This window comes from Coprococcus sp. OM04-5BH (assembly GCF_003482105.1).
Lineage (GTDB): Bacteria > Bacillota > Clostridia > Lachnospirales > Lachnospiraceae > Coprococcus.
Map to the genome: position 1 here is coordinate 1 of NZ_QULM01000004.1, position 57,671 is coordinate 57,671.

Annotated in this window: 38 protein-coding genes and 7 tRNA genes (1 of these 45 running past the window's edge); 40 read left to right on the forward strand and 5 right to left on the reverse strand. The window is 40.2% G+C overall.

What is annotated here, in order from left to right; translation table 11 throughout:
* Window positions 1-136 precede the first annotated feature (136 nt).
* The 13 genes from DXB54_RS08400 (at window position 137) to tyrS (ending at window position 12,471) form a co-directional block, all read left to right on the forward strand.
* Window positions 137-208: transfer RNA gene (locus DXB54_RS08400), tRNA-Asn, on the forward strand.
* 12 nt (window positions 209-220) lie between these two features.
* Window positions 221-292, forward strand: a tRNA-Glu gene (locus DXB54_RS08405).
* Between the two features lie 34 nt (window positions 293-326).
* Window positions 327-399 (forward strand) — tRNA-Thr (locus DXB54_RS08410).
* A gap of 28 nt (window positions 400-427) precedes the next feature.
* A tRNA-Tyr gene (locus DXB54_RS08415) sits at window positions 428-509 on the forward strand.
* Between the two features lie 65 nt (window positions 510-574).
* Window positions 575-648, forward strand: a tRNA-Met gene (locus tag DXB54_RS08420).
* Window positions 649-690: 42 nt separating this feature from the next.
* Window positions 691-763: transfer RNA gene (locus DXB54_RS08425), tRNA-Phe, on the forward strand.
* Window positions 764-789: 26 nt separating this feature from the next.
* Window positions 790-862, forward strand: a tRNA-Thr gene (locus DXB54_RS08430).
* A gap of 413 nt (window positions 863-1,275) precedes the next feature.
* Window positions 1,276-3,147, forward strand: coding sequence for a glycosyltransferase (locus DXB54_RS08435; protein ID WP_118694895.1), 1,872 nt, complete (start codon window positions 1,276-1,278; stop codon window positions 3,145-3,147).
* Between the two features lie 326 nt (window positions 3,148-3,473).
* Entirely contained in the window at window positions 3,474-3,887 is a 414-nt protein-coding gene (locus tag DXB54_RS08440) for a hypothetical protein (RefSeq protein WP_118694896.1), read from the forward strand.
* 30 nt (window positions 3,888-3,917) lie between these two features.
* A complete protein-coding gene (locus DXB54_RS08445) occupies window positions 3,918-9,464 on the forward strand; it encodes a DUF4132 domain-containing protein (RefSeq protein WP_118694897.1) in 5,547 nt (1,848 codons plus the stop codon).
* 107 nt (window positions 9,465-9,571) lie between these two features.
* Entirely contained in the window at window positions 9,572-10,636 is a 1,065-nt protein-coding gene (locus tag DXB54_RS08450; protein ID WP_118694898.1) for a hypothetical protein, read from the forward strand.
* Between the two features lie 144 nt (window positions 10,637-10,780).
* The gene (locus DXB54_RS08455) at window positions 10,781-11,005 is read left to right on the forward strand and encodes a hypothetical protein (RefSeq protein ID WP_118694899.1); all 225 of its coding nucleotides are present in this window, start codon (window positions 10,781-10,783) and stop codon (window positions 11,003-11,005) included.
* A 245-nt stretch (window positions 11,006-11,250) separates the two neighbouring features.
* Window positions 11,251-12,471 (forward strand): tyrosine--tRNA ligase, encoded by a 1,221-nt coding sequence (tyrS, locus tag DXB54_RS08460; RefSeq protein ID WP_021938317.1) that lies wholly within the window; start codon window positions 11,251-11,253, stop codon window positions 12,469-12,471.
* A 107-nt stretch (window positions 12,472-12,578) separates the two neighbouring features.
* On the opposite strand, the gene DXB54_RS08465 is transcribed toward tyrS, so the two are convergent.
* On the reverse strand, window positions 12,579-14,606 hold the full coding sequence (locus DXB54_RS08465; RefSeq protein WP_118694900.1) for a hypothetical protein: 2,028 nt from the start codon (window positions 14,604-14,606) through the stop codon (window positions 12,579-12,581).
* 427 nt (window positions 14,607-15,033) lie between these two features.
* On the opposite strand from DXB54_RS08465, the gene DXB54_RS08470 reads away from it, so the two are divergent.
* From DXB54_RS08470 to DXB54_RS08580, 22 genes are all read left to right on the forward strand, one after another.
* The gene (locus DXB54_RS08470) at window positions 15,034-15,729 is read left to right on the forward strand and encodes a LytR/AlgR family response regulator transcription factor (RefSeq protein ID WP_158578214.1); all 696 of its coding nucleotides are present in this window, start codon (window positions 15,034-15,036) and stop codon (window positions 15,727-15,729) included.
* Window positions 15,730-15,931: 202 nt separating this feature from the next.
* Window positions 15,932-16,558 carry a hypothetical protein gene (locus DXB54_RS08475; RefSeq protein WP_118694902.1) on the forward strand — a complete coding sequence of 209 codons (627 nt, stop codon included), beginning with the start codon at window positions 15,932-15,934 and terminating at the stop codon, window positions 16,556-16,558.
* The gene (locus DXB54_RS08480) at window positions 16,555-17,712 is read left to right on the forward strand and encodes a hypothetical protein (RefSeq protein WP_118694903.1); all 1,158 of its coding nucleotides are present in this window, start codon (window positions 16,555-16,557) and stop codon (window positions 17,710-17,712) included. The genes DXB54_RS08475 and DXB54_RS08480 overlap by 4 nt, the downstream gene beginning before the upstream one ends.
* 14 nt (window positions 17,713-17,726) lie before the next feature.
* Window positions 17,727-18,395 (forward strand): MAPEG family protein, encoded by a 669-nt coding sequence (locus DXB54_RS11775; RefSeq protein ID WP_147361023.1) that lies wholly within the window; start codon window positions 17,727-17,729, stop codon window positions 18,393-18,395.
* 18 nt (window positions 18,396-18,413) lie between these two features.
* Window positions 18,414-19,742: a type IV secretory system conjugative DNA transfer family protein gene (locus DXB54_RS08495; RefSeq protein WP_118694906.1), complete on the forward strand. Its 1,329-nt coding sequence runs from the start codon at window positions 18,414-18,416 to the stop codon at window positions 19,740-19,742.
* Between the two features lie 16 nt (window positions 19,743-19,758).
* Window positions 19,759-21,036: a hypothetical protein gene (locus DXB54_RS08500; RefSeq protein WP_118694907.1), complete on the forward strand. Its 1,278-nt coding sequence runs from the start codon at window positions 19,759-19,761 to the stop codon at window positions 21,034-21,036.
* A 45-nt stretch (window positions 21,037-21,081) separates the two neighbouring features.
* Complete coding sequence (locus DXB54_RS08505) at window positions 21,082-21,615, forward strand: hypothetical protein (RefSeq protein WP_118694908.1); 534 nt, start codon at window positions 21,082-21,084, stop codon at window positions 21,613-21,615.
* A gap of 106 nt (window positions 21,616-21,721) precedes the next feature.
* A complete protein-coding gene (locus DXB54_RS08510; RefSeq protein ID WP_199708747.1) occupies window positions 21,722-22,060 on the forward strand; it encodes a Mov34/MPN/PAD-1 family protein in 339 nt (112 codons plus the stop codon).
* Window positions 22,061-22,168: 108 nt separating this feature from the next.
* Window positions 22,169-22,312, forward strand: a complete 144-nt coding sequence (locus DXB54_RS11880; protein ID WP_158578215.1) for a hypothetical protein — start codon at window positions 22,169-22,171, stop codon at window positions 22,310-22,312.
* A gap of 500 nt (window positions 22,313-22,812) precedes the next feature.
* Window positions 22,813-25,080 (forward strand): VWA domain-containing protein, encoded by a 2,268-nt coding sequence (locus DXB54_RS08520; RefSeq protein WP_118694909.1) that lies wholly within the window; start codon window positions 22,813-22,815, stop codon window positions 25,078-25,080.
* A gap of 48 nt (window positions 25,081-25,128) precedes the next feature.
* Window positions 25,129-26,040: a tubulin-like doman-containing protein gene (locus DXB54_RS08525; protein WP_118694910.1), complete on the forward strand. Its 912-nt coding sequence runs from the start codon at window positions 25,129-25,131 to the stop codon at window positions 26,038-26,040.
* A complete protein-coding gene (locus tag DXB54_RS08530; protein ID WP_118694911.1) occupies window positions 26,037-28,217 on the forward strand; it encodes a hypothetical protein in 2,181 nt (726 codons plus the stop codon). Before DXB54_RS08525 ends, DXB54_RS08530 begins: the two co-directional genes overlap by 4 nt.
* Window positions 28,218-28,303: 86 nt before the next feature.
* Window positions 28,304-31,801, forward strand: a complete 3,498-nt coding sequence (locus tag DXB54_RS08535; RefSeq protein ID WP_118694912.1) for a tubulin-like doman-containing protein — start codon at window positions 28,304-28,306, stop codon at window positions 31,799-31,801.
* 82 nt (window positions 31,802-31,883) lie between these two features.
* Window positions 31,884-33,752 (forward strand): hypothetical protein, encoded by a 1,869-nt coding sequence (locus DXB54_RS08540; protein ID WP_118694913.1) that lies wholly within the window; start codon window positions 31,884-31,886, stop codon window positions 33,750-33,752.
* Between the two features lie 16 nt (window positions 33,753-33,768).
* Window positions 33,769-34,452 carry a hypothetical protein gene (locus DXB54_RS08545; protein WP_118694914.1) on the forward strand — a complete coding sequence of 228 codons (684 nt, stop codon included), beginning with the start codon at window positions 33,769-33,771 and terminating at the stop codon, window positions 34,450-34,452.
* A 20-nt stretch (window positions 34,453-34,472) separates the two neighbouring features.
* Window positions 34,473-36,119: a TRAFAC clade GTPase domain-containing protein gene (locus DXB54_RS08550; protein ID WP_118694915.1), complete on the forward strand. Its 1,647-nt coding sequence runs from the start codon at window positions 34,473-34,475 to the stop codon at window positions 36,117-36,119.
* Window positions 36,120-39,038 carry a hypothetical protein gene (locus tag DXB54_RS08555; protein WP_118694916.1) on the forward strand — a complete coding sequence of 973 codons (2,919 nt, stop codon included), beginning with the start codon at window positions 36,120-36,122 and terminating at the stop codon, window positions 39,036-39,038.
* The gene (locus DXB54_RS08560; RefSeq protein ID WP_158578216.1) at window positions 39,010-40,200 is read left to right on the forward strand and encodes a hypothetical protein; all 1,191 of its coding nucleotides are present in this window, start codon (window positions 39,010-39,012) and stop codon (window positions 40,198-40,200) included. Before DXB54_RS08555 ends, DXB54_RS08560 begins: the two co-directional genes overlap by 29 nt.
* A gap of 14 nt (window positions 40,201-40,214) precedes the next feature.
* Entirely contained in the window at window positions 40,215-41,267 is a 1,053-nt protein-coding gene (locus DXB54_RS08565; protein ID WP_118694918.1) for a hypothetical protein, read from the forward strand.
* Between the two features lie 13 nt (window positions 41,268-41,280).
* Window positions 41,281-43,080 carry a hypothetical protein gene (locus DXB54_RS08570; protein ID WP_118694919.1) on the forward strand — a complete coding sequence of 600 codons (1,800 nt, stop codon included), beginning with the start codon at window positions 41,281-41,283 and terminating at the stop codon, window positions 43,078-43,080.
* Window positions 43,080-43,637, forward strand: a complete 558-nt coding sequence (locus DXB54_RS08575; protein WP_118694920.1) for a leucine-rich repeat domain-containing protein — start codon at window positions 43,080-43,082, stop codon at window positions 43,635-43,637. Before DXB54_RS08570 ends, DXB54_RS08575 begins: the two co-directional genes overlap by 1 nt.
* A 15-nt stretch (window positions 43,638-43,652) precedes the next feature.
* A complete protein-coding gene (locus tag DXB54_RS08580) occupies window positions 43,653-44,078 on the forward strand; it encodes a DUF1810 domain-containing protein (RefSeq protein WP_118694921.1) in 426 nt (141 codons plus the stop codon).
* Window positions 44,079-44,422: 344 nt separating this feature from the next.
* Here DXB54_RS08580 and DXB54_RS08585 read toward each other — a convergent pair whose 3' ends face one another.
* From DXB54_RS08585 to DXB54_RS08600, 4 genes are all read right to left on the reverse strand, one after another.
* Complete coding sequence (locus tag DXB54_RS08585; protein ID WP_199708749.1) at window positions 44,423-45,640, reverse strand: IS256 family transposase; 1,218 nt, start codon at window positions 45,638-45,640, stop codon at window positions 44,423-44,425.
* 301 nt (window positions 45,641-45,941) lie between these two features.
* On the reverse strand, window positions 45,942-46,868 hold the full coding sequence (locus DXB54_RS08590) for a hypothetical protein (protein ID WP_147361024.1): 927 nt from the start codon (window positions 46,866-46,868) through the stop codon (window positions 45,942-45,944).
* A gap of 570 nt (window positions 46,869-47,438) precedes the next feature.
* On the reverse strand, window positions 47,439-48,710 hold the full coding sequence (locus DXB54_RS08595; RefSeq protein ID WP_158578217.1) for a sensor histidine kinase: 1,272 nt from the start codon (window positions 48,708-48,710) through the stop codon (window positions 47,439-47,441).
* Window positions 48,711-48,934: 224 nt separating this feature from the next.
* On the reverse strand, window positions 48,935-49,627 hold the full coding sequence (locus DXB54_RS08600; protein WP_158578218.1) for a response regulator transcription factor: 693 nt from the start codon (window positions 49,625-49,627) through the stop codon (window positions 48,935-48,937).
* Between the two features lie 276 nt (window positions 49,628-49,903).
* Here DXB54_RS08600 and DXB54_RS08605 point away from each other — a divergent pair, with 276 nt between their 5' ends.
* The 5 genes from DXB54_RS08605 to clpB form a co-directional block, all read left to right on the forward strand.
* The gene (locus tag DXB54_RS08605) at window positions 49,904-52,216 is read left to right on the forward strand and encodes an extracellular solute-binding protein (RefSeq protein WP_147361025.1); all 2,313 of its coding nucleotides are present in this window, start codon (window positions 49,904-49,906) and stop codon (window positions 52,214-52,216) included.
* A gap of 5 nt (window positions 52,217-52,221) precedes the next feature.
* Window positions 52,222-53,958, forward strand: coding sequence for an ABC transporter permease (locus DXB54_RS12090; protein WP_243104787.1), 1,737 nt, complete (start codon window positions 52,222-52,224; stop codon window positions 53,956-53,958).
* A gap of 97 nt (window positions 53,959-54,055) precedes the next feature.
* Window positions 54,056-55,126 (forward strand): HlyD family efflux transporter periplasmic adaptor subunit, encoded by a 1,071-nt coding sequence (locus DXB54_RS08615; RefSeq protein ID WP_021938029.1) that lies wholly within the window; start codon window positions 54,056-54,058, stop codon window positions 55,124-55,126.
* A 53-nt stretch (window positions 55,127-55,179) separates the two neighbouring features.
* Entirely contained in the window at window positions 55,180-56,043 is an 864-nt protein-coding gene (locus DXB54_RS08620; protein ID WP_021938028.1) for an ABC transporter permease, read from the forward strand.
* Between the two features lie 154 nt (window positions 56,044-56,197).
* Window positions 56,198-57,671: the 5' portion of an ATP-dependent chaperone ClpB gene (gene clpB / locus DXB54_RS08625; protein ID WP_021938027.1), read on the forward strand. Its footprint extends 1,097 nt past the window's final position; the window shows 1,474 of its 2,571 coding nt (coding positions 1-1,474); the start codon lies at window positions 56,198-56,200; its stop codon lies beyond the right edge, outside the window.

Here is a 57,671-nt window from a genome sequence, read left to right on the forward strand (position 1 = left end):
ATGATTGCTTTGAAGTATTGGAAACTTGCATTTCCTGTTTGTATGAAATTCTGAAAGAATATTTGGTTTAAATATTGCTTTTCAGGGTTGGATATGTTATAATCCAACAGTACGCCGTGGTTATCACAGGTGTTAATCCTCGATAGCTCAATGGTAGAGCACTCGGCTGTTAACCGAGGGGTTGTAGGTTCGAGCCCTACTCGGGGAGCTTACTTACTAAGGCCCCATGGTCAAGCGGTTAAGACATCGCCCTTTCACGGCGGTAACACGAGTTCGAATCTCGTTGGGGTCATTGAGTTGAATAATGTCAACGTACAATTTAATATGCCGATGTGGCTCAATTGGCAGAGCAGCTGATTTGTAATCAGCAGGTTATCGGTTCGAGTCCGATCATCGGCTTTTGCTAAGGCGAAAGCTTTAGTATAATGGGTGGATTCCCGAGTGGCCAAAGGGGACAGACTGTAAATCTGCTGCGTAATGCTTCGATGGTTCGAATCCATCTCCGCCCATTTCTTTAACCGATATACAGGTTAAACCTTTCCCCAACATGTAGTTGTTAGGGATTATTTTATGACGCGGGGTGGAGCAGTCTGGAAGCTCGTCGGGCTCATAACCCGAAGGTCATAGGTTCAAATCCTGTCCCCGCTACTAATTGCATTTAATGCAATATATACAAAAGAAGAAACACATGCCCAGATAGCTCAGTTGGTAGAGCAGAGGACTGAAAATCCTCGTGTCGCTGGTTCGATTCCAGCTTTGGGCATCTTTTTTTTTCTAAAAATTAAATACGCCGATGTGGCTCAATTGGCAGAGCAGCTGATTTGTAATCAGCAGGTTATCGGTTCGAGTCCGATCATCGGCTTACAGGGGATCTCTTAGGATTAATTCTTAAGAGGTCTTTTTAATTGTAAGACAGTGCGGGAATCAAGCTATAGGATAAAACGTGTTGAAATAAAGATGTTGAAATAAAGGCGTTGAAATAAATGCATTGATATAAAGCTTTCTATATGCAAGGCATTGATATAAAGGTTTCGGTATGCAATGGCAACTATATTTTTTAAAGAAAAATTCAAAATAACCGATATACCGTATTAAAAGTAAGACAGTGATAATAATTCGTCGAAATCTCCCTGAAATCGGTATAATATTAGGGTTGATTTTTTGACAGGATGATTATAATATCATATGTGTTATAAATGGAAAGAGGAATATATCATTACAAAGAAAGGCACGCCATCACTTTGTGAGGCATGTCAATAAACGTGGGGTGATTTGATGAATAATATTTTGCAGGAAATGACAAGTAAATCTCTTAGTGAGGCTATGGTGGATTTCGCAGAGAAGGTGCCTGTGCAATATAGATCCGAGTACTTTGAAGCTATGGTGGACAAGTGGGGCTATGATGAGGTTATAGGCGGGCTTGCGGAGAAATACTGGTTTAATGTAGATCAGATCGCCAGGGTTATGAAAGATGTAGACAGATATAACAAGCCTCTGGATAGTTACAAAACACCTAAAACAATAGTTACATATTACAGGAACATTACAAATGGTGGTGCCCAGCGAGTTGTAACAATGCTGTGCAATATCTGGTCGTCAATGACAGACGAACAGGGAAATAAAAAGTATAATGTAATACTTGTTACGGACAATGGTCCGGAAGAAGATGAATACGAGTTAAATGCTGACGTGAAGAGAGAATATATCCCTTCATATAAAGTAGAGAAACGAGAATATCTTAAGCGAATGAAGGCAATAAATGATCTTCTCGATAGAAATAATGTGGATGTATTTGTATCCAATATGTTTACTCAGCATTGTACGTGGTGGGATATGCTGACTGTAAAGAGCCATCCTTCAAGACCGGCATTTGTTCTTCATGTTCATAGCTTTACATGTCTGCCCTATGGGCTTCAGGGGTGTGAGGCGGATTCCCTTCAATACATATATAGATTGTGTGATGGCATAGTTACATTATCAGTTACAGACGAGATGTATACACAGATATATAATAAAAAGGCGAAATGTATAGGTAATCCGTTTACATTCAATGTAAATGAGATAAAGATAAGCAATTATGTACCACACAGGATAGTATGGGTAGCTCGTATTGATGGAGTAAAGCGTCCCCTTGATCTGATTCCGGTTATGAAGCTTGTGACCCGGGAGATCAGCGATGCAAAGCTTGTCATAGTTGGCAAGGGTGATGAAAAATTAGAAGCTGAGCTGCGAAAGCTCATTAAAGAGAACCATTTGGAGAAGAACATAGAATGTGCAGGATTTACCATGGATGTGGGCAGATATTACTCAGAAGCTTCATTATTTGTGAGTACTTCCTCCAGTGAAGGGTATGGACTGACTTTCTATGAGGCACAGGCATATGGACTTCCGATAGTGTGCTATGAAATGCCATGGCTTGAGGTGGAGGAGTCCGGAGCAGGAGTTGTCAGCGTTACTCAGGAGAATGTTGTTCTTATGGCACAGGCTATCATAGACATATTAAAGGATAGCGATAAGGTGAAAAAGCTTGGTGCAGCCGGAAGAAAGCACATTGAAGAGGTAAGCAGCATAGACATAGGAGAGGCCTGGGAAGGCTTATTCAATGGGGTATACGGAGATGACAGTTATTTTGAGAGAGATTTAACTGCAGATGAATTGAAGTATAAGATGAAGATACTTATTACCAACCTCACAGGATACCAGCAGCAGGCAAAATATGATATAAAGAACCACAGGAGCAGAGAGCTTGATTTGGCATTTTCAGACAAGAAGGACATATATGATAAGCTCCAGCAGGCGTACGCAGAAAAGTCTGAGATAAATGCAAAACTTAAACAGACCTACGAGGAGAAATCCGAGATAAATGCCAAGCTTCAGCAGACCTATGCAGAGAAATCCGAGTTAAATGAGAAGCTTCAACAGACTTACGCAGAGAAATCCGAGTTGAATGAGAAGCTTCAACAGACCTATGCAGAGAAGTCTGAGATAAATGCCAAGCTTAAGCAGGCGTATGAGGACAAGACTGAGCGAGGTGAGCGTATAAAGGAGCTTGAGGCTGAACTGGCGGCTATCAGGGGCTCTGTTGGATATAAGCTCATGAAGGGTGTCAGACTGGTGCCGGGTAATGCAAAGAAGCACGATGAGTAGGTGAACGATATAAGATAAGAGCACAGGATGATTGCGGTGGTGCCATTAAATCCGGCACACTGCAGCACCTGTGCTTTTTTAAATTTTATGATTGTAAATTTTTAAAAGTTTACCTGACGCTTGACGGTAGTACATTTACATGGGAAAATATCAATGTGGCATCAGCTGTTTGGCGAAAAAGTAACGAAAGATTGACGTTCAAAGATTGCGTTAAGTTTTATATGAAAACTTGTATTTTGACATTTAATGGGTTTTTAATGGTTTTTAATGGGCTTTTTAATAGGATTTTTAATTGGCTGATGTTCAGATAGTGGGGGAGGGATCACATGCTTTTATACATGAATATGAAACAGCTTGGAAAACGAAGAAATACTGTGGATAAAGTGCCATTTGAATATGAGGCGGAACCGGAGACTTTGCGGGAACTTATAACAGAGACTGTTAAGATATGTGTCAGGGAATACATAGAGCGTATGGACAGAGGAGAAGCAGTCCTTACAAGTGATCAGATAGATGACATGGCACAGATCGGTAAGATAGCCTTCGGCATAGTGTACGGAGATAAGAAGCCTGATGTATCAAAAGCAGCGGATACGGCTATAACTGGCTTTGAGGATGGGCTGTTCAGGGTGTTCCTTGGGAGTGAGGAGCTTACGGAATTGGACGAGAAGGTTATATTTGCTGAGGGAGATGAGATCACGTTCATCAGACTCACAATGTTAGCCGGAAGAATGTGGTAGACAGAAGTAAAAAATCGAAAGGGGTTACGCATGGGAGAAGATAAGAAGACAAAGCTTGAGAGGGAAGCAGAGAAAAATCTTGCAGAGAATGTAAGAAAAGCATACAAGGAAAGGGCAGATGAACTTAAGAAGACATACAGCATGGAGGTTCAGAAGATCATTGAAGAAACCGGCAGATATAATGGGGCGGCTCATCTTACTGAAACAGGAAAGAAGCTGGAGAGATTTCTTAAGACAGAGGGCAACCGGCCATCAGATTTCTTCAGATCCGAAATGAAGAATATGCCTGGTTGGATACCGGATGATCTGCTAGAAGACTTCTATTGCACTATAGACAGCATAATAAAGTGGCAGGCGAGCCAGTCTTATTTCAGAAGGACTGTGCGGACGAAGAAGTATACATCATACATGGACAGATATTTCAGAATCATGGCTGCGTATCATGACATGGGAATATATAATGCAGACATAGTTTCCATATATAAGGGGAACGTGCCTGTGGATACGCTGTGCCTGTACAAGGATAAGGGGGCAAATGGCTGGAAGGCAATATCGGAATACTGGATACAGGCAGAGCTTGACAGGGGAAATGTCCAGCTTGAGGAAGCCCTTATGGACATTTTGTTTGGTGAGAGCACCGGGGCGAAGCTCACCACCGAAATGATCCGTGGAATATGTATGAGTGAAAACAACAGGCTACACGATGCTCTTGGTAAGCTGCTGCTGGCAGCAAGGCTTCAGGAGGGACTCCGCCAGGCAATATGCGAGAACATGGACTACGGAACCACAGAGGCCTTCATGACACTGTTTCGTGTGATCAAGGACAATGAGCTGTTGAGGTATGCCTCTGTCACAAGGGCTGTTGGTACATGGACGGGACTTGTGGCAAATGAAGAGAGCAAGATCGACCGTATACAGGAAAAACAGCTTTATATAATAGACACATATCTTCATGATGAGAACGCCAGACATGAGGCACTTATGGGCGAGGACGCCATGAAGATATACCTGGCACTGTGGTGTTACGGCTTCTTTGATATAGATGACGCATGCCGTATAATGCAGGAACTGGCACTTAACGGCACAAAGCACCAACGAATGGTATTTGCAATGTACATAGACGCCATGAGCCTTGGAAAGATGTATGTGCATAAGGTGGCAAAGGAATTTGTGGAGAGATATGGAGATGAACCTGACACCATGGCGGTTGTCATGCCAAGCTTCATGTCGGACTACCAGGTGTATATGAACGAGCTGGTATACGAGGAGGGACGCAGGTATAAGGGCAAGGTGAGAAAGAAAACATATGCGGAGTTTTCCAGATACTTTGACAGCAGGGAGGAGTGCCTCAGGATATATGATATCCTTATGGGGCTTCTTGACAAGATACCGGGCAGGAAGCTTGAGATAAATCCCTGCGTGTTCCCATGGAACGTGGCATATCTCGAGAAATCGGACGTTATCATGAGGCTTGGTGTGTGCGCCAGTGCCTTGAGAGATGAGGACAAGATCACTGCGGTTGCCCGCATGATGAGTGATATCGATCCGTCAAAATACTGCAGGGACACACTTATGATGGCACTTATAAGAGAACCTGCAAATGACGACCAGAGGGCACTTCTTGTGGAGGCTGTAGCCGACAAGGAAACATTTACCAGACAGAAGGCTGCCGAGCTTGTTAAGAACATGGAGCTTTCACCGGATAATTATACACAGCTTGAGAATATGCTCAAGTATAAGAAGGCTGACGTCAGGGATACGGTGCTGGCTATACTCTATAAGATGGATGGGGACAGCATGTATGAGCTTATCGGAAGACTTCTTGCAGATCCTAAGGAAGAGAAGCGGACTGCGGGGCTTGATCTTTTGTTGCAGTTAAAGAAGGATGAGGACAGGAAAGAATTATTTGCCAGGTGTGTCAAGCATATTGATACCATGGAGCACGCCGTTTCAAGAGTAAGCACCAAGGAACAGATCCTTATAAATGAAATAATAAATACCGGGGAGAATAAGCCGGATGCAGAAAGGGGATACGGTCTTTATGATGTAAATGCAACCTACGAACCGGTATTTGACGCGGCATATCTTGAGGATTGCAAGGAAGTATACAAAAGATATTTCCCTGACAGCGGTATTGCCATGGGGAAGATCGGTGGAGATACAGGAAAGCTTGCGGGGGCATTTTCCAGGTTAAAGTCGAAGCTTGGCACAGGCAAGACAGAAGCTGTTTCAGAGACAGACGAGATCATAAAGAAGCTTGACGCACTGATAGAGGAGCACAAGAACGATGAGTACACCAACAGGATCGGGGAGATCCGTATGCTTGGGGAGTCCGGTGGACTTTACAGTGAAGATGGAAATATACAATTTGCAGAGCTGTGGGAAGGCTTTTACAGGGAGAATATACAGACTCCGGAACGGCTTGTGCAGGTATACACTTATCTGCAGGGATGCAACAATGACAGAGAGGATTTCAAGAAATACTGCGAGAGCTTCATTGGGGATATGTTCGGCGGGCAGTATGTGGTGGAACAGTACAATTACGGCTATCTGTCACGGATAAAGACAGTCATTTCATACCTTTACGACAAATATGTGCTGATCCCCGATATGAGAAAGCTGGCAGTGGTGGCAGCGGATTATCTTATCTCCAGAAAGGCAGAGCTGGTGTATGATTTCCGTGTGGTAAGTCCAAGGGCGGATAAAGAGGAGAGAAACAGGGTATACCACAGGGGTGTTATAACGAATGAGCAGATCATGAAATTTACAGGATACCTTACCCTGGCGAAGAAGATCTGTTTTATTGAGGTGGAAGATGGTTCGGATACAGCCACGGCAAATGAGGCAGAGTTCCGTCATTTGTTCCCATATAATTATGCATTGTCTGAGTGCTATGGTTTCCGCGTGCCTGAAGATGTGGCAAATGTTCCGGGGGAGCCTTACTACTGGATACACACTGGAGAAATGATGTGGGTACCAACTCTTCATGATTACATTGCGGCATACAGCCGTGGAATCGTAACCAGGGATTATATGTACAAGATGGCATTTGAGGGAAATCCGCTGGACACTAACCTTAAGTGCGTGTCTGATATCATCAGGTACATTACTGAAAGAGACAGGCAGGTGCAGACCAGACGCAATGAATGGAGCTGGCTTGAGCAGAGAAGAGTCGAGAATATAAGAAGGATACTTCTGCATGATCCTTCAAAGGAGCTTTCTGAGACCGATCAGAGGATATTTGACATTGCTAAGGGGCTGTATGAGGACATGTCCGGGCTGGTTATGGAAGCTGAGCTTACAAGGGGAGATACGGAGACGGAATTCTCCCGGTATATATACGGACTTACAAGAATATATGGAGCAGAATACTTTGTGAGGATATTGTCAGCTCTGGGCAAGGAGACTCTGGAGAGATCATCATATTTTAACAGTGGCTACAGCTATGGCGGAAACAGAATGAAAGTAAGCAAGAAAAACAGTCTTTCGCACCTTCTCCAGTCATGTCTGCCGGGAGTTGGGGACAATGCGGAGACTCTTAAGAGTTATCTTGCAGGTACAGACATAAGTGAAGCCCGTCTGGTGGAGGCTGCCATGTATTCTCCGGAATGGATAGATATAGTTGGAGAGTATCTGGGCTGGGATGGATTCGCAGGGGGCTGTTATTACTTCATGGCACACATGAACGAGACATTTGACAATAAGAGGACAGCCATGATAGCAAGATACACACCGCTGTCTGTGGATGAGCTGAACGACGGAGCCTTTGACAGGGCGTGGTTTGCTGAGGTGTACGAGAAGCTTGGTGACAAACATTTTACCCTTATATATAAGGCAGCGAAGTATATTTCAGACGGAGCAAAGCATACCAGGGCGAGAAAGTACGCGGATGCAGCCCTGGGCAGATACAATGAGGCAGAGCTCATAGCTGAAATCGAGGCAAAGCGTAACAAGGATCTGCTTATGGCAGTGGGAATACTCCCTATTGATAATGAATCACAGATCAGGGACAGATACATGTTCCTCCAGAAGTTCAAGAAGGAGAGCAGGCAGTTCGGTGCCCAGAGGAGAGCCAGCGAGTCGGCAGCAGTACAGATCGCTCTGCAGAATATGGCGATAAATGCGGGCTATCAGGATGTGACCAGACTTATACTCCGTATGGAGAGCCTTGTGGCTCAGGGTATGTCGGATTATTTCAAGCCTCATGACGTGGGAGAGGTGTCCCTGTGGCTTGAAATGGGAGATGGCGGCAGATGTACCCTGATATGCGAGAAGAATGGCAAACAGCTTAAATCTGTGCCTGCCAAGCTTAAGAAGGATGAATATGTTGTGGCTCTCACAGAGGCGAAGAAGCAGATGGCAGAGCAGGCAAGGCGTACAAAGGCAATGCTTGAGGATGCCATGGAGAGCGAGGAAGTGTACACCTGGGCAGAGATAAAGGGAATGCTTGAAAATCCTGTTATCAGTGACATGGTGGCAGCAGTGGTATTTAAGGTGCAGGGAGAGAACGGAGACAGTGCAGCTTCGGATGATGAAACGAGTAAGACTAAGCTTTTTAATGGCGATCAACGTGAAAAGTGCGTGCTGGGATTTGCAACTCTTGAAGGTTTGAACGTGATCGGAGCTTATGCAATAAATGTTGAAGACAAGAATTTAAATGATAAAGGCAAGAGCTTAGATAATGCAGAACCGGAAGAGAACACAATAGATGTAGACAGCAATAGACTTTCGGATAGTATGATAGATGTTGGATGTATGGAATTGCCGGATGATACAAAGCTTGTTGTGGCACATCCGGTTCATATGTATAAGGCAGGTATGTGGCATGATGTGCAGAAGTATGTATTTGCCCGGAAGATAGTCCAGCCATTTAAGCAGGTATTCAGAGAGCTGTATGTTAAGACAGAAGAGGAGCTGGGACTTGAACATTCGCTCCGGTATGCAGGAAATCAGATACAGCCGAGGAAGACTCTTGGCTGCTTAAGATCCAGACACTGGGTTGCTGATGTGGATGAAGGCTTGCAGAAGGTCTACTATAAGGAAAATATTGTTGCAAGGATTTATGCCCTTGCAGACTGGTTCTCACCGTCGGACATCGAGGCTCCTACCCTTGAATGGGTGGTGTTCACAGACAGAAGGAACGGTAAGGATCTTAAGATAAAGGACATTCCGGATATTATTTTCTCAGAGGTTATGAGGGATGTGGATATGGCGGTAAGCGTTGCCCATGCCGGTGGCGTGGATCCGGAGACCTCCCACTCTACAATAGAGATGAGAAAAGCCATAGCAGAATTTACAATGCCTTTATTTAAACTGGCAAATGTATCATTTACCAGGAACCATGCAATTATAAATGGCAAGCGTGCCAACTACACGGTGCATCTGGGAAGTGGTGTGGTACATCAGGAAGCAGGACCTATGATCAATGTTCTTCCGGTTCAATCCCAGAGGCGGGGACGTATATTCCTGCCATTTGTGGATGACGACCCGAAGACCTCGGAGGTGCTCACCAAGATATTGTTCTTCGCTGAGGACAACAAGATCAAGGATCCGTTTATACTGGATCAGATAGAGTAGGGGTTATCGACATTTGGATAGGAAAAGTAAAAATACAGGAAGCAAAAATATTGATGAAACAGGTACTGGAAAAACAAAAATATAGGAAGACAGGTAAGAAGTTATAAATGAAAAAACAGGAGGGCGTGGCATATTTTCATCTGCCCGGATTATTTGAATTTTACGAATTATATAAGGTGTTTCTGCCCTTGTTTCATGAGCACAGGGAATATTTCTATGACTGGTGTGACATAGGCTCTATCTATGGTGCCCCTGCAGATTGTATCTGGGGTGGAGGTCGTGTGGGAGATGGAGACTGCAATGCCAGGGAAGTCCTTTCTCTGGTGAATAAATATGGCATTTCAGCAAGACTTACATTCAGCAATTCCTTGCTAAGGGAAGAACACCTTTCTGACAGAAGGTGCAATGAGCTATGCAGGATGTTCTGCCGGGAGCAGGATAGAGATAAAGAAATGTATAGTACCGGAGACCTTAACAGAAGTGGTAATGACGGTTGTGGGTATGGCAGGGTACGAAATGGTGTTATTGTACACTCGGAATTGCTGCTTGACTATTTGAAAGCAAACTATCCGGAACTTTATCTGGTGTCTTCAACCACTAAGGTTTTGACCGATTTTGATGAACTTGTGAAGGAACTGAATCGCGAGGATTTCAGTTATGTCGTGCCGGATTTCAGGTTGAATAAACGCTTTGACAGATTGGAGAATTTGTCTGAACAGCAGAAAAATAAAGTGGAATTTTTGTGTAACGAATGTTGCTACTTTGGTTGTACTGACCGTCGGGCATGTTATGAGGATGTGAGCCGCAGGATCCTTGGGGAAGCCGAGAAGGATTATGATTATGATAGCACTGGTTCGGAGCGGAGGCAGACGGAAGCAGAGCAAGCTCTAAGTGATGAAGTTGCAGATGAAAAACATGAACATGAATGTACAGCTCCGGATCATGATGGTGGATACCGCTTCTCTAAGGCCATGTTAAATCCGGGATTTATAGGAATCGATGACATCAGAAATATTTATATGCCAATGGGATACATGAACTTTAAGATTGAAGGCAGAGGACTTGGCAGTGCACTTATCCTGGAATTTCTATTGTATTACATGACAAAACCGGAATACCGGATAAATGTCAGGGAAGAAATATATCTGGATAATACCTTGGATCTTTTTTAGCTCAGAGACAGGTAAGAAATAAGTATATATTACCCAAAATAAAAAATTATTTAGCCGACACTATTTGACAGATTTTATGAGTGGCATAGTGTAATATGTATTTATCCCGAAAATGTAACAGGATTTGTAACGGGAAAGGGGGGAATGGGACCGGTACAGGTGAAGAAATGTACAGAACGCTATGAAAGAAATACTGCGAATAGAGCAGAAAAAACAGAAAATGTTGCAAAAAGCAGGGATAATCCGGTGCGTATACTATTGCATACAGGGTTTAAAATCGAATGGGGAAGATTGAGATACCCGGAGAGTGTGGATAGGGCTTGTGTAAGAGTGTCTGATTGGGGAATCGGAGACTTTGAATACAGGTAGATGATATAAGCCGGACTTCAATACATATCACATTTAACTGAAATTTGAAAAAACTTCAAATTAAAACTTAAAACATCGTTGGAAAACAAAATGCGAGAGACTCTGATTTATGCTATAAATAGATCAGAGTCTTATTTTGTTATGGAATGTCTCCTAATTAAATATTGTCAATCAGCCTAAAAGGGTGGTATAATATAATGACTTTTGATCATAAGACAGAAGAACTTATTGTTTGGAGGAAGAAAATGGGAATATATGAAGAGTTAGTAGCCAGAGGACTTATTGCCCAGACTACAAATGAAGAAGAAATAAGAGAATTGGTAAATAACGGCAAGGCCGTTTTCTATATAGGTTTTGACCCAACAGCAGACAGCCTTCATGTAGGTCACTTCATGGCACTGTGCCTTATGAAGAGATTACAGATGGCAGGAAATAAGCCTATCGCCCTTATCGGAGGCGGTACGGCCATGATCGGAGATCCATCAGGCCGTACAGATATGAGACAGATGATGACAAAGGAAACAATCCAGCATAACGTAGATTGCTTCAAGGTTCAGATGAGTAAGTTCATAGACTTCTCAGATGACAAGGCATTACTGGTCAATAACGCAGACTGGCTCCTTGACCTTAACTATGTTGAGGTTCTTCGTGAGGTTGGTGCGTGCTTCTCAGTAAATAACATGCTTCGTGCAGAGTGCTACAAGCAGCGTATGGAGAAGGGCTTAAGCTTCCTTGAGTTCAACTACATGATCATGCAGAGCTATGACTTCTATGCATTATTCCAGAAGTACGGCTGTAACATGCAGTTTGGCGGAGATGATCAGTGGAGCAACATGCTTGGCGGTACAGAGCTTATCAGAAGAAAGCTTGGTAAGGACGCACATGCCATGACCATCACACTTCTTCTTAATTCAGAGGGCAAGAAGATGGGTAAGACCCAGAAGGGTGCCGTATGGCTTGATCCGAATAAGACATCACCATTTGAGTTCTACCAGTACTGGAGAAATGTAGCAGATGCCGACGTTCTTAAGTGTATCCGTATGCTCACATTCCTTCCACTTGAAGAGATCGACAAGATGGATTCCTGGGAAGGCAGCCAGTTAAATCAGGCAAAGGAAATCCTTGCATACGAGCTTACAAAGCTTGTTCATGGCGAGGAAGAGGCAAAGAAGGCTCAGGATAGTGCAAGAGCATTGTTCTCAAAGGGCGTAGCTGCTGACATGCCGGCAGTAACACTTACAGCAGAAGACTTCAAGGATGGCGAGATCGATATCGTATCAGTGCTTGTTAAGTCAGGACTTGTTGCTTCACGTAACGAGGGCAGACGTGCCGTAGAGCAGGGCGGTGTAGCCGTTGATGGTGAGAAGGTGGCAGATATCTCAGTTAAGCTTCCTGAAGAGAAGTTTGATGGCGAAGGTATCGTAGTAAGACGTGGAAAGAAGAACTTCAGAAAGGTCAGCAAGTAAGGAAAAGCTGCCAGTGTAGTTCTGATAAGTGAACATTAGCTTTAAGATATAAATTCATGCAGACATGATGTTTACATGAAGGATTATTGTAGAAAAGGACAGTAGCTTTATGGCTGCTGTCCTTTTTCTGCGTTATGGATTTCTTCAATATCTTTTCTGACTAATGAACGCTTTCCGAACGGATATATCAGAAAAGTGAAGATCAGATATGCTGATATTAGTACCGGAGCAAGAATTAAATTCCTCAGGCAATTCATGTTCCACACCGCTATACTGAAATAAGTTATCAATATACAGATGAATATTGCTGTGATCAAATGCATTTTCTGCAGCATAATATAGGAAAGGTGATATCTGTCATCAACCGGCTGCAGCTTATCGGCAGGAATCCCTTTCTCGTACATACAGAAATTATAGTTATATATGCCTCTGGCAATATCAATATCCGAAATGTTGCCGGAGTAAATGTTATGCCTGAATAATCTGGCGAATTCCTCAGAACTCATATTTGTACTGCCGGCATAATATGAGAATTGAGCCAGCTTCTGATAGTGATTTTCCGAACGCAGTAAAATCAGGATGTTTAATATTCCATTTACCAATATTAAAATCATAATGATGGAGTACATCATGGATTGGTTCGGAATATGAAAATACTTAACATCAGGAAATGCAAGCTGCATAACCTGAGCCACTACGCCCACAGATGAAAGTATCATGATAAATGCTGTCAGCAGCTGCCATGAAAACTGACAGGTATCAGCTACCTGGTTGTAGATGTGCCTTATACAGTCCTCACTGTAATTGCTAAGTCTGTTGATGTCGTTGTGACGGAAATCATGCTCCCTGTAATCGTAGTCCCACCTGCATATTCTGGCAAGCCCATGCCTTGACGTAGGCTGGTGACCGTCTGTCTTAGAATTATTGTAATATCCGTCGTATTTCTTATAGCTGACCATATCGTGCATGAAGTTGTCCAGGAATAATACCACAGCAAATGTAGCTGCTACAAGGGCAACAAGTATAGGAAAGCTGTTAAGCACAAATGATATGGCAACATAGCATACACTTAATGAGCAGAAGATAAGTATTATATTCCGCCTGCTTCGCCGGATGTGTTCAAGTGTATGGGAACAGTTCTGAAATCTGTTCAGGGACACACTGTATAATTCGTTGGTTCTCTCAAATATTGAGTGCTCAAGAATGAGACTCAGTTGTGCGTATTTCTTCTGCATTGCAAATGGAATAAAACGCAGGGCGGTAAGGATAATGGTAACACACAGCAGTATCACGTTAAACATAATGTTTTCCATGCTGGTATCACTCCTGGGATCACTGTATACATATGAGATAATGGCAAGCAACATCTGGACAGCATAGGCTATCACCAGAACATAGCTTATGCAGCGCTGGTATATATCGGTTGATCTTAATTCACCGGTAAGCTTCTGTAAATGTGAGTTGTCGATACTCGCAGTGATACCATTGGACGTGTGCCTTAACTCATCAACTACCTTATTCTCCCGCACATATAATTGGAAGTTCTGCTCGTCAAACAATGCATATAACAGGAAAACAGCAATATATTCATCAGGAGAAGAACATTTCAGTGTACTGCAATGTTCTGCCAATATATTGTCACATGATAATATATTGTGTATGTATGCTTCGATTTTTGTGCTGAATTCTGGCGCAGTGTCACACTTATTCTTTATCAATATATCAATTCTCTTACACAGCTTTCTATAGTCTATAGAATTTAACAGCTCTCTTATGGCAGGCTGCTGACTGTTGCCGGTGTAATTCTTCTTTATCATATTAGAAAATAATACGCTTAACTTGGAGCCTGTAGGAAAGCTTTCATCGGGATTTATGATGAAATAAATAGGATTCTTGGTGGAGAGGGCTTCGCTCTTAAGCCGGTCAAGTTCAGTGTCCTTAAATACAGATAACTGTAATGTCTCGTCAAGATTCATGGATGGATCAATATTTTGTGAGAAAAACAGCTTATTAAAAGTATGTCTGTTGGAGTATGTGGAAGTCTGAGGTACTATAGGTATAGAAATTCCCAGATGTTCTGTAAATAACTCCTCAAGGGAACATATATCCTCGCTTATTCTGGTCCTGTACTTCATGTAAATCCTCCCTCTTGTCTTAAAGTTGATTATCATAATGCTTCACATTCTATTTCTATGGATGCTCCCGGATAAAATATGATCTGCACCCGCCGGGAAATGATATCTGTCAGAAATCCTGTAAGAATAATCTGACAACATATTTAGGATAAGGGATGATTGGCCATATTACAATAATTAATAATGTCGAGATAATATCAGATTTTGACGTGGTTAAAGTATCAAAAATGACTGAATGACAACAAAGTGTTCAAAAAGACATTGAAATGTTCCGATTAGACATTGCGACACGTAGAGCAGACAATGCAAATGTTCCCGGTCATATTACTTCAACTTCCTATAGGCTTGGTAATAATTGTTTTGATAGACAAAATTCGATAAAGTTGTGTTGCTGGAGATATCCGGTTAAAAAATGAGACCTGTGGGGATGGCAGAGATGAAAATATGTGTATGTGATTCTGATATTATTACAAGGGTTAAAACCTATAACACATTGAAGGCGAAATTCGCCGATGTAAAGGATGTTCTTATCGTGTGCAGTACACCATACGATATACTGTTTGATATTGAAGACGAGAAGTTTGACTATGATGTGTTTATCACAGACATAATTTTCATAGATACGAGGTTCACCGGAGTTGAATTAGTTAAAAAGATAAATGGTGTAGCTCCGTTATGCAAATGCATATATTACACCGATCAGGTTCCGGGAAATGTAGATATATACGAGACTAAGCATTTTAATTGTGTGATAAAAGGCATACAGGATTCAAGGCTGGAAAAATGTATAACTGAAATAATAAATGAAGCAGTGGAAGCCCGAAAGAATAATACCATAAAGATCAAGTTTGACAGATCGGTAAATATAATTGAGTGCAGCAAGATACGATTTATAAGAATTGAAAACAGAGTGACAAAGTTCTACACCGACAAAGAGGTCCTGTATGAGTATAAACCGCTCAGTCAGATACAAGAGGAGCTGCCGGATAATTTCATAAGGTGTCATAACGCCATAATAGTCAACAGAAATTACATAAAGAAGTTTAACCGGTCTGTCATAACCCTTGATGATGGAGAAAAGCTAAAGATAGGAAGAAGATATGTCAGTTCATTTGAAGAATAAGGATGTAAAACAGACATGCTTTCTTGCGGTATAAACATGGAAATAATTAACAGAAAAATATTGTGATAAAATTAATACATATTTCTGGCAATGTAGCACACAGTCAAAATTATTATTGGACAGTGAGTATTGTATATAAAGCAAAAAATGCCGGATGTAGACAAAGGGTGTAGTTCAGTTTTCAAAAGGAAAGGGGACACTTATGAAAAAGATTACACGAAAAATTAAATGCGCTTGTTGCGGACATGAGACAGAGATGGAAGTCAATGTGTCACGTAATGTTAATCCAGCGGGACTGGATGGAAGGCCACAGTACGAATGGCAGCTTCGACCTTATCAGGAGTGTCCAAAGTGTCATTATGTGTCTTGGGATATTAGCAGAAAAACCGGAGAAGATGTAGCAACCTTAGTGTCGTCTGATAAATACAGGAAAGTATTAGATAGTAATACGAATCAAAGTCGATATTACGAAGCGATGTTGTTATTGATTGCTAATCAAGAGGATAGCTTGAATGTCATATTGCAATATTTATGGTGGACGGAATTTACTGGTGACAGTCAAGGTACACAAGTTAGAGAAAGAGCAATATCGTTATTGAAAACGATTATTGATACAAAGCCTCTTGCGACGTATGTGTTTACATATATAGATTTATTGAGACGGAATTGTGAGTTTGATAAGGCGTCGGACATTTTGAACGATGTATCGTCATCAATGGAGAAGAACAAGGAAGACAACAAATTATTATATCAGATATATCAATATGAGCGCAGATTGATTGAAGCGAAGGATACGGCTCCTCATCTCGTAAGTGAGGTGGTTGTATGAGTTTGATTGATTTGATATTCCCGAGTTCAGAGCCGCAAGTAACGAATATAGACGAATTCGACTATCAGCAATTTGCTCCGGAGAATTGGTCAAGCCTTACAGATCAAGAAAAATTAGGCTTGCTTCAGGAGTTAGGAAATAGCTATGCGGAGTCTGTAAATATATATAACCCACCTACACTTGTGTCCGAGACAGATCCTGCACTATATGGTGGATACAATTATGGCACGAATGTCGTATCGGTAAACCTTGATCTTTGTGACAATCCTTATGAGGCGATGGATACCGTTATTCATGAGGAGAACCATGCACTTCAGGGACAGGCTGTGGATCTGAACTCTCAATACAGTAATGGAGAGAGGGCGCTTATTAAGGCTCAAATTGGTCCGGCGTACTATAGCAGCGGTGATGGATATAATGTTCAAAATATTGAGATGGACAGCAATAATGTTGCGGCAGAGTTTGTAATCAGCCATAGCGAAGGAATGCAAGATACACCTGAGTATCAAGAGTACATAGATGGAAGATTGGAACACTTCAGTGAAGTAAATGAGACGTTGACAACATCTGAAGGATATTGCAACACCTTGGAACATGAGCAAGTGGACGCAGCAAATAAACTTGGTGTAATTAGTGACAGCGAAAAAGAAGCTGCGGACGCTTATATAGACTCAGATAATAGGAGAGTTAGAGACAATAGCATTGCCGCAGAGGCAGATATCAAGGAGAACGGATATCAAAGCTCGTTGGCATATGCAGATAGGTTGCATAGTGAATATGAACAATTTGAGTTTGGAAATCATGATGAAAGGGCTGCAAAGAGCATTCTAAGCAAGAATGAAGAGTGCGTAGACCGTTTAAGTGATGCTAAGTTAGCAACCGATACAGAACTCGCTGATTTAAAAGCTCAACAGAACGAGTATATATGTGCTCATAATTATGGCATCAGAGATACTTTGAATGACAGCTTTTGCCAGGAACAAAACCAAAAGATCTGTGAACTGGAGGCACAAAAGGGAGAATATGAATATCATATATCTGAGTTGGAGACAGACAACCACATGGTGAATGAATCTATGGGCTGGACAGAAAAAGAAAACGCTCAGACAGATAACTCTCAGTCGGAGAGCAAGAATAATAACTACGAAATGTGATTGGAGGCATTGACTTGAGAAATAGAAGTATCTGGGATACTGATACGAGCGATGATACCGGCTACAGTGGAAACGAGAGCAGGAATAGTATTTGGGGCGATAGTGACTCAAGTTATGATTCCTATAATACTTCAAGTGACTATGGTAGCCATGATTATGACAATTATAATAGCAGCAATTATTCTTACGATGAGTATGGCAAAGATGATTCGTATTCATCATATAGTAATGATACACACTCAGATTCTTATGGCGAAAGCAATCGCAGAACCAGTGGTTGGAAGAAATTTGAAGATTTACCTACGGAGACTCATTCATCAAGAAGAAAATCAAACTTTAGTTTGAAAGATGTGCCGTTAGCTGTATGGATTTTCATGGGTGTAGTTGCTATGGTTGCCGTTATTGTGGCAATCGTTATGAATAATGGTTCGGCAATAAGAGAGCTAAACAACGGAATCGAGAATGTTGCAGCGGCAATTATTGCGTATCTTGTATACGTAGGAATCGTATGGCTTGTATTCTACTTTACATTTGGAAGGAGAATGTACTGGCGAACGAGATCTGTATTCCTAGGTATCATATGCTTGCTTGTATTGCTTTGTAATATTTTTCCCTCGCTGGGATTACTGTTGATTGTTTTGTGTATTTTACTTGTGTTGCTTTATAAGATATTTCGACCGTAGGCAGGAGATGAGTGCTACATGGAAAATTCAAAGGTTATATTTGGAAATGAACTGTTAGATGCATATAAAAATGACATGGATAATGCTGTTGTCAATTACTGGGATAGAACATATCCGAAGCAAGTCCATTTTTCTTTGAATTATAGTATGCTTTCTCGACACTTATTGTTGCTTGGGGGTGCAGGTTCGGGGAAAACTAATGTATTTAAACTGACCATGACACAGCTTAGGGAGAAGGCATCGACAAATGATGTGTTTATTGTATTCGACACAAAAGGAGATTTTTATGAAGGCTTCGGAAAAGATATGGACTTGATACTGGGAAACAGTAAGGAATACAGAGAAAAGAGCCAACGCTGGAATATATATGATGAGGTACTTGCTGACGGAGAGAATCCGGAAGATTACGAGGTAAACGCCCGTGAGATTGCAGCTTCGCTGTTTGAAGACAGAGGTTCGTCCTCACAACCGTTTTTCTCTAACGCAGCACGAGATATTTTTGCGCATGCATTAATATATTTTATAAGAGAGGCGGTTAATAATCCGGCGGATGGACTTAGAAAGCTTAACAACAAAAGCCTAACTGACTTTTTGCTAAATGCGAATGGCAGTGATTATGAAAAAATGTTTAACAAATACTCTGATATGAAAGGCGTTATGTCATATCTGGGCGATGGAACTTCAAATCAGGCATTAGGAGTCCTTGGTGAGTTAAAGAGTATGCTGTATGACTTGTTTATCGGCGTTTTTAATGACAATGACATGCATGGAAGATTTTCCATGAGAGATAGTGTAAGAAAAAAACAAGGGCGAGCAATTTTTATAGAATATGACTTGATGACAGGAGAGACTCTTACACCGATTTACAGATTGCTTGTTGACCTGGCACTCAAAGAAGCGTTGGGAAGAAGCGATAGTGAAGGCGGAAACGTATACATGATATTAGATGAGTTGAAACTTTTGCCAAAGCTGAAGCATATGGACGATGCGCTTAACTTCGGAAGAGGCAAAGGTGTAAAGGTTATAGCCGGCTTGCAAAGTATAAATCAGTTATACGACATTTATGGTGAAGCAAAAGGTAAGGTAATAGCCGGAGGGTTTTCGACACTGTTTGCATTTCATACATCCGACAACGAGTCGAGAGAATATGTGTCAAAACTTTTTGGGACAAACGTAGTTGGGTATCATTACACAGGAATTGATGGAGTTATTGAAAAGCGAGAACGTGAAGGGTATGCGGTTGAAACATGGGATCAGAGTTCGTTGAATATAGGTGAAGCGGTGATAGGACTGGCTGACAACGAAAACCCGTTTTTGTTTCAATTTACGGAGTATAAAGACAGGTAGGAGATGAGCGTACAATATGGGACTGTTTAATAGGAATACAGATGCAGAAAAAAGGAATGCTTTCAATCGCGACATAATAGAAAGCAAGGCTGAAAAAATTTCATATTGGATACCTAGTTTTGATACACCGGAGAATTTTTCAGTTTATGGCGGTGATAAATACATTCGAAATATGATTGTTATGGGAACCATAGCCAGATGCTATGGAAGAATGGGAGTTGTTGTTATTCATAATAACGGAACGCTTGTCGAAGAGATAAAAAAGTTTCGCGGCTATTTCCCTGAAATATTTAACGGATGTGCACGAAATGGTGTTCGCGTGATGAATTGTAATGTTGATAACACGAATCTTTTGTATGAACCGTTGTATGGAATGGGCATAGACAGAGCGGTTGAAGCCATATATCCACAAATGCCGGCAGAGAATCCATCTTATATGCAACAGCATATGTGCACCGAGATACTGAGAAAGTACATGATGATATTGAAAGCAAATGGTGAAGCGGTTGATCTGGATGGACTTCTCTATCTCTGCAATATGGACATACAGACATTGGAGAAGACAGCTATGCAGAAGCTGCCACAGGATGAAGTTAGAAATATTCTTGCTTCATTCCTTCAGAATAATAACTTGTATTTGCAAGTTCGAGCAGATGTGAATGCTTTTGCCGGACATCTTGAAAGTAGAATTTGGAGACGCAAGAAGAACTTGGACGAAGCGTCAGACGTGAGTATGACAGAGGCTGTCAAACACAGAGCGATACTAACTGTTAGGGTTCCATCAAATGTAGGGGTATTAAATTACTTGGCAACAGAGATTCGTTCAATGATAGATGATGGATTGGAATTTTTATTGGTTTTGGATTCTGTCATGATTGCAAACAGTACTATGAACAAAGAGATACTTCGCCAGTATTCATTGCCGATATCAACGGTTATTACTTGTGACAGTATAGCTGGGATATTTGATGATGAGAATGATATGTTGAACTCTTTGGGAAAGATGGAAAACACTATCATTATGAATACGCCTAATCTCAACGTGGCAGAGGTATACTCAAGAGCACTTGGACAATATATGAGACAATTTACAACTACTCATACCGGAAGTCACAGAGAAGCATTCAGAATCATGGGCGGATATGACACGTCACGGGATATGCATGAGGAGCTATTTAATCGGGTGACACCGCAAGAGTTTTCACAGCTTGGAGATGGAGCTGTTTTGATAAGCAAAAGCAATGGAGGTACAACAGTAAAAACAAAATATGTTAATTTGGATTATTTGCGATAAGCAGAAGATAAGCAAGTTAAATAAAATTGATGTGGAGGGAATAAAATGAATGAATTGGATTTGAGTCTTTATGATTATGTTGGTGGGGATAAAAGTGCTGGCTCTGAAGTAATGTTGAAAGAAGCACAAATTTATGGAATGGAAAGAAAATTTGAACATAATCGTCTTATAAAAAAGATTATTGCTCAAATAAGCGACAAATTTATGGGAAAAGTAAATAGAGAGATTGATAGTTGTAGTAGGGATAGAAGAGATTTAAGACAACGAGAAAAAATCTCTACGGGATTACACTTTTATATACATGCAAGAGATATATGTGGAATGGATATTTCAAGGGAACCCTATAAATTCAGAGATTTAACAGAGTTGGAACAAGTAGCTGTTTCAAAATTGATAGGAGATAAAGTTTCTGAACGCATCCGAAAAAAATGCAATAAAGGACCGAGAGGAACTCAAGCGTCAGTTATTGTAAAATATTATTGGGCCGGGCCTAGTGGGAATAAAGGAGTGGAAGTATTAATTGAATGGACAGCACAAAATGGATATGCAGGCAGAATAAAAGGGAAAGAGTGGTATTAGCTTAACAGAATCAAGGCAATGACATTTTAACAAAATGAACATATTAAAAGATATATATGGTCAAATCATATCCACCATCGGCAGTGTGTTGCCGGAAACGGGTGGTGTGTTAGGAATAAAAGACGGAATCATATGCGCATATTATTTTGATAGTTCTGGTAAGTGTGACAGTAATACATATAAACCGGACACAGATAATGTAAATAGAGTCATATCAGAATGGGAAAAGCAAGACATACAATTTGTAGGTGTAGTACACAGCCATGAAGAAAAGCAACCTGCGTTGTCATATGCAGACATAGTATATGCCCAAGCTATTATGAAGGCAAATGATATGGAAAGAATATTATTTCCGTTAGTCGTTATAGGTAACAAGGCAAGGTTCATCATGTATATGGTTGACAGGTGTGGAGATGTCACGGCAGAAGAGATAACCTTGATTTAAACAGATGTTACGTACATCTGGTTTAAATAAATCCAATGATAAGGAGGAACACAAAGATGAAAGAAGTCAAAGCTAACGTAAAGTTGCCGGAAGGAACATGCTGCGCATATGACTGCAAGGCTTGTGGATGGTCCGATCCGGGAGAGAAAGACAGTAGTGGCAAGATTTGGTGCACCAGAAATCATGCATACTACTATCCATGGGAGAGTTCATCTGGGTGTAGCGGCTATTTCACGAGAAAGTAATTATTAGGTTTTATTTACTAGTGTGTTAGGAATTATTTTGTGAAAGAGTGTGGCAAGGCAAGCGGCAGAACCATTTTGATGAGCAATAGAAGTTTTGATAAATGGTTCTGTTGCAAGCAGAAAATGAGATGCAGGTAAAAGGGATTATAAAGCCGGCAGGTGTAGACGCGGCTGATAAAATTTTAGGTTAGATGTGAAGGTGGATTGATTTGGCAACTTCAGGAAAAGAAAGCAGATACGGATTGGAGACGGTATAGAGACAATGGAAGATGTATCGGGTGCGATGTATATGAATATTGTTGGCGCGAGATATACGTTGTCATGGCATGACGATAATGAAGAATACTCTTCGGAATGGTTAAGGCAAGGAGTATACGATGCGACTACGAATGAGGGACAGAATTGTATGATAATTAGAAAATTATTAATGTGAGCGAAACGGGCTGACATTATTGTATATAAACCTAAGCCACAGATGGCAAGGATCTAAAAACGGAGGATAGAGACATGAAGAATACAGGCGCAAAAAAGATCAAACGAATCAGTATATCACTTTGCTTCGCAGCAGCGCTTTGCATATGTTTGTATGCAGTGGGGTTCTCAGTAAAGGCAGACAATCAAGCTACAATTAACAAGTACAACGTGGTAGTTGTTCTTGATTCCAGTGGTTCTATGGAAGATACAGATCCTGATGGTAACAGGTATGAAGCGATTGGACTATTTATCAACCTGCTTACAGAGAGTGGGAATAACATAGGTGGGGTTGTGTTCTCTAACGGCGTACAGCTAAGCGAGGATATCGTATCTGCGGACGATCAAAGCACAAAGGATGCTTTTATGGAAAAACTTAAATCCATTGCGCCGGCTGGCTGGACAGATACGGGAGCCGGACTGGAGACTGCCGTTAATATGATTGAGGAGCAAGGTGATCCAGAACTGCCGTCGGTTATTTTGTATTTAAGTGATGGCAACACGGAGATGGGTACCGACGCAGAAACAGAGGAGTCGCTTCAGAGAAAAGCTGACGCAATCCAAAAAGCACGTGAGAATAATATACAGGTATACAGTGTATGCCTTAATGCAAATCAAGACGCAGATGTTACAGAGATGAGCCAGATTGCAGATGCGACGGGCGGTATATTCAAAGAGATTACATCAGCGGCAGACTTGAAGGATGCGTTTAATCTTTTCTATGAAACAATATACGGAACATCGACGGTACAGATAGGAGATGAGACAGTCCCGGAAAGCGGAGTGATTGAGAAAGAATTTAGTCTTCCGGCGTTTGGCGTAGAAGAGGTTAACATCATAATTTACGGAGATGTTGATAATGTACAAATCACAAATCCGAACAACGCAGTTGTAGATTCTACGACAGTAAAATCAAATACATATACGATTGTTAAGTTTTCGGATGTGCAGGAGGGTAATTGGAAACTCAAGGCAAACGGAATACCAGGTACGAATGTCAAAGTCAATATGGTTTACAACACAGATTTGACTGTGCAAATCGGTTCAAATGCAGATGAGATCGGTCATTCCGTTACATCGGATGATGAATTAGAGATATATGCCAATTTGGTATCAAACGGAGAGACAGCTACGCAGGATAATCAGTATAACGGATATGAGGCGTCCCTTGTTGTGATGGATTCTTACAGAAATGTTATAGAAGATGATATTCAGATGGACGTCACAGGCGGAAAATTCTCTGTCAAGCGGAACTATGAGCCGGGGACATATTACTTCAAAGTGATTCTTACAGGAAATTATCTGTCAAAAGAATCAGAGGAACTTGGGGCAGTCACCGTGACAGAAACAGCTGAGCCGGAACCGGAACCTAACACGGCTCCGACACCGGTGAAAGATAAGATAATAAAAAAGGTATATGTAATACCGTTCAGAGACAACACATTTGAATTTGATGTAGATGGCATTGCAACGGACAAAGAAGACAAAGAACTTCATTATGAGATAGAATCCAGTTCTTTCGAGGAAGGGGAAGACTATACCTTCAGTGACAACAAGATAGAGCTGACACATTATAGTCTTAGCAAGGGAGCATTTACGATCCGCGCGTATGATTCCATGGGAGAGTATTGTGATGTAGAACTCGTGATTACCAGCATTAATGTAGGACTTGTAACCATGATTGTGCTGGCGGTGATTGCTCTTATTATTCTGATCATAGTCGGAATCATAGTATACAAAAACAGCATTATTTCGTTTAAGGGAACGATAGAAGTAAAAACTTGCGTCAATGACGTAGAAAAGAGTGACCGACGCGAGGGAAGACGCGGAAATGTAAAGTTGAGCAAGTTTAAAGTCGATGACTTGGGACTTAGAAAAAACACGCGATTCCAGGCAACGGGTAAGGATTATATATATTTCATAATCAAGCCGGGATTGTATATGGGAAATCGGAAGATTAAAAAGGTGAAGATTAATGGAGATGGCTCGGAACTTAGACTTTACAAAAAGGTAAGTAATGATGGGCAGATGTCGGATTGGATTGCAATCAGTTTTGTACCAAAGGTATATTCTTCACGCAAGCAGGATTTCTTTGGAAATGATTCATCGAATTCATGGGGGAACAATAATGGTGATTATGGTTCCATGCAAGGTGGTGGAGTGTTTAACGGCTTAGATGGTGATTACGGAGATGCGAATATGTATGGTGGTGAGCCAAAACAATCATCAGGCAACTCATCTTGGGGGAATCCTTGGGATGGACAGGGTAATAGCTATGACAATGGTGATACATGGCCGAAATAGGATTTTGTACAGGCTCATATAAAAAGCACAAGACGGAGGATGAAATAAATGGCACTAATTAGAAGCCTTGCGTTATCACAAGGTGGTGGAATAATTTCATATAATCAACAAGCCAAGCAGGAGGAGAATATTGTAAATATATTCATAGGTCTCGGTGGTACTGGTGTTGACTGCTTACGTGAGATAAAGACTCAGGTATATAACCGAATAGAGCCGGATTTGATTACTAATGATGGAAAAGTTGTATACGAGCATATTCGTTTTTTGGGAGTTGATCATGATATAATGTCGTTCCATTCCATTGGTGACGAGGATAGTAGGTGTAATTGCCTTCCTCTGTTCGAGAGTGAGATGTTTGCATTGGCGGGTTCAGGAATAATGCTAAAAGCTGTGAAGCAGGCCGGTGATGTGTTCACACAGTATGCATGGTTATCCGATCATATAGATCAGATAGGATTGGATGATTATGAACCGAGCGGTCTTCGCCAAGAGGGAAGATTTCTAATTATGGCGAAAGCTGACAAGTTTATGGCTAGGGTGCAAAACGTAATCGCAGATTCAAAACGTGGATTATGTAATCCGCGAGTTGTAATTCATATCATTTCAGGATTGTGTGGCGCAACAGGTTCAGGTATATTCTTGGATGTGTGTTACATGTTGCGTGAAATATTGAAGGCTGAGTGCAACACAGAAATGTGTGGATATTTTTTCACACCGGATGTAAATGTTGCTCATGTTCAATCAAACAATGTAAAAAAGCATATTCAACAGAACGGTTATGCAGCGTTACAAGAACTTGATTATTGCATGAATATTGAAAAAAATCATGGGAAATTTAGACAGGAGTATACTGGTGGTAAGTTAATAGATTGGGATCGCGCACCTGTTGACTATTGTCACTTAATATCAGCTCAGGATAACAATGGAATGTTCGTCAGGATGCATACAATTATGCAATGAAGGTGACGAGTGAGTATGCGCTTGAATTCATCAAAAAATCAGTACCAGGGTTTAATGTGTTTTCGTTTTTATATCGCTTATCGCCTATAGTATCTGAAAAAAGAGAACATAAAAGCTTTGGCTATAATATAAAATACCTAACAATTGGTGCCTCAAGTGCGGTTGTTCCTTTAAAGGAGATAAATACATATCTTGCAACCAGGCTTTTCGATAGATTTTCCGAAGTTGGCAAAGATATTCCGGATGAAAGTGATGTATGGAATTTTACAGTAGGCGTTTTCGGCGAAGATAAGAGTGACAAAGATATACAGAGCAGAGTATATGATGCTTTGTATGCAAATCTACAGGGGGATTCAAAAGAAGCATACAAGCAATGGGACGGTACTGCAAAGCAAATGGAAAAAAATGGCGATCAGGAAATAGTATATTTTTATGAGGATCAGACTGCAGAGAAGGAGGGAATATTAGCAAAAAATAAGGATCGATTGTTGGATGCTGAAAATCGTGATTCGTTGATTAGCAGAGTTAAAAAAATCATGTACACAGTTATTACTGATATAAACAGAGGTCCTGTATTTGGATTTAATATTTTGAATGGTGCAAATAATTTTAGCGTTGATATTAGCATTGATAATGTGATTAGTGGACTCATTACTACCAATACGGAAAAACTCAATAGACTGAGAACTTATACAAAGGGTAAGGAAGATGCGTGGAATGATGCAAAGAAAGGATGGGATGATCATAATTTCATTAATCGTGGTGTCAGGTATAACACATATGTGAATAAAACGTATGATTTGGAGCAACAAAAATATCTTGAAAAATCATATATGTATATGGATGAGTTGTTAAATAGTGTTAAGTTGCAGGTTAGGAATATGAGTTCAAATTATTATAGTGTTCTTTCACAAATATTTAAAAACCTAAGAGAAACATTTAAGGATAATTCTTCAGTACTAGCAAATGGTATTATATTTGATGAGGTAAAGGGATTTGAAAAAGCACTTATAAATATAGAGGATCCAAATCTACAGCAGGCATTGATAGGAGAACTTCGCAAGGTAACACCATCTACAGTATTTAAGCAGTTAATTGAAGCTCTGATAAAAGATGAAAAAGCATGGAAATCGGATACACAGATTGCAAGAGTAGTAACGGGATATTTTGTAGGGAATAACGGTATATTCCGCGACTTTGCAGACAAGACAATAGAAAATTTTTTAGAAATTGCATACGACACCGATAATATGGTAGAGATAGCGAAAAGGATAGAAACCGACTGGCTAAGTGATTTGCATAGCTCGGCAGTACCGCTAGTTTATAAGGACAACAAAGTTTATGAGGGGACTATTGCAACATTATGCAGAATGTCGGTTCCGATTGATGCTTTATCATTAGAAAGAGCTGCAGATGAATATATTCAAGTTAACTTTGACACAAAAATTGCTGTAACAGGAGCAAAAGATCGACTATCGTGCTTGACATATGCAGCCGGATTCCCAATCTGTTCACTTATGGGGTTGGACGAGGTAGAGAGAGAATACTTCAACGTTCCACTCATTGGTGCACATAGTTATGAGAGCACGGGACTTGATACAGAATTTAGTGATTGGAGAAAACTACCATTACTTACACCTGTATCGTTGTTTGAAGATAAACTTGACCGTTTGCCGCATATTATGTGTGAAAGCGTTAAGGCAAGTATAAAAACGTGTGATGATGTTCTCAAGTATGGCATTTACTCAGTGACAGATGGTTACCGATTACGCTTGTTATGCGTAAAAACTGAATTAGAAAGTGAATTACACAGGGTATCCGATGAGGCTCTTGCCTGTGTCAATGAATTTGAAACACTTAAAGAACAAAGCGAGTCAGCTGATGCAGATGTCGGTATAGATAAGCATAAAGGGCTTCTTAGTAGAAAAGACATGCTTATACAAAAAATATCAGAGATTCGGGACGGACTTAGTAATAAAGATTACTACGAAGATACGGATTATGAGCTCATAATTACAGGAGAGTTATACAACGATGATGATTTTATGAGAATAGCGAAAGACGAACTGTGTTATTCACCGGTCATGCTTTTAAATGCTCAAAAGAGTATAACCATAATTGAAAAAGCATATCAGACTATCGAGAAGATGGTGACAATGTTGCGATATATAAAATAGAATTGAAAGTTCACTTAAAAAACTTTCATTCAATAAATGAATTTAATTTTTCAAAAGATGTATAAAAACACAAGGAGGATACAAAGATGGCGATTATTAACAACTTAGCACTTTCAATGGGGGGAGGAATTATATCCCTTAAGCAGCAGGCAAAGCAGGCGGAAAATACGGTATCAATTCTGATAGGCTTGGGCGGTACAGGGGTTGATTGTATCAGAGAAATAAAGACACAGGTATATAGTCGAATCGAGCCTGATGGTGGCGAAGATGCAACCGTTGCCAGATATAGACATATACGATTCCTCGGAGTTGACGCTGATAATGCAAATGCTTCCAAGGAAGAGGAATCTGACAATAAGAAATCAATAAAAACCCTTTCACTCAGTGAAGATGAAGCATTTACACTAGCTGGTTCAGGTATAAGAATAGAGGATATAAAAAAAGCAAGTGATGTTTTTACGCAATATAATTGGGTATCCGACGATATAGAACAAACAGAGCTGGATGGAGCTGGAGCTGGTGGTGTGCGTCAGGTGGGAAGATTTATGCTAATGACAAGAGCTGCGGATTTTATGACTAATCTTGAAAATATGATTTCAGATGCAAAAGTAGGACTAGAAAATCCAGAGGTTGCTGTTCATATTTTTTCTGGCATGGGTGGAGGAACAGGATCAGGTACATTCCTTGATGTATGCTATATGGTTCGAGAAATTTTAAAAGGCGAAAAGAAGTCCTATACTTGTGGTTATTTTTTTATGCCGGATGTAAACGTATCACATGTTCGGACAGAAAGGGTTAAAAAGTACATTCGCGTTAATGGCTACGCTGCTATGCAGGAACTTGATTATTGTATGAATCTTGAAAATAATCATGGTAAATTCATGCAAGAATATACTGGTGGGAAACTTATAGAGTGGAATAGAAACCCTGTTGATTTCTGTCATCTTATATCAGCATTAGATAACAATGGAAATGTGCGTGAAGATGCATATAATTATGCTATGAGAGTTACTAGCGAATATGTTTTTGAATTTTTGGTAAAAGGTGCACCTGGGACTTTTACTATGAAGCAACATGTGAATAATCTGCCAATGTTGAAACGAACAGCAGAGCAAGAAAGATATTATGGATATTATGTAGGATATTTATCAATTGGAGCTTCAAGTGCCATTGTTCCTCTAAAAGAAATCAACACTTATCTTGCAACCAGGCTGTTTGAAAGATTCTCTCAGGTGGGTAAAGATATTCCGGATGAAAGTGATGTATGGAATTTTACAGTAGGCGTTTTCGGTGAAGATAAGAGTGACAAAGATATACAGAGCAGAGTATATGATGCTTTGTATGCAACCCTACAGGGGGATTCAAAAGAAGCATACAAGCAATGGGACGGAAGTGCAAGCCAGATGGAAAAGAACGGCGATCAGGAGATGGTGTATTTTTACGAAGGACAAACTTCAGAGAAAAAGGGAATATTAGCAAAAAATAAGGAACGATTGTTGGATGCTAAAAATCGTGATTCGTTGATTAGCAGAGTTAAAAAAATCATGTACACAGTTATTACTGATATAAACAGAGGTCCTGTATTTGGATTTAATATTTTGAATGGCGCTAATGAATTTAGTATTGATAATGTGATTAGTGGACTCATTACTACCAATACGGAAAAACTCAATAGCCTGAGAACTCATACAAAGGGTAAGAAAGATGCGTGGAATGATGCAAAGAAAGGATGGGATGATCATAATTTAATTAATCGTGGTGTCAGGTATAACACATATGTGAATAAAACGTATGATTTGGAGCAACAAAAATATCTTGATGAATCATATATGTATATGGATGAGTTGTTAAATAGTGTTAAGTTGCAGGTTAGGAATATGAGTTCAAATTATTATAGTGTTCTTTCACAAACATTTAAAAACCTAAGAGAAACATTTAAGGATAATTCTTCGGTACTAGCAAATGGTACTATATTTGATGAGGTAAAGGGATTTGAAAAAGCACTTATAAATATAGAGGATCCAAATCTACAGCAGGCATTGATAGGAGAACTTCGCAAGGTAACACCATCTACAGTATTTAAGCAGTTAATTGAAGCTCTGATAAAAGATGAAAAAGCATGGAAATCGGATACACAGATTGCAAGAGTAGTAACGGGATATTTTGTAGGGAATAACGGTATATTCCGCGACTTTGCAGACAAGACAATAGAAAATTTTTTAGAAATTGCATACGACACCGATAATATGGTAGAGATAGCGAAAAGGATAGAAACCGACTGGCTAAGAGATATGTATAGTGCTTCGGCTCCGTTATTCTCTAAAGACAATAATGTATGTCCGGGAGATATAGGAGATATGTGTAGACTATCTGTGCCAGATGGTGCTATATCATTAAAAAACGCTGCAAATACGTTCATTAGTTCTAATCAAAAAATTAAACTTGCAGAGGTTGAAACTAAGGATAGAATATTATTCCTTACGAGTGGAATGGCCTTCCCAATGAGTGCATGCAAGGATATTAGCGAAGTTGAAAGACAGTATTATAGTTCTACACGAATAGGAACTCATTATTATGAGGGAAAAGGATGCTTAAACATCGGTTTTTGCGACTGGAGAGATTTGCCATTTTTGACACCTATTGATCGAATAGAGGATGATAAGAAATTGCCTGATATGGCAGTGAAAAGGCGTAATCATATTCTACAGATATACAGTGGTATAGAGAAGTATCAATTATGTAAGGATAAAGGTAATTATAAAAGAACATTATTCATAGTGAATGACAACTATGATGAAGAGCTCAATCTGCTCAAGAATGATGTGGAACATTATTATGGTGACGAGAAAACGTCAGCTACTGCTATGAGGGAGAAAAGAGATGAATTATTAGACAGAGTGGACAAACTTAGAGTACATAGTTCTGATTTAGAGTATTGTGATGAAACTCAATATTCAATTGCTGTCGTAGGAAAGACAACAACTGAAACTGATTTTAATAGACTTTTGCGCGATATGATTTGCTATTCGCCTGTTATGCTGATGGAGGCGGAAAAGAGTATAAAGAAACTGGAAAATGGCAATAAAACATTGACTGAACTTGAAGAGAAAATTAAATCTGTTGATGCAACTTTAAGTAAATTAGCTGACAAAGAAAAGGTAATCTTCTTTAATGCGCTGTTTACGGGAGTAATTAAACTTGGCAAATCAACTGGTGAATTCACACCTATTGATGAAGACGGCATTGAGGATGAAACCATATGTCTTTCAAAAATGGATGATGAGTTTGAATATAACGATATCCTTCCTTATCAGGTATATAAGACATTTATAACCTTGGATTCAAAGACAAAGAATATTATGAAAGAGATGTCGAACAAGGTTATCAATGGTAGCGACGAAAAGGTGGCGGAGATAGTTACTGAGCTTACAAAAACATTTTCTAACAAAAATTATAAAGTATGGCTGTCAGATGCTAATGGTAACCATACTGGGGATAAAGAGGAAATAAAAGAATTTTTGAAAGAAACCATGAGACGTTTTAAGACTCAATGCATGAAGTATGATATAGAAGTCGAGCAGTAAGCTCAGCTTTAGAAGGAAATCTTGTCTGCCTGCAAGATAATATCAGGTAGACGAGATTTCTGTACAAAAGGAGAAGTGAAGCATGAAAAGAAATGATGAGTGCCTTCTTGGTGAACGGTTAGCATCGACAAAAGATAAACTAGTAAAAAGACAGAGAAATGAAATTCAGATGAGAGGTGGAAGACCTTACTTTCCGGTTTGCGTTTTTCTTGCTGGAGAAAAAGCATTTGCTCATTTCGCGGAATTAAGAGACAAGTTGAAGTTATTTTGGCCTGCATATTTAGATGTGCTTCGTTTCTTTTATATAGACGATTTTACAATAGCAGATATCACAGATATAAATTGTATAGATATGGATTCAACCAAGCAAAATACTGTAAATCTTATAGAGGAAATCGATAGCATGTACAATGAATCGAATGATATGCAGTCAAGCAGTAGATTATTGTCATATTTTGTATACGATTCCAGTGATTTAAAAAATAATGAGCAGGTTCAATGCCTGTTTACATTAGTAGATTCGATAGGACAATCCTTGCTGGATACTGGCTATGAGATTAGGTTTGCTGTGTTTCATTTGCTGAACGAGAGAGGAAAGAGTACAGCAAATGAAATAAAAAAGAAGTTGAAAGACGGTTGCTGTCGAGAAGGAGTTTCTAATTTTATTCTTAGTAATCGTTTTCGGAATAATAGAACGCTGATTCCTCAGAACGATGATCGGTATCGCCTAATTGGAACGTTGATCGCTCTTTCTGATGATGGCAGACATGATGGTGGAGTATTTAGTAGTGGAGAGATTCTTACTGTAAAATATTCGAAGATGGAAAAAGATTATAACACCATGGCTACCGCTGTTGTTGAAACTTTATTAAAGCGAATATATGACATGAAGGATAGTGAGGATTTTAGAACTACATTTTCTATTCCGGATGATATGACATCATTATTGGGTTTATCTGATGACTGTAAATTTGAGGAATTAGAGAATATTGTTAAAAGCAAAGAAATTAATCTAGGTGCGTTGCTACCGCTTTTGCCGAGAGAAAGTGAGGAAAGGCTGGATTCAGATATTGATATCAGAATGACAGAGCGTGAGATTGATAATCTGACCTTGGGAGGCTGGAGTGCATTAGCTCATGTAATAAGTGATGGTATTGTAAAAGAAGTAAATGAAACGACGCTTAGAAGTAGAGTTAAGGACAGCTATCGCAGCCTATTGATACGGAATATGAATGTATATCAGCTTGCATTTATTAAAGATAATTACAGGCTTATTGAAGAAAACATAAATAACAACGTAGTACGTTGGAATCCGGATGCAAGGTTATGCGATAAGATGAGTCAAGTATTACATCATTATGTGGCGATAAATCCGAGATCCGGAGAAGTTTTTATGGAAACTATGCGTGAGGTTAGCGATAAAGCTTCAAAATGCGTTGATATTATCAATGAGTTGTTGCGTGAGCTTGCAACCATACCAGAGCCGAAAGATAAAAAATTATATGACCTTATAAGTGATGAAGTATGCAAATACTCAGCAGAAAGTGGGAACTTGAATAGAATAAAGAAATTGTATCGTACAGTTGATGAAGGTGCAATTTTAAACGAGATTGATAGTATACTGGAAGATCTTACACAACTTTCTGTATTCAATTTCGACATGTTTGGATTAGTGCAGAAGATGATAAGTGAAGGTGAAGCAGAAGCAAGCGATTACATATGGAGAAGCCTTCATGCTGAACTTACAAACAGGCAGTATATGTCAACGATTACAGAACTTAATGCTCCAGGACTTTCTATGGTTATAACCAAGAAAGATACAAAACTGGCTCAGGTTTTGGAAGAAATTATCGGCGCAACCGGATATGAAATATATGATTCAGGAATAAGCGATGTGATAGAGTCTGTAGAAGTGTATACGGTTGATGATAGAGAAATTGCTGTTGGCTGAAAGGAGGAGAATCGCCATGTCTTATGAACTAAGAGAATATGACAGAAAGTATTATTGTAATAGCATCAGGATCAGCTCAGATGGGCTGATACAATGGGATTCATCCAGTGAGGCTGACACTTTGGTTGTATGTGTACCTATTGGAAGTGTAGATGTACGGTTATTGTCTAACTTCGGCGCTTCGTTAGTAAAACTATTAAATCGAGTGAATGAAGATATTCCTTACGCTGTGTATTCGGATATCGGTAGTGGCATATATGTAAAGCCATTAACTGTTGCTGATAAATCGAAGAATAATGGTACGCAGCTTCATATTCCGGGACGCGGATATTTGGTTTTGGCAATGCGGACAGAAGGGGATACTACTTATGTTTATCTTCCGAGAAGTACGGATTATTCCGTATATGCTGAAAGTGAAATGCGAATAAAGGTAGCGGTGACTGAAGAAACACGGAGGGTACAGACTTCTTCTGGGTTATTCGGGAGAAAATCGGTTGATAAAAGCTATTATAAAATATCATTCAGACCTGAATTCTCAAGTGGTTACATAGATGGATTGATATACTATCGAATTGGTAATTACAAGATACCAATCACACAGCAGATGATTGACCACAGAGAGATATATATAAATAAAGTGAATGATAATATGCCACGACCGTTAGTAGAGAGCGTATCGTCGCAGGTTAAGATTGACTAAAGATAAGGAGGTACACAAACATGGCGATAAAAATAACATGCCCTTATTGTTTTAGAGAATTTAATGATAATCAGGTGCATTTCAGATCGTCATATGTAAACACAGGAGCAAGGAAAATTGCAGGTCCTGATGGGCAGTTGTTTGACAGTATAAGTGAAATGGAGATGTCTTATGGAGACGAGGATAAGGCTGCAGTTGCCCAAATTGTACATGAGTATAAGGAATCCAGTTTTTACAATCCAGTTTCAAGTGATAAGGAGTATGACGCATTTTGGAAAAAATTTGGCGGTACAACAACCGAAGTCGACTCGGTCAATAAAGATCGCAATAAAAAATTAATGTATAGAAAGGTCATTGATCCTTCAGATATACAGCATCAAAAACATCTGGTAAAGCAAAAAAATGGAGACTATTTGATACGTGATCCGGAACTAAAAAATATGGTAACAAGTATACGCCTTGTTGATGGAGATAAATCTCAAACATCCATGCGTGTCTGCCCATTTTGCCATAATCCATTACCGGATGTATATGGATTGTACCCGGTAGAGTTTATATCGGTTATTGGTATTGTTGGTGCGGGGAAGACTGTGTTCTTGTCGCAGTTTATGAACGGATTCAGAGATTATGCGACGGAATGTGGATTGACTGCCATTAAATCGACGGCATCCATAACACAATTTTTGGAAAATAACAGGGTAAAAGAAGGAATGCCTTTACCGCCGCCGACTGCTGAGGGACGATTTGAGCAGCCTCTTATTTACAATATAGAGCGGACAAGTGAGAATAATAGTAAAGAAACTGTCACGATTGTAATGTACGATATCGCAGGAGAGGTGTTTAAAAATGCAAAGGCTCAGTCAGTAAAGGATTTTGCGCCATTTATTAAGAAATCAGATGGCATAATTCTTCTCATTGATCCTAAGCAGTTTGAGTCAATACAAGGGACACAATTTTTTGAAAGTTCAAACAATCAGGAAGATATACAGAAGCCGAGTGATGCCTTAGAGAACATACATAGCGTTATAATGGAAAGCGATCATAAGTATGATAAACCGCTTGCAGTGTGCGTATCAAAAATGGATGGAATTACTGAATATTTGAGTCGGGAGTTAATAGATTATATATCAACCCCTTATACCGGTGAGGAAATAAAAGGTACCTATTTGAATAAGCAGATATTCAATATGCAAGCGCACAAGGCTTATGATAGAGCTATGGCTGAATTTATAGCGCATAATGATAAGGCGACCATGCAGCAATTATCCACGGGATATACGAATTATAAATTTTTCGGGATTACTGCATTGGGACTTAACGCTGAGGTGATGGCTGATAAGAAGGTTAGCGGACATATACAGGCCAGAAGAATTGAGGAACCAATTTTATGGATGCTTAGTCAGGTTGGACTCATATGTTCGAATGAAGCTGAATGCCCATATTGTCATCAGAGAGATGCATTTGTGTCTCATAGATCGTGGAACATACAGATTAAGAAAGAGGTTGAAACAAAGAAACTTCATTTTATTTCAAAAAAAGAAGAAGTGTTGGTAGATGTGGAGGTTAATTGCAGGTGTAAGTGCTGTGGTATTGCTTTTTATTATGACGCTTACAGCGATCAGTCATTTGCTTATAAAGGTGAATGGAAGATGAATGGTGGGGTGTAAATGCAGATTAAAGATGTATGGCAATGCTGTTATGGCCACGACAATGGTTGGCAGGTGCTTTTTAATACAATTGAAGATGATAGAGTTGCTAAGAGATGTACGGATTTGTTGAACCGAAATTGTCAGGCAGAAACAAAATTTCTTTTAGAAACCCCAGACCTTAGCACGTATGGGATATATTGTGACGATTTAGCGGTGTATTGTTATAAGATCCAATATGGTTTGAGTGATGTACAAAACAGAAGTACGTCTTTTTCTCATGCCTATATATTTCCATGGAATGATAATGTCATAGCTGAACCGAATACGTTTCTTACGTTAGATGAAAGTAACTTTAAGAGTTCACTTAGTGAGGTACAGTCTATCCAGAATATGGAATTGACAAGACGAGAGGATTATTCACTTATGTCTATTTTCCCGGAGATGGATATAGATATGCAAGAGTACCGTGAATTAATTGATACTATTTTTTATAGATTTAACAGCGGTGTGGAGAACAATTCCATCTACGTAAAATATGATGGCTCCTATAAGCAGATGTGTGAGCTCCTGTATTGCATATTTGTTGGTGTACCGTTTCATTTGCGTAAAAAAATAACCGCACGTTCTCATCAGGCGGGTAATGCTACTGACGCTGCACTGATATTTTCCCCGAATGCACTAAATGAGCGCCTTCATCTGGTTCCGGGACAGGGTGTTAATAATAATGTTCTTAATTTGAGTGAATTAGAGGAGATCGATCAACAAGTTTATGTGAATGCGGGTGTTCGATTAGCTGAGGCTTGCATAAACAAGGGCATTATTCCGGAAATAGCGATGAGAGGACATTTTGCAAAATTAGACAGATACATAGTCGAAATATTTGGAAACGGAGAGGTTTCTGATGGAGATATTAATGTAGCACACAAGATCTCGATGGGTGTTGATCCGGATAACATGAACTCCTCATACAACCCAATGCCTGATCTTGTGAAGGCTTTATCAAGGGGAATAACCGGTAATAATGTGTTTGATGATTACATTATGAAGTTAGTCATGTGTGTCCAGAAACGCAAAACTAAGATACCGGAAAAGGCAGATGCTTATTTGGCAAAACAGGTAGCACAGTCACGTTATAATGGCTTGAAAGATGTATATCAGGAGTATTGCTTCCAACAGTTTATTAAACTGTCTCACGAAGAGCAGGTTCGTAAACTCTCATCGTTTGACAAAGATGGATTTGTTGAGTATGCGAATATGCTTATGCGTGATCAGAAAACACGGGTTACGCTGGATCAGTATTTTGAAACAGAAAGGCTGAAGGTAGAGTCGTGGGATAATCTGCTTTCCGTAATCGGAGAGATTGTTGATTTGGTAACAAGATACTATAGAGTCCCGGCGGAAACAGCTGAGGTGCTAAAGAAGAAGTATCTTGAAATTCATAATGAGATAGCTGTAAGTGATGCACTTGATTCTGCAGATGATGAATTTGATAAGGACGAGGTTTATGGCGAGATTGTCGGTATAAAAGACAGGTGGCCTCAGACATCGCAAAAGATAGTGAATATTGCGGAAAAGTTGTATTCATATGATGTTAGCAAAAGCGTGACGGTTAGTTTGTATAGAAAATACGAAGGTGTTATATCCCTTATATTCATGAGCGGTGATGATGGATCGGAGCTTGAGGAGAAGCTAAACAATGCACGAACTGTTTTCTGGGAGATGATGTCGCCTGCGTGGTTTTCTTTTAAGGAGAATTACGATATCGTTAAAACAAATTCAGAAGTTTGCTTTCGATATGAGGCTCTTGGTTCACTTGTAAAGGATATTGATTTAGTTGATGATGCAGAACTATATGGAAGGGTCAATAATTATTTTGCGGGTAGTTATAGAGAATACTATGACATGCACGCAGAAGAAAGAGACAATATTGTGCGAATGCTTGAAAGTTATGCCAACAATATGCGAATTTCAGTAAAACCGATAAAAGGTTCATGGCTTCAAATCGCGGCATCTATTTCAAACAGAGGTATTTATACTATGTTTGACCAGACACGTGCTGAAATCGATAGCTATATGGATAGCTCACAACTTGGCGGAGATATATATGCAAGATTAGTTGTAAGCGCATATCGATTGCATGACGCATTGGTTATTGAAACTGAGCGCGGCAAGATTAATCGTATCATGGCTGCAGAACTTGAACAGGTATGCATGGAAAAGGAAAAAACTGCAGGGAGTGCATCTGTGCCTCTTGATCTTTGGCTGATTGGCGGGTTATATGGAAATCAAAAAAATTTGTTTTGCCTATTGGAAAAGAAGATGCCATCTCTGCTGGAACAAAAAAATGAGGACATTGTAAAACATAGTTTGCTATTGTTGGATAAAAAAATCATAAGAGAAGCCAAATTGTACATGAGTAGAAAAGGGTTATTGGCTAAGCAAGTTAAAATATGGCTTGATTTGGTGAAGGACAAACCCGGTAAGAATTATTTGGCGGACAATCTTATTTCAAAAGAAGCAAAAATGGAGCCGAGACAAGAAGTTAAAAAGAGTACCGGCAAAAGGACTGTTTCTCCGGAAGAATTATGGGATGAATCTTTCGTAACCAAATCGAAAAATGAAGAACCGATAACTTCACTGGATAAGAAGAAAGCCGAGCAGTGGCAGCATACCGAGCAAATAGAGCAAGGCTGGACGGATAATCTACAGGATGACTGCATGAGTCTAGTAGATACAGGGACGCATCCTGCATCCATGGATCATGGATTTAAATTAAAACAAAAGGATGATTTTATGTTGGATTCCGATCAGAGAATGGATTACTATGGAAACCCGTTGTCCCATACCCATGCGCAAACATCTGATGTGAAGAAGAATGATAGTTCAGGTAAAAATGATAAGGGGCTATTTGGATTTTTCAGAAAGAAGAAAGAGTGATATGAATTATAAAATTGCAGATGAAATAAATTTCAGCATAATGCACCCGAGAACGTTTTATCACAGTGACGGTAGCCTTTTGTCACATGGCATTTTGAATAAGATGCATTGGGAAAACGGACAATCTGTCATATTGGCAGATGAGAACGAAAAAGAGAGATATTTTGCAAAGAGAATTCGGTTCCTTGGCGATAAGGAAGATTATAAAACCGGTATGGATGAGTATATCAGGATTCACTATGAGCGACTGATTGCAAATCCTCCGCTGAGCACTCAAATAATGTGGCCGCATGATATTGTGCTGCTTTCGGAGAATGTCGGAAGAAATGTAGATTTGATGGTGACTAATAATTATCAGGTGTTTTCGGAGGATGTGAAAGATGACTTGAGTCTATATGCACTGCTGTTCCCATGCGGGAATGATTCGGTCATATCCACAATTAAATGCTCTTTGCAAGATTGTTTGGAAGACATAAGACGAACGAACGGACCGGATAGTTGCAATTATACGAATAGCCTGATTAGACTGCTGGCATATTCAACGGTGTATGCCATATATGAGATTAATCGATTTGGATATCAATATTATGATATTGATATGTCACGGTTTTTTTTAGACAACAATGGATGGTTTGTTTTGGATTTTTCAAATATGATATATACAAGTGCAGAAATGCTCATGGTAAATGATGGCAAATCATGCATTGAGGAACCGGAAGAGTTTCCTATGACATATGCTGAGCCTGCATTGTTTCAGACTAAGACACAAATGAAACAAAATAATCAGAGTAAGATATTGTTACCGGATTATGCAGCACAAAACTACAGCTTATCAGCTTTGCTGTTTCGGTTGTTTTTTGATATTCATCCGTATAATGGACGATTATATGAGACTTACGATGAGAGTTCAAAAATGAAACGTTATAACAAGTGCGAGGCATACTTGAATAATCCTATATTTATCTTTGACAGAGAAAACAGGGATAATTGCATAGAGGATGACAGATATCAGACAGAACTGTGGAAAAATTGCCCGGAGGTATTGAGAAATACGTTCCTGAACATATTTGACATTGATAACTCGACCAGGCGTAACAGTAAATACTATTATCCAACGCCGGCAGAATGGCTTAACTTGCTGTCAGAACTAGGCTGGAGATAGAAAGGATTTGTGCTATGAAATTTAAACACAGTGACATAAATGAGTTGGAAGAAAAGGTAGCAAAATACTTGGATGTGGGTATGTTAAAGAGAGTTTTGCGTGAAGTCGTACAGAATAATGGCGCACAAATATATCTTGCCGATTATTCACTTCACGCAAAGCTTTACGAATATACGCAGGATAGCAAATATGGAATGACTCCTGCTGATGTAGAGAGGGTGTGCCTTGTAGCTTCATTGCCTATATTTAAGAAGATGATAACTTATCAGAAAAAGTACACGACCCAAGCAGAGTTTTGTACGTTTGTGAATTCAGCTATAGAAGAAACAGGTCTTATGAAATATGTTGCCTACGGTGTAGTGTGTGCGATTTGTTATTCATTAAATTGGATTGAAGAGATAAATTCTCTTGCTGCAAGTGATATAGGTGATTTCCATGAGGTCAAAAAAGGAATTGGGATACCGTATTCTGTGTATGATATGAGGGCTTTAAATGATGCAGCTTCTGACAATGCGAGTATGGAGTCAAATAGGGAAATTTTGAAATATTATGCGCAACTTGGTATTCCAAAAGCCAAGTACCTGCTGGCAAGAACAATGGATTGCAGTAAGGAGGAATCGGAAGGTTTTAAAATGATGTTATCCGCTGCTGATGACGGAGATTCTGAGGCAAGCATTTTCCTAGGCGATTATTATTATGGCAAGGGTGAAAGTACATGGGACAAAGCATATAAATATTATACAGGCTATGGACATGCAATATTGCATCCGAGAGAAAGAAACAATGTTACAAATATTTTGAATAAACAGCAATATAGTAAGTGGATGGTTGTAGCGAACTGGATATTTGTTGCGATTACATTGATTTCGTTAGTATGTATACCGCCGTTTTCTGTATTTCGTGGACAGGTTATTTTTGGAATCATAGCATTAGTTTTGGAAACCGGAATAGCTTTAGTGGGAACAAAATGGTATAAGGAATCGCCATTTACAGATGACGTTTCGTTTGTTACAATCGTTAATTTTGTAATATGGATGATATTTATTATGCTTAGAATAGGGCTGTAGGAGAATCGAATTTATGAGTAAATCGGAAAAAGAAAAAAAAGAAATAACATACAAATTTTTTGCTGCTTTTTGTATGTATATTCTGCATATTTTAGTTAACTGCGTATTTCTGATATCGTACTTTTCATGGATTGGGGTAGTAGCCCTGTTTTTGATTAATATAGCCGCTTTTTTGGTCGCGATGTTTAGAGATGATTTAAAAGCTATAGATAACATTCCATTGTCAGACAGGTATATGTCGCTGTATGTGTTAGATATACTATTGGTAACGTTTTGTAAATTGATTGATATTATTAAGTCGGCTCAATCTTATGTATCAGATGGAATGTTTGCTGGGTGGAATATAATCTTGATTCTGACGTTGGCGGGAGTTGTTATATTATTGATATCCGGTTCGAAAATTGTTTTATTTCTGCTTGGAATTTGCGAGATGTGGTATGTGTATGGTGATGTATATAATTTTTGGACATATGGAGGAAGATTCTTGTTTATATATGTGGTTGCCACACTTGTGTTGATTCTTCTTACGGATATATCAGAGATGTCGGTGGTCTATGAGCCAAAGGAAGGCGAGCAAAAAACGTATAAGTCCTATAAGAGGATTTGGTATTTTATATATATTTTGTTGACCGCATTATGGGCGATTCATGCTCGTATGAAAATGGACAGTTTAAATTGGACGGTTATGGAAAAGATTATTAACACGTTGTGGTCCAAATGGATTTGGATTACGGTATTGTTGTTTGCCATTATGTTTATATGCTATCAAATTGGCGAACTTAAAGATGCCGGTGAACAGAAAATGCCGATGCTCAATGATATGTACAATGCTATGTGCCTGACAATGACTTATTTATTGACAGGATTTATGGTAAAGACATACACGACATTGAATATACCTATTTTACTGGTATTTATAATTTATACAATGGTGATTAGACCGAGGAAGATTGCTTTTTCAACCACCTCAACTTTGGAGGGAGGAGTATATTACAAGTATTGTGAACAATTCCTGAGTGCGATTGCTCTATTTGTTTTAGGTATAGTCATTATATATATGTTTAGTAAAGGATTGTATCTGAATGCTGTAGTAACGATTATTTTGCTATTGAGTTTCTATAAAATGCTTAAGGCATGGAGAACAAAAAACGAGTTGGACAAATGTAACATGCTACTTTTAAGGGAATTTATTAAGCAAACACAATTAAATACGAGAAACCTATCTTTTTGGATAAAGGGAATTGTAATAGTGTCTTTGGAAGTTATTGTTTATGAGGCATCGAGGTGCTTTACAGCAGATAATTTTATAGAATATGTGAATGTTGGTGTGCCAGATTATAAAATCCTTATTGTTTATGCGATAATTGTTGCATTTACATTGCTGACGTATGCCATATTATACAAAAGGAATCCAATGGGTTGCAGACCGTCTGTTATGAAATGTGCAGTGGTATTCCTGACATTTTGTATGACTAGCGCAGTACTTATGACGAGTAGCAATCGTGCATTGGATGCAAAGTACGATATTCAAGACGGTACATATACGGTAAGTGTTGAGAGGCGCGATGATGTTGACTATGAGTTAAGTATTGATTTTGGAAATTGGGCACCCACCATTGAGAGAAAAAATTCAGAGAATGGAAAGTATGATGTTTATGAGATACCAGTAGATATTGATACTGACTGGGAAGATATGGAACATGTAACTATAAGTATTGATAATACCGATGGGACAAGTTCGTTATATGAAGACTGGACTCCAGCAATGTGGATGCATATGTATGCCGGGGATATCAAAGCGGGTAGCAGGTAATGGCGCAAGTAATGGCTTTTCATCTTCAAGGAATAAGTCCACACATATTTAAAAACTGTGGCTCCCTTGTTAATGTTCATTTGAGTAACGGCTTAAAGAGTATAGGAAGCAGAAGTTTTGAAAAATGTATTAAATTAGAAGATTTGTATATTCCAGACTCAGTTGAACATATAGGGGATGGTTTGTGCTGCGGTTGTACATCACTTAAGTCTGTTCATATGCCTAACGGTATAACTGAGCTAGGGTATGAAATCTTTCGAGATTGTATAAAACTGAGCAAAATTTATTTACCAAATGCATTAATGAAGATAGGGGCACGTGCCTTTGAGAATTGTTGTAATCTTCAGAGTCCATGGATTCCAAATGGATTGACGGAGATAGGTGAGAGAGCATTTGTTGGATGTAAATCGATAAGAGAGATATGGATTCCGGAAAGTGTTATTGCTATAGGAGAGGGTGCTTTTGATCAATGTACGGGTTTAATTATTAAAGGAAAACGAGGGTCTCTAGCAGAAAAATATGCAAAATATAATGGTTTTTCTTTTGTGCCTGACTAAGAGGAGGAGTGGAAAATGTATGATTTGACAAAATATAAGCATGCGCATCAGCAAAATTATGAGATTGCTCTGTCCGAAATACGAAACGGTAGAAAATCTAGTCATTGGATGTGGTATATATTTCCACAGTTAAAAGGTTTGGGAAGAAGTACGACATCTGAATATTACGGAATTCAGAATTTGGATGAAGCAAAAGAGTTTTTGGCAGATGACTATCTGGGAGGCCATTTGGTGGAAATATCATATGCTTTGCTTCGAATAGATTGTAATGATGCAAAGACGGTTTTTGGAAGACCTGATGATATGAAATTGAAATCTTCTATGACATTGTTTTCATTGGCAGCTTCTGATGAAGATGTTTTTAAAAAGGTTCTTGATAAATTTTTTGGTGGAAAGGTGGATTATAAAACAATGAAAATACTAGAAAGAAGATTGTACTAATGGGAGAGACATTGGTGGGTTAAAATCCTAACGGTTTACTATTAATCGAAGGAGAATGGGGAAAGTTTTTCTGTAAATTCAGATTTTCTATAATAAGATGTGAATGGGAAGTTCCTGCCGTTCGACCTTGATTATACTATATAATATAAATGAGCAAATATTGAAATTTGCACAAAATTACCCTACCATTGAGACCGTTTCAAGTTTTGTGTAAACGTTAAAAACCGATATAAGATTTGTGAATAGTTACAAATGGGCAGAGCCGACTTCGCGGGTTCTGCCCATATCTGCATTATACAGGAGTTTTTAGGCATGTCAATAAGACCTGCCTAAAACTATCTGTTTTACAGGTTCCGTCCTGCCAGGCGTTCTTCAAAATAGATTTCCAGCTGGGAGTGAATCTGACCCCAGTCGTGCCTATGACCTGTCCATTTTTTCGTGATATCCATAGTTGCCAAATACAGCATTTTTAAAAGGCTGTCATCTGATGGAAAAACAGTCTTGCTTTTTGTAACCTTTCGGAGCTGGCGGTTAAAACCTTCGATGGCGTTTGTTGTGTAAATCAGGCGCCTTACTGCTTCTGGATACTTGAAATAAGTCGACAGAGTTGCCCAGTTATCATACCAGGATTTGTAAATCTTAGGATACTTGGAATCCCATTTATCTCTAAACAGCTCTAGCTCATTTAATGCTGTTTCTTCCGTTGGTGCAGCATATACGAGTTTCAAATCAGCCATCAGTTTTTTGATGTCTTTATATGAAACAAATTTTGTTGAATTACGGATCTGATGGATGATACACTGCTGGATCTCTGTTTTAGGATAAACAGCCTCGATTGCCTGTGGAAATCCATTCAAACCATCAACACATGCAATAAGTATATCTTCAACTCCGCGGTTTTTTAATCCATTCATGATAGAAAGCCAAAACTTTGCACTTTCGTTTTCGCCTACGTACATTCCAAGGTCATCCTTTTTCCCATTCATGTCGATACCAAGAGCGATATAAACCGCACGTTTTACAATACGCCCTTCGCTGCGAACATGATAGTGGATCGCATCCATAAATACAACTGCATACACTTCTTCTAGAGGACGCTCCTGCCATTCCTTTACAATTGGCAGAATTTTGTCTGTGATCCTGCTGATTGTACTATCAGAAATATCAATATCGTATAATTCGCGCATGTGAGATTCGATATCGCCAGTTGTCATTCCTTTGGCATACATGGAAAGTATTTTTTCTTCCATGTCCTGAGTTACGGTATTTTGATATTTTTTAATCAGCTGTGGTTCATAATCACCGTTACGATCCCTTGGAATGGCTACATCCATATCTCCATAACTGGTATGCATAGTTTTACGGGAATGTCCATTTCTACTATTGTCCGTTTCTTTGTTTCGACAGTAATACTTGGAATATCCTAATTCCTCATCTAGTTCTTCATCCAAGGCACCTTCCAAAAGGACAGACATCATGTCGCGCATGATACTGTTTACATCGGTGCCATCTTTGATGCTGATATCATTATTTTTCAGATAGTCACGCATCATTTCTCTCATTGCTGCTTTTTGTGGGCTGTCTTTTCTTCTTGCCATAAAAATAATCTCCAAACTGAGTAATTTTATCTTACATCAGTTTGAAGGTTTACACAAACTTTGAGATACTCCCATTGATGAAAATAATGCAAACTATAGTAAAAAATAATAAGTTATATAATCTTTCGCATGAGATTGTAAAATATCACAAAAGCGGCATGCTAGTCCATTTGAACCAACATGCCGCTTTATTATGTCGTATACTCTTATACACATACGGATTATTATTTTTACTGGCCAGTGCCCCTGAAAGTGATTCTTGGTATCATTTACTGTCCTGTATCTCACTTATATATTTCTGTGCTTCGCCCTGGGAGATCTCACACTCATCAGCTATCTGGGCAAGAGATTTACCCTTCTGGAGTTTCTTTGCTATCTGCAGTAATAAATTTTGTTTCGCACCTTTCTCCATCCCCTGCTTAATCCCCTGCTTAATTCCTTGCTCAATTCCCTGTTCAATTCCCTGTTGTATAAGCCTGTCACTTAATGCTACATAATCTTCGTCACCCATTTCAGTCACCTTCTCCCTGATAAGATCGTCATTGTTTAACAGATTGTCTTCTATGTTGTGCAATGACGTTACTAATAGTTCAACTTCATTTGCATTAAGTATACCATTCTCATGGAGATTATCCAATTCCTTTTTTGCGTCAAGCTTGAAATGATACAGGGCTTCGGCGAGCTTTAATTTTGTTCTTTTTGTATAATGTTTTGCTTTTAACATACGGCTGTATAGCTGAACTTGTTGGAAGGGGATTAGGAGATACATTTTCTTTCTTGAAAGCTCGGATACGGTTTCGCTGGCGGATATACAGGGAAGTTCATAAGTGACCATCTTACCATTCGGCAGGTGCAGGTTGACAGTTATCTTATCCTCTTTATTGGCGCCTGCCAGGAATACCACAGCCTGCAGGGGCATTATTATCTCTATTTCATATCTGCCGTCTGAGACTCTGGTGATATCACCATTTTGTCTTAGGCCGCGGATTGTTTCTTTCATGCCGTATTCCACCATTCGTATAGCCATATTACCTTCTAATAACTGGTATTCGATGTGGTATCGGCAGCTTTCAATTTCAAGAAACATATCCATATAGGTTGTATTCTCGCCGGAATCAATGTTTTGCTCTTTGTCAAGAAATATTATATCTGCGTCTTCTGAGTGATGCTTTGAAAAAACAGAATTAATCATTAGAATTAACAGCCTGGGGCATGATTCACATACCCGCTTTATTTCTTTGTCGTAAAATGCCAAGTTCTACCTCCTTAAAATAATGAAAAATTGTATTTGTTTAATTTAGATTTGATCAAATAGGTTAAATATGGATTGCAATCGTTCAAATAATTATCTGGCTGTACAATAAATCATTTTTGCGGGGATGTCAAAAGTCAAGTGACTATCTGAACGTCATTTGGGAGAAAATAGATATTTTTGTAGAGAAGCAATTAATAAGCGGGAGAAAAATTCAAGAAAAAGTATTTTTTTACTGGAAATAGCATAAATGTAGTACACCTGGCTTGAGATTATGAAGTGCCAATGTTAATAGAAATTTTATATCTATACAGATTGTATAGTGACTAGGGATGTAAGATGCTGAAAATAAAGGAAAGGGTATTTGAGGATAATACATTTTGTACTAAAAAGCAAAGAAATTATAAAAATAACTGCAAGAAATCTTAGAACTCCAAAATACTTCTTTACAAAATGTTGTGACTGTGAAATCAAATCATCCTGCATTCCCAGAATTGCTCATGAACCAACTCATCTCCCATCCCTAAACATGATCGTAAACACACTGCCTTGGGGTTCATTATCCGCTACCGTCAACTCTGCATTATGCAGATCGGCAATACTTTTAGCGATGCTAAGTCCAAGTCCGAAGTGAGTGGCAGGGGTGTTGCGGCGGTGATAAAAGGTTTCAAAGATGTGTGGTCTATCTTCATCGCTTATGCCATGACCGGTATCTGCTACCCTGTAACACAAGTGCGTATCACACAGGGATACGGACAGAGTGATTTGTCCCGCTGAAGTGCAGGATATGGCGTTATCAACCAGGATGGACAGGCACTGGAGCATCCTGTCTCTGTCCATGGAGATGAGGGGCAGTGGTTCCTCCGGCAATGAAACTGTAAAGTTCAGCTCCTTTTGCAGGGCGACGGCCTCGAAACGGCTATAGCAGTCTATGAGAACATCCTCCGGATGGGAGTTTTTGAAATTATCTTTCCCGGATTTTTTTATATCTGCAAATGTCAGAAGGTTGTTTATCATATCGGTCATCCTGCCACATTCCCCAGTGGCGGTGGTTATGTAGTCATTTTCTTCACTGCTTTGATTATTTTCTGACAGTCCACTTAAGCAGGATTTTACAATGGTCAGGGGAGTTTTTAACTCATGAGATGCCACGGCTATAAAGAGATCCTGTTTCTCGTAGGCGTCTTTTACCGGGGCAAGAACCTTTATTATAAAGAAGTAAGAGAAGACAGCCAAAAGCAGTATGGCAGCCAGAGTTACAACAAAAAATAATATGCTCATTTTTATTTTATAATTGGTGATGATCTTATTATTGAACAGAGTATGGACGGTGTAATAAGTGCCACCAATATTAACGACACTGTAGCTGTTCCAGTATTTGATGTGGTTATAGCTTACTGTGTAGAAACGTCGATATGAATTTCCTCTGTTGATGGCACTGTAATAGTCATCCCAGTACCGGGGCTGGTTATATGGTGTTTCAAGGGCGAGAATAGAACTGTTGTCCTTAAAACTATTGGTTGACATAACTGCGTTGCCGCTTCGCAGTATATCTATGTTGATGTTATTGGCTTTGTATTCATTTAGGATAGACATATCTATAGAATTTGACTGCTCAAGATATGAATATAAAAGATTTGCATCCTTGGAGTATGAGGCATATGAGCTGTTAGTGTATTCCTGTATTACGGTGCGTAGAAGCAGGGATGCCATTACGATAAGGATCAAAGCAATAACCGAAGCCAGAAATATAGTGAGTTTTTTTCTAAGCTGTTCTATCATATGCTGGCTCCTCCTTTCATTAATTGTAATCCCCATAGAGTCCCATTTTTCAACAACAGCAATCCTCATAGAGACCTCTTTCTTCAACAACAGCAATCCCCGTAGAGTTCTCGTTTCATCAGCAACAGTAATCCCATAGAACCTTCTTTTTTTATAACTGCAATCCAAACAGTGACACTTAACTATTCATAGCTATATCTGTCTATTTTGTTTTCTGGCTGCTATCATTCCTTTATTTTCTCTCCTTCATCCACAAGGGCGTAGCCGCTTCCGTAGACACCCTTTATCACAAGCCTGCTGTTTATGGTCTTTAATCGGTTTCTGAGAAAATAAACATAGTTAAGGATATTGCCATTTCCCACGTTTGAGTTGAGACCCCATATGGCATCAATTATCTCGTCGTGGGTTACTAGCTTACCTGCAGATCTGAGTAACAGCTGGAACAACTGGGCTTCACGGTTTGTAAGCTGCACCGACTGGTCGCCGTGTCTGATGGTGTGGCTGTCTATAAGATATTCAATATCTCCGTATGAATAGTCAAATGAATGTACTTTGTTTGCCCTTCTATACAGGGCAAATATCCTGGCAAGCAGTTCGTCAGGTTCAAATGGCTTCACCACATAGTCATCGGCACCCAGGGAAAAGGCAGCAGTTTTATTTTCAAGGGTACCAAGTGCCGTGAGCATTATTACAGGAATTGAGATCCTGTCAAAATATAGCTGGTTAAGGATATCGAGACCGGACATGTCGGGAAGCATCCAGTCAAGTACCATAATATCTATGTCGGTGCCGGAATATATTAGCTCGGTGCACTGCCTTCCTGTGCCGCACAGAGTTACAGCAATGCCTTTTTCTTCCATTTGCCTTTTTAAAATATTTCCAATATTGATGTCATCTTCTACAAGCAGCAGTTTCATGCAGATCTCCATTTCCATAGTGATGTGGGCATAGCCAATACCCTGTTACCATACTAATCTATTTTAACGATGTTTAAAAGGAATATGTGCAAATTAGATATTTTTTAGACAATTCACTCTTACACAGATGATACAATCTGAATAAGGATAGGGTGTAATACATGCCGATCTGCCATCGAGAGATTGTGCACATGCGTTGGAGACGCATATTGGAATGGCAACACCAAACAGGCAAATTTTAAATGGGCTGATGTTGAAAAAAGGGGGAGATAACTAATGAAACAAACAGGGAAAATGACAATATTATTTCTACTTATATTAATAACCGGATTGCTCTGCGGCGGTTGTGGTGCAGGGAGTTCGAATGAGGCAGATAAAACAGGATCAACTGCTACAGAGCTGACTTCCTACCAACAGGCACAGCTTACCCTGGGGCAGATCTGTGGCTTTGGCAAGGTCGGAGATCAGTATGTGATGGTGGGAGCCGATGAAAATGGTGAGTACATAAAGCTTACAGGAGAAGCACTTGATGGTGAGTTCACCCGGGAGAAGCTGGAGCTTACGGGACTGATATCCGGGACAGATATGCTTTCTGCGGCATATATCTGTCAGGATGGCAGCATTTACCTTGCAGCAAGTAGTGTGGGTACAGGAAACAGCATAATAAGCAGGATCGCAGTGATCACACCGGAGAATGAGCTTCGTATCCTGTCAGAGGAAATTGACGGAAATGTAGACAGTATAAGACTTCTTGACGACGGCTCAGGTTATGTAATTTCCTGTTCCGGAGACAATATATACTGTTTTGATATGAAGGGGCAGGAGAGATGGGATATAAGTGATGTGAGCTGTACAGATATGTGTGTTGCCGGGGACAGTCTTGTGGTCCTTACGGAACGCAACATTCTTGTCTATGATGTGAGCAATGGAAGCCTTGATACCACAATCTCATCCTTTGATGGTACTATGGCGGAGGGACTGTCAGAGACTGCGGCGGAGAAGGGAAAGGACTCCTTAAGCTGCAGCAATATCATGCAATATGATAAAGGTACGGATCAGCTATACATTGTGTTAAACACGGGGATATTTGCCTATAAGCTGTCAGACAGGCTGGGCATAAAGATCACAACCTTTAAGAATACCGGCAGGATATATGACTTTGTAATTGAAGCCGAAGATACATTTGCAGTGGTGGAAGCGGGCTTAAATAACAAGAAGAATATTGTTGTATACTCTTCCTCTGACACCTATGCTTCCGGGGATAAGGGGCAGCCACAGACGGAGAAGAAGCAGGTTACCCTGTATTCTCTGTATTATTCCGAAACCTATGAAACTCTTGTGTCCTGGTATATGGGAGACAATCCTGACATGGATATAGAGTACATCTGGGGTGTGGATGACCAAAACGGCATATCTGAAAGTGACGCCATAAATTCCCTGAATACACAGCTGTTGGCAGGGGAAGGGCCGGATGTGCTCATTATGGATGGTCTGAATGTTAAGAGCTATGAGGATACGGGAGTGCTTATGGAGCTGTCCCGGGTTCTTGAAGATATACAGCAGGAAAATCCTGACTGCCTTGAAAATGTCCTTAATACATACCGGAATCCTGACGGTTCAATATACGCCGTTCCTGCCTATGAGACATTTACAGCGGTGGTGGCACCGGGCAGTGAGATAGGAGATCTTACGGATGTGGAGTCGCTTGTTATATACATGAACAGTCTGGACAAGCCTGCAAATGAAAGTGATATGTCGTTTTATTATTGGGAGTGTTACTTTGACACATTGTATCCCCTTTATGCGTCAGACATTGTTGACATGCATGGGACTTACAACAGGGAAAGGCTTAAGGAATTTCTGACAGACCTTAAGTCCATGTATGATGCCGGAATGGCGAGGACCACTAAAGAGCAGATAGCTGACTGGACTGCAAAATACGGAACCTATGAGGAGCAGACGAAGAAGGCTGTAAATAGTGCCTATATGAGTTCCCTGTTCAACAGAGACTGGTCAGGCAGGAGATTTGCCCTGGTGGATATGAAGTCTGAGCTGGAAGTCCAGTATTTCTACAGCATAAAGGAGGATGCGATAGTGGGCATGGAAGAAAACACTGCAAATGCTGACTACGAATACATGCTGTGGGGAAATGACGAGGGTGCGGTGTATACGCCAAACACGATATTTGCCATAAATAATAAGGAAGACAATCGGGACAATGGAATCCGGTTTGTTAAAGACATGTTCGGAGTAGATGTGCAGAAAATGTATTATGGCATTGATGTTGCAAATCCTGTAAATATAGACGGCATCCGGGCAAGCAATGAGATGGCTCTGGAGATGGGGACTCCGGGAGGAGGTATCAAGGTTGGTGAAAATCAATATCTGGATTGGTCCTACTGGCGTACCGACGAGTACCTTGAGGATTATATAGACAAGCTCAGACAGCTTAAGGTGCCGTCAAATACTGATGCCAGGATCAGAAATATGATAAGGGACAACATGGCTGATTACCTTGAGGGAGGGGTGAGCCTTGATGATACAATGGATGCCGTTGACAGTGCACTTTCAGTTTATTTAAGCGAGTGATTTATATGAGAAAAAAAGACAAAATGTACCCGTTCATAGTTCCGGGATTTGCAGGTGTCATGATCTTTGTAGTGCTTCCTCTGGCAGATGTGTTCGTATCATCCTTCAGGAGAGGCGGTCAGGGAAGCTTTGTGGGTTTGACAAATTACAGTGTAGTTCTTGATAATCAGGCATTTAGGCTGGCAGCAGGAAATTCGTTGCTTTTTGAACTGGTGAGTGTTCCATTATTGATAGTTGTATCGTTGGTGGTGGCTATAGAGGTTTATGAAATGAAAGGCAATATAGTGAAGTTCGCTTTTCTCATTCCTCTTGCAATCCCATCTAATTCCCTGGCAGTGGTTTGGAAGATATTGTTTGCTGAAAATGGAATAGTAAATGGACTTATCACAAAGGCAGGGGGCACACCCATAAGCTTCTTCACAGGAAGGGCGGTGTTCCGGTTATTTGTGGGAACATTTGTATTTAAGAACATTGGCTACAATATGCTTATATGGCTTGCGGGATTATCTGCCATACCCACTGAGATATATGAGGCCGCCAGGGTTGACGGAGCAGGCAGGTTTACAAGGATTTTTAAGATCACACTTCCGAATATGAAGCGGTCGTTTTTCATAGTGGCTATGCTGTCGGTGGTGAATTCCCTTAAGATATTCAGGGAGCAATATCTCATGGCGGGAGGATATCCGGATACTACCATATATCAGCTCCAGCATATATTTAACAACTGGTTTGAGAAGCTGGAGCTTGGCAAATTAACTGCCGGAGCGGTTATGACGGCAGTGGTGTTCTTCGGACTCATACTTATCATAAGGGTGATCTGTCTCACGGACTGGCATACGATCTATACAAGGCTGCGGGGAGGCAATGGAAGCTATAGGTTGATAAAGGATATACCGGCAAGGCTGCTGCATATCCTGATACGGATATTTGTCATATCAGCCGCAGTGGCATCAGTCATGCCTCTTGTATTTCTTATATGTGGTACATTCACAAATGAAGTGGAGCTGGATCAGATACTGGCATCTGTTATAGGAGATGGCATGGGCTATGCTACATGGCATTTCATACCTCTTTATCCCACCGTTAAAAATGTGGTTGAACTGTTATTTGACACTCCTGAATACTATGTGCTTTTCTGGAATTCCGTGAAGATAGTAGGCGTTGTGATAGCGGGGCAGCTTTTATTTGCAGTGCCGGCAGCATGGGGACTTGCCAGGAGCCGCAGCAGATGGGCAAAGCTGATATTTGGACTTTATATGTTCTGTATGATACTGCCGTTTCAGGTTACCATGCTGTCCCAGTACATAGTGCTTAACGGCATGCATATGATAAATACCCATTGGGCGATCATATTACCGCTGGTGTTTTCTACATTTCCCATATTTATCATGTTCAGTGCCTTTGAACAGGTGCCGGCTTCAGTGGTGGAGGCTGCAAGGCTTGACGGAGCAGGGGGCTTCAGGATATTTGCCCACATGGCTGTGCCCATAGCAAGGAAGGGGATACTTTCAGCGGCTATATTGGGATTTCTTGAATACTGGAATATAGTTGAGCAGCCGGTGGTGTTCCTCAGGGACAAGTCACTGTGGCCTCTGTCGGTGTATCTGCCGGAGGTGTCGGCAGGAGGGGCCGGCAGAGCATTTGCATTTGCCCTGTTTAGCTGCATACCGTCTCTTATTGTATTTTATATAGGAAGAGACGTGTTGGCAGAGGGCATATCCATAGGCTCCTCTGACGACTGATATTCAACAGATTGTGCCCATGAAACCAGGGGGCAACACCAGACAGGCAAAGTTTAATGGGCTGATGTTTGACATAAGGAGATAAGGAGGTGGGGTTATGAGACATAGAAGGATAAGAGGCTCGAAGGGAAATGGAGGCTCCGGTAAGAAAAGAATTGTGAGGATAGTGGCGGTATTTTTGGCTGTGGTATTTGCCGGCACAGTTATGGCAAGATGGGCAGCCACTGCACTGACTCCCAGAGTGGAGGTCATGTATGGAGCGTCCGGAACCATATCAAGGGACGTACTCCGGGAAGTGGTGGTTGAAAGTGATAAGAAAACTCCCGTGTATGTGTACCCGGAGCTTATGGTCAGTGAGATATATGTATCTTCCGGAAAGCAGGTGAGCAAAGGTGACAGGCTCCTGAGGGTGGATCCCCATGAAGCCGGATCTCTGTATCTGGAGAAGAAGCTTGAGCGTAAGAACCTTATGGATGGCTATTGGTATACCTGGGGTGATGAGAGAAATGTAATGGATGATAAGTTGGCAGATATAGACGCTGATATTCTAAGGCTGGAGACACTTATGGAAAATGATGGGCTGATCTGCTCGGAGTTTGATGGAGTTATCTCAGAGCTTAGACTTGAGGTCGGGCGCAGGACTACAGATGAGGCGGCTATAGTGGTTATGGAGAAGGCAGATGAGTACACTCTCAGAATGTCTGTGACGGAGGGGGAAAAGCAGTACATAGAGACAGGTGACAGAGTGACGGTACAGATAGATGACAGAAAAGTTAACACTGAGGTTTCTGCCCTGTACAAGAATGGGGCAAATGATCAGTGCTATGTGGTCGAGGCGGTGATCTCCGGAGATGTGTTCAATGTGGGGGACAGCGTGCTTACAGATATATCCCATCAGTCTGACAAGTATGATTTCGTGGTGCCTGTGTCAGCCATACATGCGGACACCCTTGGTTCCTATGTGTTGGTGGAGCGGTCCAAGGAGACTATTCTCGGAACAGAGACTGTGGCAGCAAAGGTATATGTGAAGGTGGGAGATACAAATAATTACGAGGTAGGAATTTCAGGTGAAGCCCTGACATCAGATGACAGGATCATAGTAAGTGCTGATAAGAAGGTGGAGGCAGGGGATACAGTTCTTGAAAAGACTGTGTCAGGTGTTAAATGAAAACCTGACATGTAGCTTTAATGGGCTGATGTTCAAAAGACAGGTGGATAAATATGAAGAAAATTGTAACGTGGATTATTCTGAGCATGCTGGCAGCGGTCGTGGCGGTATGGAACATTGCCTGTGGTATATCTGAGAGCTACAGGTATCGCCGGGACAGGGATTGTGCCATCATGACCACAGGACAGGCGGAATATTCCAAAATGAAGAATGAAGACTACATAAAGGGCACCTATTATATAGAACCGAAGATTTCCGTTACCGGTGCAGGAGTACACCTGGAGGTAAGGGCGGATATAGTTACAGTGGATCTTACTGTTGAGGATATGTTTGATACAGGCGGCAGACTTTCGGTGGATGACAGCTATGGCTGTATAGTAAGCAGCGAGCTGGCATATGAGCTGTTTGGAAGCACACAAGTGACCGGATGCAGGATATCATTTGGAGAGCAGGAGTATGTGGTGAGAGCTGTGATTGACTCCGGGGATGTATTTGTCATAATACAGGGGAAAGCTGAAAATAGACATGATGAAGACATGAAGGCTGTTGATAACAAAATTATAGATGGCATAATAATTGATGTATCAGAAGAAAATTACAGGGGAGAATATGCCTTAGAGGTGGCAGGACACCATGGCTATGATGGGAGCGGATATTATTATGTGACGGATTATCTGGATATGTTTCCCCATATTATGCTTCCTGCCAGGTGGTCGGATTTTGATTTCTGGAAGGATGTATCGGATGAGCTTGGGGAGATATCCGAAAGACGTATATACGCTGATAAGGATGTAATAGAGAGATTTTACTACAGACAGAGGAGGAAAATAAACGCATATCGGGTGCGGAGCATGGTGTCGGTGGTCATTTTAGTACCTTGTTTTATAGCAGTAATAAAAAAGCTCAAAAAAATTTAAAAATTATTAGCACTCACTATTGACGAGTGCTAACAAAAGTGATATATTAATACTCGTAAAGAGAAAATGTGATGTTCAGAGTGGTGAATGTTACATGTTGAACAGCCCGTTTGTATCTTCAAATGGGCTGATTATATATAAGGAGGCGAGTGTTATGGATATGGATAGATATACAAGGAAGTCTTTGGAAGTAGTTGAAAAGGCTAAAGAGAAGGCATTGGAATTTGATAATCAGGAGCTGACACAGCTTCATTTGCTGGCAGGACTCCTTGAGACAGATGAAAGTCTTATTCCTAAGATTTTCGAGAAAATGGATGTGAATGTCAGCGCGGCAGTAGACCGGGTTGAGAATAAGCTTGCTTCGTTACCTAAAGTAAGCGGTGGCAATATGTATGCCGGAAATGAATTTTCAAAGGCTCTTATACAGGCAGAAAAAGAAGCAAAGCAGATGGGCGATGAGTATATATCTGTTGAGCATTTGTTCCTGGGAATCATCAGCAAGGCTGACAGGGATGTTAAGGAGCTTTTAAAGGTTTGGAATATAGACAGGAACAGTTTTCTTACGGCATTGGCGTCCATCAGAGGAAATAAAAAGGTGGACAGTGATACTCCGGAGAACGGCTATGAGGCAATGGAGAAGTTCGGCTACGATCTGGTGGCAAGGGCTAAGGAGCAGAAGCTTGATCCTGTTATCGGCAGGGACGGCGAGATAAGAAATGTCATAAGGATTCTTTCAAGGAAGACCAAGAACAATCCGGTACTTATTGGTGAGCCTGGTGTAGGTAAGACTGCAGTAGTTGAAGGCCTGGCACAGAGGATCGTGCGTGGCGATGTACCTGAGGGACTTAAGAATAAGAAGATATTTGCACTGGATATGGGTGCGTTGGTGGCTGGTGCCAAGTATAGAGGTGAATTCGAGGAGCGTCTTAAGACAGTCCTTGATGAGGTGAAGAAATCAGAGGGAGAGATAATCCTATTCATAGATGAGCTTCATACCATTGTAGGTGCCGGTAAGACTGACGGTGCCATGGACGCAGGCAATATGTTAAAGCCTATGCTTGCCAGAGGTGAGCTTCACTGTATAGGTGCCACAACTCTTGATGAGTACAGGAAATATATTGAGAAGGACGCGGCTCTTGAGAGACGTTTCCAGCCGGTTACAGTAGATGAACCTACAGTTGAGGATACTATTTCAATCCTTCGAGGAATAAAGGAAAGGTATGAGGTGTTCCATGGCGTTAAGATTTCTGACGGCGCCCTGGTAAATGCCGCTGTTCTTTCAAACAGATATATAACAGACAGATTCCTTCCTGATAAGGCAATAGACCTGGTGGATGAGGCATGTGCCATGATAAAGACAGAGCTTGATTCAATGCCTGTTGAGGTGGATGAGATCACAAGAAAGATAATGCAGCTTGAGATTGAGGAAGCTGCCCTTAAGAAGGAAGAGGATCACTTAAGCAAGCAGCGTCTGGCTGATATCCAGGCAGAACTTTCAGAGCTTAAGGACAAGGCCAATAATCTTAAGGCAAAATGGGAGAATGAAAAGGCGAGTGTAGAGAAGATCCGTAACCTCAAGGAGGAAATGGAGAAGGTTAAGGCTGATATCCAGATGGCTCAGAGAAATT

Bases quoted from the DNA above. Each gene is read 5' to 3' on its own strand.
- DXB54_RS08595 (WP_158578217.1), bottom strand. From the start codon at position 48,710: ATGATAGAACAGCTTAGAAAAAAACTCACTATATTTCTGGCTTCGGTT.
- DXB54_RS12090 (WP_243104787.1), top strand. From the start codon at position 52,222: ATGAGAAAAAAAGACAAAATGTACCCGTTCATAGTTCCGGGATTTGCA.
- DXB54_RS08455 (WP_118694899.1), top strand. From the start codon at position 10,781: ATGGGACCGGTACAGGTGAAGAAATGTACAGAACGCTATGAAAGAAAT.
- DXB54_RS08620 (WP_021938028.1), top strand. From the start codon at position 55,180: ATGAAGAAAATTGTAACGTGGATTATTCTGAGCATGCTGGCAGCGGTC.
- tyrS (WP_021938317.1), top strand. From the start codon at position 11,251: ATGGGAATATATGAAGAGTTAGTAGCCAGAGGACTTATTGCCCAGACT.
- DXB54_RS08505 (WP_118694908.1), top strand. From the start codon at position 21,082: ATGAATGAATTGGATTTGAGTCTTTATGATTATGTTGGTGGGGATAAA.
- DXB54_RS08565 (WP_118694918.1), top strand. From the start codon at position 40,215: ATGAAATTTAAACACAGTGACATAAATGAGTTGGAAGAAAAGGTAGCA.
- DXB54_RS08500 (WP_118694907.1), top strand. From the start codon at position 19,759: ATGGGACTGTTTAATAGGAATACAGATGCAGAAAAAAGGAATGCTTTC.
- DXB54_RS11880 (WP_158578215.1), top strand. From the start codon at position 22,169: ATGACTGCAAGGCTTGTGGATGGTCCGATCCGGGAGAGAAAGACAGTA.
- DXB54_RS08585 (WP_199708749.1), bottom strand. From the start codon at position 45,640: ATGAGAGAAATGATGCGTGACTATCTGAAAAATAATGATATCAGCATC.
- DXB54_RS08495 (WP_118694906.1), top strand. From the start codon at position 18,414: ATGGAAAATTCAAAGGTTATATTTGGAAATGAACTGTTAGATGCATAT.
- DXB54_RS08470 (WP_158578214.1), top strand. From the start codon at position 15,034: ATGGCAGAGATGAAAATATGTGTATGTGATTCTGATATTATTACAAGG.
- DXB54_RS08535 (WP_118694912.1), top strand. From the start codon at position 28,304: ATGGCGATTATTAACAACTTAGCACTTTCAATGGGGGGAGGAATTATA.
- DXB54_RS08525 (WP_118694910.1), top strand. From the start codon at position 25,129: ATGGCACTAATTAGAAGCCTTGCGTTATCACAAGGTGGTGGAATAATT.
- DXB54_RS08605 (WP_147361025.1), top strand. From the start codon at position 49,904: ATGAAACAAACAGGGAAAATGACAATATTATTTCTACTTATATTAATA.
- DXB54_RS08475 (WP_118694902.1), top strand. From the start codon at position 15,932: ATGAAAAAGATTACACGAAAAATTAAATGCGCTTGTTGCGGACATGAG.
- DXB54_RS08445 (WP_118694897.1), top strand. From the start codon at position 3,918: ATGGGAGAAGATAAGAAGACAAAGCTTGAGAGGGAAGCAGAGAAAAAT.
- DXB54_RS08590 (WP_147361024.1), bottom strand. From the start codon at position 46,868: ATGATTAATTCTGTTTTTTCAAAGCATCACTCAGAAGACGCAGATATA.
- DXB54_RS08555 (WP_118694916.1), top strand. From the start codon at position 36,120: ATGCAGATTAAAGATGTATGGCAATGCTGTTATGGCCACGACAATGGT.
- DXB54_RS08520 (WP_118694909.1), top strand. From the start codon at position 22,813: ATGAAGAATACAGGCGCAAAAAAGATCAAACGAATCAGTATATCACTT.
- DXB54_RS08435 (WP_118694895.1), top strand. From the start codon at position 1,276: ATGAATAATATTTTGCAGGAAATGACAAGTAAATCTCTTAGTGAGGCT.
- DXB54_RS08545 (WP_118694914.1), top strand. From the start codon at position 33,769: ATGTCTTATGAACTAAGAGAATATGACAGAAAGTATTATTGTAATAGC.
- DXB54_RS08530 (WP_118694911.1), top strand. From the start codon at position 26,037: ATGAAGGTGACGAGTGAGTATGCGCTTGAATTCATCAAAAAATCAGTA.
- DXB54_RS08615 (WP_021938029.1), top strand. From the start codon at position 54,056: ATGAGACATAGAAGGATAAGAGGCTCGAAGGGAAATGGAGGCTCCGGT.
- DXB54_RS08440 (WP_118694896.1), top strand. From the start codon at position 3,474: ATGCTTTTATACATGAATATGAAACAGCTTGGAAAACGAAGAAATACT.
- DXB54_RS08450 (WP_118694898.1), top strand. From the start codon at position 9,572: ATGAAAAAACAGGAGGGCGTGGCATATTTTCATCTGCCCGGATTATTT.
- DXB54_RS08550 (WP_118694915.1), top strand. From the start codon at position 34,473: ATGGCGATAAAAATAACATGCCCTTATTGTTTTAGAGAATTTAATGAT.
- DXB54_RS08570 (WP_118694919.1), top strand. From the start codon at position 41,281: ATGAGTAAATCGGAAAAAGAAAAAAAAGAAATAACATACAAATTTTTT.
- DXB54_RS08540 (WP_118694913.1), top strand. From the start codon at position 31,884: ATGAAAAGAAATGATGAGTGCCTTCTTGGTGAACGGTTAGCATCGACA.
- DXB54_RS08465 (WP_118694900.1), bottom strand. From the start codon at position 14,606: ATGAAGTACAGGACCAGAATAAGCGAGGATATATGTTCCCTTGAGGAG.
- DXB54_RS08480 (WP_118694903.1), top strand. From the start codon at position 16,555: ATGAGTTTGATTGATTTGATATTCCCGAGTTCAGAGCCGCAAGTAACG.
- DXB54_RS08580 (WP_118694921.1), top strand. From the start codon at position 43,653: ATGTATGATTTGACAAAATATAAGCATGCGCATCAGCAAAATTATGAG.
- DXB54_RS08600 (WP_158578218.1), bottom strand. From the start codon at position 49,627: ATGAAACTGCTGCTTGTAGAAGATGACATCAATATTGGAAATATTTTA.
- DXB54_RS08575 (WP_118694920.1), top strand. From the start codon at position 43,080: ATGGCGCAAGTAATGGCTTTTCATCTTCAAGGAATAAGTCCACACATA.